The organism is Pseudonocardia broussonetiae (genome assembly GCF_013155125.1).
GTDB classification, from domain to species: Bacteria; Actinomycetota; Actinomycetes; order Mycobacteriales; family Pseudonocardiaceae; genus Pseudonocardia; species Pseudonocardia broussonetiae.
Genome location: NZ_CP053564.1, coordinates 1,408,588 through 1,464,518, shown reverse-complemented (window position 1 = coordinate 1,464,518; position 55,931 = coordinate 1,408,588). Strand labels below are relative to the sequence as shown.

General features: G+C 72.8%; 53 protein-coding genes and 1 tRNA gene (2 of these 54 only partly in view). 22 read left to right on the top strand and 32 right to left on the bottom strand.

The genetic code is table 11. From position 1 onward, the window contains the following. The 3 genes in view from HOP40_RS07270 to HOP40_RS07260 are tightly spaced (at most 22 nt apart) and all read left to right on the top strand, a layout consistent with a single transcriptional unit that may run on beyond the window. On the top strand, positions 1-144 hold the final stretch of the coding sequence (locus HOP40_RS07270) for a DUF2304 domain-containing protein (protein WP_172155916.1). It extends 261 nt beyond the left edge of the window; 144 of the gene's 405 nt are visible here — the last part of the coding sequence; the start codon falls outside the window, past its left edge; its stop codon occupies positions 142-144. Beyond that, positions 141-1,037, top strand: a complete 897-nt coding sequence (locus HOP40_RS07265; RefSeq protein WP_172155914.1) for a glycosyltransferase family 2 protein — start codon at positions 141-143, stop codon at positions 1,035-1,037. Before HOP40_RS07270 ends, HOP40_RS07265 begins: the two co-directional genes overlap by 4 nt. 22 nt (positions 1,038-1,059) lie before the next feature. Beyond that, positions 1,060-2,754: a hypothetical protein gene (locus tag HOP40_RS07260; RefSeq protein ID WP_172155912.1), complete on the top strand. Its 1,695-nt coding sequence runs from the start codon at positions 1,060-1,062 to the stop codon at positions 2,752-2,754. A 16-nt stretch (positions 2,755-2,770) separates the two neighbouring features. Here HOP40_RS07260 and HOP40_RS07255 read toward each other — a convergent pair whose 3' ends face one another. Both HOP40_RS07255 and HOP40_RS07250 read right to left on the bottom strand, forming a co-directional pair. Then, positions 2,771-4,783, bottom strand: a complete 2,013-nt coding sequence (locus tag HOP40_RS07255; protein WP_172155910.1) for a DUF6541 family protein — start codon at positions 4,781-4,783, stop codon at positions 2,771-2,773. Continuing rightward, complete coding sequence (locus tag HOP40_RS07250; protein WP_172155908.1) at positions 4,776-6,380, bottom strand: hypothetical protein; 1,605 nt, start codon at positions 6,378-6,380, stop codon at positions 4,776-4,778. Before HOP40_RS07250 ends, HOP40_RS07255 begins: the two co-directional genes overlap by 8 nt. A gap of 49 nt (positions 6,381-6,429) precedes the next feature. Between HOP40_RS07250 and glf the strand changes: the two genes are divergently transcribed. Further along, positions 6,430-7,632, top strand: coding sequence for a UDP-galactopyranose mutase (gene glf, locus HOP40_RS07245; protein ID WP_172155906.1), 1,203 nt, complete (start codon positions 6,430-6,432; stop codon positions 7,630-7,632). 6 nt (positions 7,633-7,638) lie between these two features. Here the strand turns inward: glf and HOP40_RS07240 are convergent, their stop codons facing one another. After that, entirely contained in the window at positions 7,639-8,946 is a 1,308-nt protein-coding gene (locus tag HOP40_RS07240; RefSeq protein ID WP_172155904.1) for an HNH endonuclease signature motif containing protein, read from the bottom strand. Positions 8,947-9,113: 167 nt separating this feature from the next. On the opposite strand from HOP40_RS07240, the gene HOP40_RS07235 reads away from it, so the two are divergent. Next, the gene (locus tag HOP40_RS07235) at positions 9,114-11,090 is read left to right on the top strand and encodes a glycosyltransferase (protein ID WP_240157561.1); all 1,977 of its coding nucleotides are present in this window, start codon (positions 9,114-9,116) and stop codon (positions 11,088-11,090) included. 25 nt (positions 11,091-11,115) lie between these two features. Here the strand turns inward: HOP40_RS07235 and HOP40_RS07230 are convergent, their stop codons facing one another. The 3 genes from HOP40_RS07230 to HOP40_RS07220 are packed head-to-tail and all read right to left on the bottom strand — an operon-like array spanning position 11,116 to position 16,605. Further along, positions 11,116-11,742, bottom strand: coding sequence for a histidine phosphatase family protein (locus HOP40_RS07230; RefSeq protein ID WP_172155902.1), 627 nt, complete (start codon positions 11,740-11,742; stop codon positions 11,116-11,118). After that, the gene (locus HOP40_RS07225) at positions 11,742-13,649 is read right to left on the bottom strand and encodes a glycosyltransferase (protein WP_172155900.1); all 1,908 of its coding nucleotides are present in this window, start codon (positions 13,647-13,649) and stop codon (positions 11,742-11,744) included. Before HOP40_RS07225 ends, HOP40_RS07230 begins: the two co-directional genes overlap by 1 nt. 49 nt (positions 13,650-13,698) lie before the next feature. Further along, positions 13,699-16,605, bottom strand: a complete 2,907-nt coding sequence (locus HOP40_RS07220; protein ID WP_172155887.1) for an arabinosyltransferase domain-containing protein — start codon at positions 16,603-16,605, stop codon at positions 13,699-13,701. A gap of 84 nt (positions 16,606-16,689) precedes the next feature. Here HOP40_RS07220 and HOP40_RS07215 point away from each other — a divergent pair, with 84 nt between their 5' ends. The 3 genes from HOP40_RS07215 (at position 16,690) to HOP40_RS07205 (ending at position 20,782) form a co-directional block, all read left to right on the top strand. Further along, entirely contained in the window at positions 16,690-18,501 is a 1,812-nt protein-coding gene (locus HOP40_RS07215; protein WP_240157560.1) for an arabinofuranosyltransferase AftB family protein, read from the top strand. 17 nt (positions 18,502-18,518) lie between these two features. Continuing rightward, positions 18,519-19,166 (top strand): nitroreductase family protein, encoded by a 648-nt coding sequence (locus HOP40_RS07210; RefSeq protein ID WP_172155885.1) that lies wholly within the window; start codon positions 18,519-18,521, stop codon positions 19,164-19,166. A gap of 161 nt (positions 19,167-19,327) precedes the next feature. Further along, positions 19,328-20,782: an acyltransferase family protein gene (locus tag HOP40_RS07205; protein ID WP_275691342.1), complete on the top strand. Its 1,455-nt coding sequence runs from the start codon at positions 19,328-19,330 to the stop codon at positions 20,780-20,782. Between the two features lie 102 nt (positions 20,783-20,884). Here the strand turns inward: HOP40_RS07205 and HOP40_RS07200 are convergent, their stop codons facing one another. Together HOP40_RS07200 and HOP40_RS07195 are read right to left on the bottom strand one after the other, a co-directional pair. Then, complete coding sequence (locus HOP40_RS07200; RefSeq protein WP_172155880.1) at positions 20,885-21,640, bottom strand: decaprenylphospho-beta-D-erythro-pentofuranosid-2-ulose 2-reductase; 756 nt, start codon at positions 21,638-21,640, stop codon at positions 20,885-20,887. A gap of 22 nt (positions 21,641-21,662) precedes the next feature. After that, positions 21,663-23,006, bottom strand: coding sequence for a decaprenylphosphoryl-beta-D-ribose oxidase (locus HOP40_RS07195; RefSeq protein ID WP_172155877.1), 1,344 nt, complete (start codon positions 23,004-23,006; stop codon positions 21,663-21,665). Between the two features lie 38 nt (positions 23,007-23,044). Between HOP40_RS07195 and HOP40_RS07190 the strand changes: the two genes are divergently transcribed. The 6 genes from HOP40_RS07190 to HOP40_RS07165 all read left to right on the top strand — a co-directional run bounded on the left by HOP40_RS07190 (position 23,045) and on the right by HOP40_RS07165 (position 27,746). After that, complete coding sequence (locus tag HOP40_RS07190; protein WP_172155874.1) at positions 23,045-23,653, top strand: DUF1707 SHOCT-like domain-containing protein; 609 nt, start codon at positions 23,045-23,047, stop codon at positions 23,651-23,653. Positions 23,654-23,754: 101 nt separating this feature from the next. Next, the gene (locus HOP40_RS07185) at positions 23,755-24,420 is read left to right on the top strand and encodes an ABC transporter permease (RefSeq protein ID WP_240157559.1); all 666 of its coding nucleotides are present in this window, start codon (positions 23,755-23,757) and stop codon (positions 24,418-24,420) included. Positions 24,421-24,460: 40 nt separating this feature from the next. Then, positions 24,461-25,516, top strand: a complete 1,056-nt coding sequence (locus HOP40_RS07180; protein WP_172168010.1) for an ABC transporter ATP-binding protein — start codon at positions 24,461-24,463, stop codon at positions 25,514-25,516. Further along, complete coding sequence (locus HOP40_RS07175) at positions 25,513-26,289, top strand: ABC transporter permease (protein WP_172155870.1); 777 nt, start codon at positions 25,513-25,515, stop codon at positions 26,287-26,289. Before HOP40_RS07180 ends, HOP40_RS07175 begins: the two co-directional genes overlap by 4 nt. Before the next feature lie 52 nt (positions 26,290-26,341). After that, positions 26,342-27,316 (top strand): glycine betaine ABC transporter substrate-binding protein, encoded by a 975-nt coding sequence (locus HOP40_RS07170; protein ID WP_172155868.1) that lies wholly within the window; start codon positions 26,342-26,344, stop codon positions 27,314-27,316. A gap of 43 nt (positions 27,317-27,359) precedes the next feature. Continuing rightward, entirely contained in the window at positions 27,360-27,746 is a 387-nt protein-coding gene (locus HOP40_RS07165) for a GtrA family protein (RefSeq protein WP_172167999.1), read from the top strand. A gap of 6 nt (positions 27,747-27,752) precedes the next feature. On the opposite strand, the gene HOP40_RS07160 is transcribed toward HOP40_RS07165, so the two are convergent. The 9 genes from HOP40_RS07160 to HOP40_RS07120 all read right to left on the bottom strand — a co-directional run bounded on the left by HOP40_RS07160 (position 27,753) and on the right by HOP40_RS07120 (position 37,685). Then, the gene (locus HOP40_RS07160; RefSeq protein ID WP_172155866.1) at positions 27,753-28,808 is read right to left on the bottom strand and encodes a right-handed parallel beta-helix repeat-containing protein; all 1,056 of its coding nucleotides are present in this window, start codon (positions 28,806-28,808) and stop codon (positions 27,753-27,755) included. A gap of 93 nt (positions 28,809-28,901) precedes the next feature. Next, positions 28,902-30,200 carry a UDP-glucose dehydrogenase family protein gene (locus HOP40_RS07155; protein ID WP_172155864.1) on the bottom strand — a complete coding sequence of 433 codons (1,299 nt, stop codon included), beginning with the start codon at positions 30,198-30,200 and terminating at the stop codon, positions 28,902-28,904. A gap of 51 nt (positions 30,201-30,251) precedes the next feature. Next, on the bottom strand, positions 30,252-31,220 hold the full coding sequence (locus HOP40_RS07150; protein WP_172155862.1) for a right-handed parallel beta-helix repeat-containing protein: 969 nt from the start codon (positions 31,218-31,220) through the stop codon (positions 30,252-30,254). Between the two features lie 14 nt (positions 31,221-31,234). After that, on the bottom strand, positions 31,235-33,127 hold the full coding sequence (locus tag HOP40_RS07145) for a right-handed parallel beta-helix repeat-containing protein (protein WP_172155860.1): 1,893 nt from the start codon (positions 33,125-33,127) through the stop codon (positions 31,235-31,237). Further along, positions 33,114-34,355, bottom strand: a complete 1,242-nt coding sequence (locus HOP40_RS07140; protein WP_172155858.1) for a glycosyltransferase — start codon at positions 34,353-34,355, stop codon at positions 33,114-33,116. The genes HOP40_RS07145 and HOP40_RS07140 overlap by 14 nt, the downstream gene beginning before the upstream one ends. Positions 34,356-34,516: 161 nt before the next feature. Then, positions 34,517-35,431 carry a galactofuranosyltransferase GlfT1 gene (glfT1, locus tag HOP40_RS07135; protein WP_172155856.1) on the bottom strand — a complete coding sequence of 305 codons (915 nt, stop codon included), beginning with the start codon at positions 35,429-35,431 and terminating at the stop codon, positions 34,517-34,519. Beyond that, positions 35,428-36,192 (bottom strand): galactan export ABC transporter ATP-binding subunit Wzt/RfbE, encoded by a 765-nt coding sequence (gene wzt, locus HOP40_RS07130; RefSeq protein ID WP_172155854.1) that lies wholly within the window; start codon positions 36,190-36,192, stop codon positions 35,428-35,430. The genes glfT1 and wzt overlap by 4 nt, the downstream gene beginning before the upstream one ends. A gap of 10 nt (positions 36,193-36,202) precedes the next feature. Beyond that, on the bottom strand, positions 36,203-37,087 hold the full coding sequence (gene wzm / locus HOP40_RS07125) for a galactan export ABC transporter permease subunit Wzm/RfbD (RefSeq protein ID WP_420821789.1): 885 nt from the start codon (positions 37,085-37,087) through the stop codon (positions 36,203-36,205). Between the two features lie 58 nt (positions 37,088-37,145). Next, entirely contained in the window at positions 37,146-37,685 is a 540-nt protein-coding gene (locus tag HOP40_RS07120; protein ID WP_172155852.1) for a bacterial proteasome activator family protein, read from the bottom strand. 60 nt (positions 37,686-37,745) lie between these two features. Here HOP40_RS07120 and HOP40_RS07115 point away from each other — a divergent pair, with 60 nt between their 5' ends. After that, positions 37,746-38,936, top strand: coding sequence for an aminotransferase class V-fold PLP-dependent enzyme (locus HOP40_RS07115; protein ID WP_172155850.1), 1,191 nt, complete (start codon positions 37,746-37,748; stop codon positions 38,934-38,936). Between the two features lie 60 nt (positions 38,937-38,996). Here the strand turns inward: HOP40_RS07115 and HOP40_RS07110 are convergent, their stop codons facing one another. Beyond that, positions 38,997-39,980 carry an NAD(P)H-quinone oxidoreductase gene (locus HOP40_RS07110; protein WP_172155848.1) on the bottom strand — a complete coding sequence of 328 codons (984 nt, stop codon included), beginning with the start codon at positions 39,978-39,980 and terminating at the stop codon, positions 38,997-38,999. Between the two features lie 55 nt (positions 39,981-40,035). Here HOP40_RS07110 and HOP40_RS07105 point away from each other — a divergent pair, with 55 nt between their 5' ends. Further along, a complete protein-coding gene (locus tag HOP40_RS07105; RefSeq protein WP_172155846.1) occupies positions 40,036-40,671 on the top strand; it encodes a GNAT family N-acetyltransferase in 636 nt (211 codons plus the stop codon). Positions 40,672-40,684: 13 nt separating this feature from the next. On the opposite strand, the gene ypfJ is transcribed toward HOP40_RS07105, so the two are convergent. Next, complete coding sequence (gene ypfJ, locus HOP40_RS07100) at positions 40,685-41,635, bottom strand: KPN_02809 family neutral zinc metallopeptidase (RefSeq protein WP_172155844.1); 951 nt, start codon at positions 41,633-41,635, stop codon at positions 40,685-40,687. 141 nt (positions 41,636-41,776) lie between these two features. Here ypfJ and HOP40_RS07095 point away from each other — a divergent pair. Beyond that, a tRNA-Ser gene (locus HOP40_RS07095) sits at positions 41,777-41,864 on the top strand. A 22-nt stretch (positions 41,865-41,886) separates the two neighbouring features. On the opposite strand, the gene HOP40_RS07090 is transcribed toward HOP40_RS07095, so the two are convergent. The 9 genes from HOP40_RS07090 to HOP40_RS07050 form a co-directional block, all read right to left on the bottom strand. Then, on the bottom strand, positions 41,887-43,158 hold the full coding sequence (locus HOP40_RS07090) for a tyrosine-type recombinase/integrase (RefSeq protein ID WP_172155842.1): 1,272 nt from the start codon (positions 43,156-43,158) through the stop codon (positions 41,887-41,889). Then, positions 43,155-43,346 (bottom strand): helix-turn-helix domain-containing protein, encoded by a 192-nt coding sequence (locus HOP40_RS07085; protein WP_172155840.1) that lies wholly within the window; start codon positions 43,344-43,346, stop codon positions 43,155-43,157. The genes HOP40_RS07090 and HOP40_RS07085 overlap by 4 nt, the downstream gene beginning before the upstream one ends. A gap of 9 nt (positions 43,347-43,355) precedes the next feature. Further along, positions 43,356-43,520, bottom strand: coding sequence for a hypothetical protein (locus tag HOP40_RS07080; protein ID WP_172155838.1), 165 nt, complete (start codon positions 43,518-43,520; stop codon positions 43,356-43,358). Continuing rightward, complete coding sequence (locus tag HOP40_RS07075; RefSeq protein ID WP_172155836.1) at positions 43,517-44,848, bottom strand: FtsK/SpoIIIE domain-containing protein; 1,332 nt, start codon at positions 44,846-44,848, stop codon at positions 43,517-43,519. The genes HOP40_RS07080 and HOP40_RS07075 overlap by 4 nt, the downstream gene beginning before the upstream one ends. Positions 44,849-45,005: 157 nt before the next feature. Continuing rightward, entirely contained in the window at positions 45,006-45,329 is a 324-nt protein-coding gene (locus HOP40_RS07070) for a hypothetical protein (RefSeq protein ID WP_172155833.1), read from the bottom strand. Next, a complete protein-coding gene (locus HOP40_RS07065) occupies positions 45,326-45,541 on the bottom strand; it encodes a hypothetical protein (RefSeq protein WP_172155830.1) in 216 nt (71 codons plus the stop codon). Before HOP40_RS07065 ends, HOP40_RS07070 begins: the two co-directional genes overlap by 4 nt. Continuing rightward, a complete protein-coding gene (locus tag HOP40_RS07060; RefSeq protein WP_172155828.1) occupies positions 45,538-45,723 on the bottom strand; it encodes a hypothetical protein in 186 nt (61 codons plus the stop codon). The genes HOP40_RS07065 and HOP40_RS07060 overlap by 4 nt, the downstream gene beginning before the upstream one ends. 283 nt (positions 45,724-46,006) lie before the next feature. After that, a complete protein-coding gene (locus HOP40_RS07055) occupies positions 46,007-46,402 on the bottom strand; it encodes a hypothetical protein (protein ID WP_172155825.1) in 396 nt (131 codons plus the stop codon). Between the two features lie 116 nt (positions 46,403-46,518). Continuing rightward, positions 46,519-47,295 (bottom strand): GntR family transcriptional regulator, encoded by a 777-nt coding sequence (locus tag HOP40_RS07050; protein ID WP_172155823.1) that lies wholly within the window; start codon positions 47,293-47,295, stop codon positions 46,519-46,521. Positions 47,296-47,376: 81 nt separating this feature from the next. Between HOP40_RS07050 and HOP40_RS07045 the strand changes: the two genes are divergently transcribed. From HOP40_RS07045 to HOP40_RS07030, 4 genes are all read left to right on the top strand, one after another. After that, the gene (locus HOP40_RS07045) at positions 47,377-47,805 is read left to right on the top strand and encodes an NUDIX hydrolase (protein WP_172155821.1); all 429 of its coding nucleotides are present in this window, start codon (positions 47,377-47,379) and stop codon (positions 47,803-47,805) included. Between the two features lie 148 nt (positions 47,806-47,953). Beyond that, positions 47,954-48,865: a hypothetical protein gene (locus HOP40_RS07040; protein ID WP_172155818.1), complete on the top strand. Its 912-nt coding sequence runs from the start codon at positions 47,954-47,956 to the stop codon at positions 48,863-48,865. 288 nt (positions 48,866-49,153) lie between these two features. After that, positions 49,154-50,104, top strand: a complete 951-nt coding sequence (locus tag HOP40_RS07035) for a hypothetical protein (RefSeq protein ID WP_172155816.1) — start codon at positions 49,154-49,156, stop codon at positions 50,102-50,104. 539 nt (positions 50,105-50,643) lie between these two features. Next, positions 50,644-51,069 carry a hypothetical protein gene (locus HOP40_RS07030; protein WP_172155814.1) on the top strand — a complete coding sequence of 142 codons (426 nt, stop codon included), beginning with the start codon at positions 50,644-50,646 and terminating at the stop codon, positions 51,067-51,069. Between the two features lie 35 nt (positions 51,070-51,104). On the opposite strand, the gene HOP40_RS07025 is transcribed toward HOP40_RS07030, so the two are convergent. From HOP40_RS07025 to HOP40_RS07015, 3 genes are all read right to left on the bottom strand, one after another. Then, entirely contained in the window at positions 51,105-52,481 is a 1,377-nt protein-coding gene (locus HOP40_RS07025) for a rolling circle replication-associated protein (protein WP_172155812.1), read from the bottom strand. 575 nt (positions 52,482-53,056) lie between these two features. Beyond that, positions 53,057-53,533, bottom strand: coding sequence for a nitroreductase/quinone reductase family protein (locus tag HOP40_RS07020; RefSeq protein ID WP_172155809.1), 477 nt, complete (start codon positions 53,531-53,533; stop codon positions 53,057-53,059). Beyond that, a complete protein-coding gene (locus HOP40_RS07015) occupies positions 53,530-54,309 on the bottom strand; it encodes a glucose 1-dehydrogenase (protein WP_172155796.1) in 780 nt (259 codons plus the stop codon). Before HOP40_RS07015 ends, HOP40_RS07020 begins: the two co-directional genes overlap by 4 nt. Before the next feature lie 109 nt (positions 54,310-54,418). On the opposite strand from HOP40_RS07015, the gene HOP40_RS07010 reads away from it, so the two are divergent. After that, a complete protein-coding gene (locus HOP40_RS07010) occupies positions 54,419-55,057 on the top strand; it encodes a TetR/AcrR family transcriptional regulator (protein ID WP_172155794.1) in 639 nt (212 codons plus the stop codon). Positions 55,058-55,681: 624 nt separating this feature from the next. Here HOP40_RS07010 and HOP40_RS07005 read toward each other — a convergent pair. Next, positions 55,682-55,931: the 3' end of a dienelactone hydrolase family protein gene (locus HOP40_RS07005; protein ID WP_172167996.1), read on the bottom strand. 479 nt of this gene lie beyond the right edge of the window; 250 of the gene's 729 nt are visible here — the last part of the coding sequence; its start codon lies off the right edge, out of view; its stop codon occupies positions 55,682-55,684.

Sequence of the window (55,931 nt, the reverse complement as noted above, 5' to 3'; positions counted from 1 at the left end):
CGCGTCGTCGACCGGCGCTACACCGAGCTGGCGCGCACCGTCGCCATCCGCGAGGCGGAGCTGGTCAACCGCGAGCGGGGGATCGTGCCGGAGCCGGTCGTCTCCACCGGGGACGGCGGCGCGCTGCCGACCGTCGAGCGGTGATCGTCGACGTCATGCTGCCCCACTACGGGCGGCTCGACCTCGTGCAGGACACCGTCCGCAGCGTCCTCGCCCAGGACGACCCGCAGTGGCGGCTCACGATCGTCGACGACTCGGGGGACCTGCCCGACCAGGGGCTCGCCGCCTGGTGCGAGGGCCTGGGCGAGCCGCGCGTCCGGTACCTGCGCAACGAGCGCAACCTGGGGATCAACCGCAACTTCCAGCGCTGCGTCGACCTCGTCGAGCACGAGCTGGCCGTCGTCATCGGCATGGACGACCTGATGCTGCCGGGCCACGTCGGCACCGTCCGCCGCGCCCACGCCGCGCACCCGGACGTCGCCATGGTGCAGCCGGGGGTCGAGGTCGTCGACGGGGACGGCGTGCCGACCCGCACGCTCGTCGACGTCTCCAAGCGCTGGGTCTACGCCCCGCGGGTCACCGCGCCGACCGTGCTCGCCGGCGAGGAGCTCGCGGCGAGCCTGCTGCGCGGCAACTGGCTCTACTTCCCGTCGATCTGCTGGCGGTCCGGGCCGCTCAAGCGCACCGGCTTCCGCCCCGGCCTGTCGGTGGTGCAGGACCTCGCGCTCGTGCTGGACCTGGTGCTGGCCGGCGAGTCGCTGCTGGTCGAGCCGACGACGTGCTTCCGCTACCGCCGCCACGGCGGGTCGGTCTCCTCGGCGCACGCCGTCGACGGCCGCCGCTTCGCCGAGGAGCGCGGCTTCTTCCTCGACTCCGCCGACCGGATGGCGGCCCGCGGCTGGCCGCGCGCGGCGCGCGCCGCGCGCCGGCACACGTCCTCGCGGCTCAACGCGCTGGTCCGGCTGCCGGTGGCCCTGCGCAGCGGGCAGCGCGACGGGATGCGCGCCCTCGCGCGGCACGCCTTCGGCGGTCGCTGACCCGTCGGGGAGGATGGCGGGCGTGACACAGGTGGCAGAGCGCCCGGACGTCGTGGCCGTCGAGCCCGGACCCGCCACCCGGGTCGGCCGGGCGGGCCGGGCCGTCGCCGTCGGCGTGCCTACGCTGCTCGTCGGGCTGCACGCCCTGCTGTACGGCCGCTGGATCGTCGACGACGCCGCCATCACCTTCGCCTACGCCCGCTCGATCACGACCGGGGCCGGGCCGGTGCTGCAGCCCGGCGCCGAGGTGGTGGAGGGGTACTCCAACCCGGCCTGGCTGGCACTGCTGGCGGTCGGCCGGCTCGTCGGGCTGTTCGACCGCGGCGCGTGGTTCGGCGTCCCCGACCACGTCGCGTTCCCGAAGCTGCTGGCGCTGGTGCTGGTGGCGGGCGTGTTCGCGTGCTTCCTGGCCGTCACCTCCGTGCTCTGCCGTCGCCCCGTGGCCGTCGCGGTCGTCGCCGGCGCCGTCACGGCGGCCGTGCCGTCGTTCGTCGTCTGGACGATGTCGGGGCTGGAGAACTCCCTGCTCGCGCTGTGCGCCGTCGCGATCGCAGCCGTGCTGGTGCGGGCCACGGCCGCCGGTGGGCTGCCGGACGTCCGCTCCGCCGTCGGGTGCGGGCTGCTCGCGGCGGTCGCGGCGCTGACGCGGCCCGACGGCCTGGTCTACGCGGTGGCGCTGCCGCTGACGGTGCTGCTCCTGCTGCGCCGCGCCGAGCTCGGCCGCGCCGTGCGCGTCGTGCTGGCCGGGACCGTGGCATTCGCCGTGCCTGCCGGCGCCTACCTCGCCTGGCGGCTCGTCACGTTCGGCGAGTGGCTGCCGAACACGGCGCTCGCGAAGTCGCAGGGCCTGCCCGGCCCCGCCGAGCTCGCCCGACCCGGGGAGATCGTGTCCTACGTCGGGTGGCTGGCCGCGGTGCTCGGTGCCGTCGTGGTCGGCGTGGCGGTGCTGCGGCCCTCGCCGACGCGTCGGGGGCTGGTCGTGCTGCTGGTCCCGCTCGCCCTCGCCGTCGCGGCCTTCGGCGTCCTGGAGGGCGACTGGATGGGGCAGCTCCGGTTCGCCACGCCGGTGTGGCCGCTGGGTGCGCTGGCCGTGGGCGTCGCGGCGGCCGAGGTGCTGCCCGGCCTGCCGGTCCGCGGCCGGGTGGTCGTGGCCGTCCTCGCCGCGGCGGCCGTGGTCCCGACCGGCGCCGCGTTCGTCGACGGGGTGCGCTCCGTCCGCGCCGCCCCGACCGCTCCGCTGTGCGTGGTCGCGCAGAACACGGGGGTGGCGTTCACCGGCTACTCCGCCGTGCTCGGCGGCGGCGACCACGTCCTGCTCGCGCCGGACATCGGCGGGGCCGCGCTGGTCGGCGGGCTGCCGATCGTGGACCTGGTGGGGCTGGCCGACTCCCGCATCGCGCGGTACTGGGCGGCGGGCGACACCGCCGGCCTGCGCGACCACGTCGTCGACGAGGTCCGCCCGACGTTCATCACGATCAACCCGGACTGGGCGCGGCTCACCGGCCTGGCCGACGACCCGCGGATCGCCGCCGACTACGTCGAGATCGGCACGAGCCCGTCGGGGGTGACCGACCTGGTCCGGCTCGACGCACTGGGCCCCGGTGACCTGGAGGCGCTCCGCGCGTACCGGGCCAGCACCGCGCTGCCCGCCGACCTGGCGGTGCGGAGCGCGCCGCGCGGCTCGTGCGGGGACGTGCTGACCGCGCCGGGCCGGTAGCCCGCCCGCGGCGCCGTCACCCGTCGGCCGGTGAGCCCGCCGCCGGGTCGCAGGCGGGCACCCGGTACAGGGCGTTGCCGAACCGGTCGGACGCCAGGAGCTCGAAGCCGCTGCGCGGGTCCGGGCTCGCCAGGCCCGGGTACTCCAGGCTGCGCGCGTCGCCCGGCCAGAAGTCGGCGTTGCCGACCAGGAGGTAGCGCACGTCCGAGCGCGTGACGACGGCGCAGGTCGCCGGATCGGCCTGCACGTCGTCGAGGTGGCGCCCGATGAGGTCCTGGTCGGCCGTCCAGTCGCCGGTGAGGTGCGGGAACAGCACCTCGCGGCCGGTGAGCGCCCAGAGCAGGGCGCTGCCCGTCCACGGGTTCTGCGCCACCACCGCGTCGGGCGGGACGATCGCGGCGACCCGGTCGTAGAAGGCGCGCTCGGCCGGGTCGACGAGCTCGGACCGGCCGGCGGGGACGGCGAGGTAGGAGTCGTCGACGAAGGAGGCGTGCGTGCGGGCGTACATGCCGCCCGAGCCGACGAGCACCGCGACGGTGGCCAGGGCGGTGAGTCCATCGGTGCCGATCCGGGACAGGCCGGGCAGGCGGCCCAGCAGGGCCCCGACGGCGAGCAGCCCGACGACGGCGAGCGGGACCCCGGTGACCGGGATCATCGCGGCGAGCCGGTACGAGTCGTTGTACCAGAACGCCGTGATGGCGGCGGTCAGCGGCGACTCGGAGGAGGCGGCCAGCACGTAGAGGGTCGCCGAGGCCAGGTGGGCGGGCACCAGCCAGCGGTACCCGGGCCGCCACAGCGCGGCGACCAGGCCGACGAGCACCACGACCGACACGACCCACGCCGGGCCCTTGCTGTTGGTGGCGCCGAGCGCGGTCTCGCGGACGGCGTCGAGCGGCGTCACGAACGCCGGCCAGTCGAAGGACCGGACGTCGTCGAAGACCGGTGAGGTGAGGAGCCACCCGACGACCGCGGTGACCACCGCGACCGCGGCCAGCCCGGCCGGCACCGCCACCGCCCACCGCCCCGCCCGGAGCATCCGGCCGAGCATCCGCGCGAACGACCAGCCGACCGGGAACGCGCCGATCACCGCGAGGCTGAACACCGTGCTCGGGTGGCCGAGGGCCAGGCCGGCGAGCAGGACCGGCAGCAGGACGACCGCGCGCGCCCGGGTGAGGGGACCGACCGCCTCGCGCCCGACCGCGGCGACGACCACGGCGAGCACGGCGGGCACCAGGCTCATGCCGACGAGGTTGGGCCACAGCACGCCGAAGCTGAGCAGCGACCACGGGAACGCGATGAACCCGGTGGCCAGCACCGGAGCCGCGGCCACCGCGGCCCACGACGGACCGGCGACGACGCGGACCAGCGCGGTGCAGCTCAGCGGCCACACGACCGCGGCCATCACCCCGGCCACGGCGTTGGAGGCGACCGGGACCGAGGCGCCCGCGGTGAGGACGACGAGCGAGACCAGGTCGTGCCAGGCCGCCGGGTAGAAGGCTGCGACGGCGCCCGGCGATGTCAGTGTGCCGAGCGTCAGCGACGACGCGTCGCCCTCGGCGACGATCCGGGCGACGGCGCTGTAGTGGAACACGGCGTCGTAGGTCTGGGAGAGCGCCGTCGGCAGGCTCATGCCGTCGACCACCGTGAACGCCCCGACCAGCGCGGCGACGGCGAGCCCCGCGATCGCGGCCAGCGTGACGGGGGTGCCGTCCCGGGCGGGCGGCGGGGGCGCGGGCGCGTCCCGCCTGAGCCGCAGCCGGGCGCGCCCCCACCGGGCGGCGGCGAGGAGCAGGGCGAGCGCGAGGGCCGGGACGAGTGCGACGAGGGGCGACCACGGCAGCGCGGCGGCCGACGCGACGACGGCGCCGACCGCGACCGTCGCCACCGACACGGCGGGCGCGGTGCCCCAGGCGAGGACGCCCCGCAGCCCGAGGGCCGTCGTGACGAGCAGCCCGGGGAGCACGCACCAGGCCACCGCGACCAGCGCGGCCGGCAGTGCCGGGAGCCACGCCGCGAGGAGCTCAGCCATCAACCGGCTCGTCGCGTGCCAGCAGCTCGGCGGGGGTGGCGGCGCAGCCGGTGCCGTAGTCGGGGCAGGTCCCGTCCGGCTGGCGCACGAGCTGCGCGACGTAGGCGAGCAGCGCCGTGGACCCGTCGTCGCGGGGCAGGTACCGGTCGGCGAGCGAGGACCCCATCGAGAGGGCGAGCAGCAGCGCGGCGGCGAGGACGCCGAGCGTCACGGGCGTGCCGGACGGCAGGGTGACCCGCTGCAGCGCGTACCGGACCGCCAGGACCGACAGCACGAGCAGGCAGAACAGGATCTCGGCCGAGGTGCGCGGGTAGAGCTGCACCGTCTGGGTCTCGTACATCTGCGCGGCGAAGAAGAACCGCAGGACCCAGGCCCCGGCCATCAGCAGCGCCGCGGTCAGCACCGCGGTCCGCCGTCCGCCCAGCGCGATCGCGGCCCCGAGCCCGAGCACGAGCAGCAGGGTGAACACGCCGACGCCCGCGAGCTCGCCCGGCGGCGGCCACGGGCCGACGTCACCGGCGAGGTCGTTGCGCCACATCGCGATGTAGGCCGGCTCGACGAAGGTGTCGAAGTAGAAGTAGCGGTCCTGCACGCTCCCCGCGGCCGACAGCAGCCCGACCAGGTGGGGGAGCGCGACGACGACCAGCGCGGCCAGCGCCAGGCCCACCATCGCGAGCCCGCGCAGCGCGGCCGCGCGCCAGGGGAGGAGCACCCCGACCGCGACGACCGCGCCGGGCGCCGACCACAGGAACCACCCCGAGTAGACGAGGAACAGCACCCCGAGCGCCGCGCCCGTGCCGAGCCCGACCAGCGCGATCCGGCCCCAGGACAGGTCGGCCGCCCGGCGCAGGCTCGACAGGAAGGCGATCGTCACCGGCACGAGCACGACCAGCACGACCGTCGTGTAGGGCTTGTACGGCTCCAGCAGCGGGAAGCCCGCCACGAGGGTGACCACGAGCGCCCATCCGGCCGGCAGCACCAGACGCCAGGCCAGGTAGGCGAGCGGCCCGAAGACCGCGGTGCCGACGACCTGCGCGGCCCGCAGCGCCTCGGCCGCGGAGGCGCCGGTCAGGTCGGCCGACAGCGCGAGCAGGTGCAGGACCGCGGGCGGGTAGTCGGCGGGCACCCCGCGGCCGGCCAGGATGTCGTCGGTCCACCGGATGAGCTGGCCGGAGTCGCCCCAGTTGGCGAACAGCGGCCAGTCCGTGCCGCGCAGCGCCAGCAGGATCCCGCCGGCCACCAGCCCGGTCGCCAGTCCGGCCACCGCGGCGAACGCGCAGCGGTGGACGACCGCGCGGGCGCCCTCACCGGCCCGCGCGACCGCCGCGCACACCGCGACCACGGCCAGCCCCACGAGCACGAACCGCAGGTCGAGCGCGGCCAGGCCGCTGACCTGACCGATGCGGTCGAGCGGGTCGACGACGATCGACCGGCTCAGCTGCACGGCGAGCGCGGCGGCGCCGAACGCCGTGGCGATCTCCGCGGCCGCGGCCAGGGCCGGTGCGGGCCGGGGCCGGGAGCGGGCAGGCGGGGGCGCCGGAGCCGGCGTCGGTGCCCACCCCTGATCGTTCCGCTCGGCGGCGCGGCTCCCTGTCATCGAGGCGCAACCCTAGCCGCGTCCCTCCGGGGTCGGACGCGCCGCTACCGTGGACTCCGTGAGCTATGCGGACTACGACCTCGTGATCGTCGGCTCGGGCTTCTTCGGCCTGACCATCGCGGAGCGGGTGGCCAGCGAGCTGGACAAGCGCGTCCTGGTGCTCGAGCGGCGTTCCCACCTGGGCGGCAACGCCTACTCCGAGCGCGAGCCGGAGACCGGCATCGAGGTCCACCGCTACGGCGCGCACCTCTTCCACACCTCCAACGCGCGGGTGTGGGAGTACTGCAACCGCTTCACCGCGTTCACCGGCTACCAGCACCGTGTCTTCGCGAAGGTCGCCGACCAGGTCTACGCGTTCCCGATGAACCTGGCGCTGATCAACCAGTTCTTCGGCCGCTCCTACTCGCCCTCCGAGGCGCGCGCGCTCATCGCCGAGCAGGCGGGCGAGATCGACACCAAGGACGCGAAGAACCTGGAGGAGAAGGGCATCTCGCTGGTCGGGCGCCCGCTCTACGAGGCCTTCGTCAAGGGCTACACCGCCAAGCAGTGGCAGACCGACCCGACGCAGCTCGACGCGTCGATCATCTCCCGGCTCCCGGTGCGCTACACGTTCGACAACCGCTACTTCAACGACACGTTCGAGGGCCTGCCCGTCGACGGGTACACCGCGTGGCTGGAGCGGATGGCGGACCACCCGAACATCGAGGTGCGCACCGAGGTCGACTACTTCGACGTCCGCGACCAGATCCCGACCGGCACCCCGACGGTCTACACGGGCCCGCTCGACGCCTACTTCGGCAACTCGGAGGGCGCCCTGTCGTGGCGCACGCTCGACTTCGAGCAGGAGATCGTCGACACGCCCGACTTCCAGGGCGCGCCGGTGATCAACTACAACGACGAGGACGTCCCCTTCACCCGGATCCTCGAGTTCCGGCACTTCCACCCGGAGCGGGCCTACAGCACCGACAAGACGGTCATCGTCCGCGAGTTCTCGCGCTTCGCGGAGCCCGGTGACGAGCCGTACTACCCGGTCAACACGCCCGACGACCGCGCCAAGCTGCTCCGCTACCGCGAGCTCGCCCGCAAGGAGACGGCCAACGCCAACGTGCTGTTCGGCGGCCGCCTGGGCACCTACCAGTACCTCGACATGCACATGGCCATCGGCTCGGCGCTGAGCATGTTCGACAACCGCATCGCCCCGTACTTCACCGACGGCCGTGCGCTGGCCGGCACGGAGAATGTCGAGGACTGACCCCGCTCAGCGGACCCGGTGGTCGTGGCGCCCGGTCCGGTAGCGGTGCCCGGTCGGGGTGGTCCATTCCAGGGCGCGGTCGGGTCGGAGTTCGGTCTGCCAGCCGGGTTGTTCCTTGAGGTCGTGGTGGGCGGGGCAGAGGGCGACGAGGTTGTCCTCGCCGGTGGTCCCGCCGGGGTCCCAGGGGACGACGTGGTCGAGTTCGCAGGTGGCGGCGGGGCGTCGGCAGCCGGGGGCGCGGCAGGTGATGTCGCGGGCGCGGACGTGGTCGGCGAGGGCGGCGGGGGGCCGGTAGGTGGTGCGCCCGTACTCGAGCACCGTTCCGGTGAGGGGGTCGCTGACCAGGCGCCGCCACACGGCGTCGGCGGCGACCTCCCGGGCCAGTAGCGCGGGGATCGGGCCGTACCCGACGAGCTCGCACGGTGCGTCGTCGAAGCCGGTGAGCGTGGAGTGCGGGACCAGCACGGTGATGAGTGGCTTCCCCGGTGTCACCGGCACGACAGCGACCGTGTCAGCGGCGGCGGCGGGGTCGCGCAGGACCAGGCGTCCGGTGAGGACGGCGGCGAGCAGGTCCGCCCGGCGCTGGTCCAACGTCCGCGGGTCGTCGGCGCCGAGACCCCGGGCGAGCCGGGTCAGCCACGCGTAGGACGACGCGGCGTCCGGGGCGGTCAGCCGGGCCCACAAGGTCGCCATCCCGTCCTCACCCGCGAACACGTCCACCCGCCGCTCCACGCGAGCGGACCGGTGCCGAGCGGCAGCACCGTCCGGGTCGAGCGCGAGGATCGCCCGCCGCAGGGCGGCGTCGAGCTGCGCCCAGGTCTGCCCCGGCGCAGCGGGCAGCACCCGATCCTGGACGGCGGCGGCGAGCGTGTCGTCGAGCAGGGCGAGCCGGTCACACACCAGCCGTGCACGCGACCAGCACAAGCGCCCGCCCTCCAACAGATCACGGGTAGGGCGGAGCACGCCGGAGAGCCGCCGGGCCTGAGCCAACCGCACCTGCGCAGTCCCTCGGGACACGGTGAGCGCCATCCCGATCTCGTCGGAGGCCCACTCCCGCAACGGCACGGCAGCGCTGACGGCGCGCACAGAGCCGTCCCCGGAACGTCCCTGGAACTCGGCGAGAACAGCGGCCTGCCGGGCAGCCGCCCAGGCGGCGAGACGCTCGAACCCGACAGCGGCGTCCACGAGCTCGGTGTCAGAGAGAACACCCAGCGACTCGGTGGCGAACTCCAGCTCGAGCCCGAACAGTCCGGAGGGCGCGGTGTTGCCCAGCGTCTGCTCGGGGGGCAGGTCGAGCACCTCGCTGTCGAACATGTGTTCGATCTTACCACTCTGATCAGCGATAATCCACACTGGACCGCGGGCTTCGATGGCCGCGGCAGCACTGCCCGGACGACACCGGCCGCAGTGCGCACAGGACCCCGCCGCTACCCTCTGAGGAAGAAGAAGGCAACCGACGAGCAAGGACTGATCGCCCCAACATGACCCAGACCGTCGAGAAGGCAGCCACCATGGACGCCCCCACCGTCGCGAACGGCCTGCTCCAACGGGTCATCCTCCCCCGCTCGGGCGACCCCATGAGCGTCCGCTCGCTCTACCTCGACGAGCGCACGGGTCTGCGCCTCACGACCCCGCCGCCCCTCCCGGGCGCCCCGCTGCGCGAGGTCAGCCTCGTCGGCACCGCGGCCACGTCGCGCCGCCTGCGGGTCGTCTCCCGCACCTCGGCGCTCGTGCCGGAGCAGAGCGAGGTGTCGTTCGGGGCGTACTTCAACGCCTTCGCCGCCGGCTACTGGCGCCACTGGTCGAGCCTGACGGAGGTGCACCTCCGCCTGGAGCTCCGGGGCGCCGGCCGTGTCGACGTCTACCGCACCAAGGCCGACGGCTCGCAGATCTTCGTCGGCGGCGAGGTCGTCGACGGCCACCACGACCTCGACATGGCGCTCGACCTCCGCCCCTTCGAGGACGGCGGCTGGTACTGGTTCGACCTCACCACCGACTCCGGCGAGCTGACGCTGGAGTCCGGCGGCTGGTACGCCGCGGAGGAGTCGCCGGTCCGCGCGGCCGTCACGATCGGGATGCCGACCTTCAACCGGCCGGCCGACTGCGTCGCCACCCTGAACGCGATCGCGGAGGACCCCGCCGTCCTCGACGCCGTGGTGGCCGTGATCATCCCCGACCAGGGCACGAAGAAGGTCCGCGACGAGGCCGGCTTCGACGCCGTCGCCGCGAAGCTCGGCGACACGCTCCGGATCATCGACCAGCCCAACCTCGGCGGCTCCGGCGGCTACGCCCGGATCATGTACGAGGCGCTCGGCAGCACCGACTGCGAGCAGATCCTCTTCATGGACGACGACATCCTGCTCGAGCCCGACTCCGTGCTCCGCGCCGTCGCCTTCTCGCGCTACAGCCGCGAGCCGATGCTGGTCGGCGGGCAGATGCTCTCGCTGCAGGCGCGCTCGCAGCTCTCCACGATGGGCGAGGTCGTCGACCGCAACGCCTTCCTGTGGCGCAACGCCCCGGGCACCGAGCCGCACCACGACCTGGCCGAGCGCACGCTGCGCCAGACGCCGTGGCTGCACCGGCGCACCGACGTCGACTACAACGCCTGGTGGATGTGCCTGATCCCGCGGTCGGTCGCCGAGGACCTGGGCCTGCCGCTGCCGCTGTTCATCAAGTGGGACGACGCCGAGTACGGGCTGCGGGCCCGCGGCAAGGGCTACCGCACGGCGACCGTGCCGGGCATCGCCATCTGGCACATGTCGTTCCTGGAGAAGGACGACACGAGCGACTGGCAGGCCTACTTCCACTACCGCAACCGGTTCGTCGCGGCCGCGCTGCACGGGCCCGACAACCCGCGCGCGCTGCTCGTCGACACCCTCAAGCGCTCCCTGCGCCACCTGATGCTCATGGAGTACTCGGCGATGGCGCTGCAGGAGATGGCGCTGCGCGACTTCCTCGCCGGCCCCGAGCAGCTGTTCCCGAAGCTGCCCGTCGTGCTGGGCGAGATCCGGGCCAAGCGGGCCGAGTTCGACGACGGCCGCCCGCTCGACTCGGCCACCCAGGTGCCGCTCTCCGAGCTCGACGCGCTGGCCGCCCAGGCGTTCCCGGAGCCGCCGACGAAGAAGCTGGCGATCGTCAAGGGCCTGGCGCAGAGCGTGCTGCACAACCTGCGGCCCGTGGACCCGGCGCACGCGGTCGTGCCGCAGCGCAACGTGCCGTCGAAGCAGGCGCAGTGGTTCGTCCTCTCGCGCCTCGACTCGGCCACCGTGTCGACCCCTGACGGCCGCGGCGTCACGTTCCGCCGCCGCGACCCGGCGCTGTTCAAGGCGATGATGAAGCAGTCGGTCGCGCAGCTGCGCGAGGTGGCGCGGGTGTGGCCGGAGCTGCGGCAGCGCTACCGGGACGCCGTTCCCGAGCTCACCGGCCGCGAGGGCTGGAAGCGCATCTTCGACGCCTGACGGGCAACCGCGGCGGCGGCCGGTGTCACTGCACCGAGCCGTCGTCGGCGGCCCGCCACTGGGCGAACGGGCGGTCCAGCGTCCAGCCGTCGGCGCCGCGGGTCAGGACGCGGTCCTCGCAGCAGGCCGGGTTCGACAGCGACTCGAACAGCGACACCGACCAGCCCATCGCCCGCCGCGCCAGCAGCCGCATCGTGAGCCCGTGCGTCACGAGCAGCAGCGCGTCGACGCCGGGCGGGCGCAGGTCGAGCTCGCCGAGGAACGCCGCGATGCGGTCGTCGACGTCGGCCCCGGACTCGCCGTGGGCGAGCCGGTAGAAGAAGTGGCCGTAGGCGTGGCGCTCGGCCTCCTGGCGCCGCTGGCCGTCGTCGTCCTGCAGGTTGCCCCAGTCCTGCTCGCGCAGGCGCGGCTCCTGCACCGTGGCGACGGGGTCGAGCCCGAACAGCGCGAGGCTGTGCAGCGTGCGCCGGTACGGGCTCACGACGACCCCGTACGGGCCGTCGCCGAGCAGGCCGCGCAGCCGCGGGCCCGCCTCCCGGGCCTGCCGCTCACCCGCCGGCGTCAGCGGCAGGGCGTGGTCCGGGATCCGCGTGTACGCCGACTTGTCGACGTTGCCGAGGCACTCCGCATGCCGGACCAGCACCAGGCGCATCAGCCCTCGTCGACCCCGTACAGCCGCGCCCAGTTCGCGCGGCTGGTGAGCCCGGGCTGCGCGTCGCGGTAGCGCTGCGCCACGCCGGGGCCCTCGGACACCACGCGCCGCACGACCTGCGCCCCCCGCTTCGCGAGCTCGAGCGCGCGGGCCCGGTCGCGGGTGCGGATGCGGTACCCCGTCTCGCCCATGTCGGCGACGACGGCGCGGCGGAACGTCGAGACGTGCCACCAGTGCGCGTCACCGGCCGGGACGAAGCCCGTGGCGTGCGGGGCGCGGTCGGTGAGGAGGAAGGCGAGCCGCTTGGCCCAGGTCAGCGGCTCGTTGCCGGGCTTGCCCGCGTCGCGCACGACCTGCGCCTCGCGGAAGTCGGGCACCTGGCTCGGCAGCTCGGACATCGGGTGCACGACCGTCTCCGGGTAGGCCGCGCGGATCCGGCGGATCTCCGCGGCCGCGGCGGCGGACCCGTCGCGCAGGATCTCCGGGCCGTCCAGGAAGTCCTCGACGGCCTGCAGCAGCGTCGCGGCGAGGCCGTAGTGCATCGACACGAGGTAGGTCGACAGGAGCAGGCCGATGCGGCGCGTGATCCGCTTCGTCGAGAACCCGGTGTGCAGCGCGGCGGTGATGAGGCCGTTGCGGAAGTTGAAGTACCGGTGCCACTCGTCCCAGTCCTTCCACCCGAAGTCGGCGTGCCAGACGCCGGCGCCGGGCAGGGCGACGGTGGGGAAGCCGTGGGCGCGGGCGCGGTAGCCGAACTCGATGTCGTCCCACTGGAAGAACAGCGGCAGCGGGTAGCCGATCGCGCGCACGATCCCGGCGGGGATCAGGCAGGACCACCAGCCGTTGTACTCGGTGTCGACGCGGCGCTCCTGGTTGATCGGGAGGTCGTGCTCGTCGAGGCCGAGCAGGTACGCCTCCTGGAGCGCGCCGGTGACGGGCAGGCCGACGCGGAGGTCCTCGGGGTCGGCGTACTCGGCGGAGATGTGCAGGTGCCCGGGGTGCAGCAGGTTGAGCATCTGCCCGCCGACGATCGTCGGGTGCCGCGTGCTGGCCGCGAACGCGGTGAGCCGGACCATGATCTCGGGCTCGAGCAGCACGTCGTCGTCCATCAGCAGGACGTCGGAGTGGCCCTCCGGGGCTCCGGCGGTGGCGTCGAACAGGCCGCGGGTGAACCCGCCCGCGCCGCCGAGGTTGGGCTGGCGGACGTAGCGCAGCCGCTCGCCCAGCGCGGCCGACACCTCGACGAACCGCTCGCGCGACTCCAGCGGGTCGGTGCCCTGGTCGACGACCTGCACGCGCCCGACGACGGCGAGCGCCCCGGGGTCGTCGGCCATCGCCGTCAGCGTGTTCAGGCAGTCGTCGACGCGGTTGAACGTGCAGATCACGACGTCCGTGGGCGGCACGGGACGGGTCGTCGGCACCGTCCAGCGCACCTGCGACACCGCGAGCTCACCGGTCTCGGTGGTCATCTCCAGCCACATGCCGCCGCCGTCGAGGAAGCGGTCGATCGGGCCGGTGAGCCGCACCGGCTCGGCGTCGGCGCCGTCGGCCTCGTGGGCGTCGACGATGCGCCACACCTTGTTGGTGTCCGACGCCAGCAGCCGGACCCGCCCGGTGCCGCTGACGACCAGGTCGACCTCGACGGCGGGCACGTCGGTCCAGCGCTGCCAGTAGGTGGCGTGGAACCGGCCGAAGTAGGTGTTGGTGGACACCAGGCTGCCCGGGCCGAGCTCGACGCCACTGCGCCGGCGGCGGGCCGTGCCGCGCTCGACGCGCGAGTAGAGGTCCTCCGGCACCCGCGGGGAGGGGCCGAAGAACAGGCCGCGCTGCGCGACGATCCGCCCGGCGTCCGGACCGGACGGGGCGGACGCGACAGCGCTGTCGATGGTGTCCGGGGTGGTGAGCATGGGGAAGGGTCGACCTCCGGTCGGGCTCGTGACGTGCCCTCCCATTGTGTCAGCCGACCGGATCGAGCCCGGGCACCCGCGCCCGTCCGGTGCGGGCCCAGCCGGGCACCGTCTCGGACGTGACGACCGGCACCGACCTGACCAGCGGCTCCGCCGGATCCCACCGGACGACCCGCGCGGCGTCGCGCAGCGGGTCGCCGTCGAGGTAGGTCGCCATCGACCGCTCGGTGACGAGCAGCCGCGGTGCGGCGAAGGGTCCGCCGAAGCGGGGGGAGTAGGTGATCGCCCCGGAGTCGTCCTCGGCGGGCGGGGCGACCCGCCACGTCGCGAGGCCGGCGGCGCCGTCCCGGACCGGCTCGGGCGCCAGGCACGGGAACAGGAACGCGACCGGCCAGTCGAGGACCGCGGTGCTCCCGGCCGGGAGCAGGTCGGTCATGCGGGTCAGGCGGGGGGCCCGGGGCAGCGTCACCAGGGCGGCCTGACCGGTCGTGGCGCCGGCGATGACGAGCCGCACGGACTCCGCCCCGGCCGGGGCGAGCTCGCGCACGTCGCCGGCGGCGGTGGTCAGGGGGCGCACGTCGACGACCCCGCCCGCGGCGTCGCCGAACTCCATCCGGAGCACGTCCCCGGGCCGCAGCACCCCCGACGTCGTGACGACGACGGGCAGCGCGCCGTCGCGCTGCGCCGGGTCGAGGGCGAACCAGGCGGTCGTCGACGACCCCGCCACGGCGACCCCCCGCACGCGCGCGCCGCCGACATCGACGGTCCGTTCCCCCCGGACGGGCGGCGCGGTGCGCGCGCGCAGCAGCCCCGCGGCCGGGTCGGTCTCGACCGACAGGCGCTCCTGCAGCCCGCACGGGGCACCCCGCAGGGTCGACACGGCGTCGGAGGCGAGCGTGTAGCTGTCGCGCTCCTCGACGGCCGTGCGCGCGAGGCTCAGCACCTGCAGCGCGAGCACCGCCACCAGCACGACCGCCAGCACCGGCACGGGCCCGGGCACCCGCTCCGGCACGTCCGGCTCGGCCCGGTCCGCCGCCCGCGCCCCGATGACGCGGACGGCGAGCACCGCGACGACGGCCAGCCCGGCCACCACCAGCAGCGTCGCCACGGCCGTCCCCGCGACCTGCGGCGGCAGCGTCGAGAAGGTCGGGGCGAACCAGCCCGAGGCGTAGGGCCAGGCGTTGTAGCCGGCGAGCACCAGCGACCCGACGGCGACGGCGGCGGCCAGCGCCGCGGTGAACGCGCGGGGGCGTCCTCGCAGCGGGGCGCTCCGCCAGGCCACGGCCCCCGCGACCAGCACCGCCGCCCCGACGCCGCCGAGGTCGCCGAAGTGCTGCGTCCACTTCGTCGGGGTGGCGGTCAGGACCGCGAGCGCGAGCAGCACCGACACGGCGAGCCGGGACGCGGGGCCGGTGGCGAGCCCGGTCCGGCCGCGGCGCAGCGCCACCAGGACGCCGACGGCGGCCAGCACCGTCACCAGCACGGCCGCGCGCCGCCCGATCGCGCCCTGGAACGAGTCGGGCTGCAGCAGCAGCGCGTAGCGCTCGTACTCCTGGTACCACTCCACGCCGCCGCCGATGAGCTGCCGCACCCGCGTGGCCTCCAGCACCGCGGCCAGGCTCTGGTCGGACACCATGAGCAGCACCGCCGACGCCGGCGCGGCCAGCCCGGCGAGGGCCAGCGGCCACCGGTGGGCCGCGGGTCGGGCGCGCACCAGGCGCGCGAGCGGCACCGCGGCCGCGAGGAACGGGGTGAACGCGACGAGCCCGCCCGGGGTCAGCGCCGTCGTGGCGCCGGCGAGCACCAGGCCGAGGGCCACCGGCAGCAGCCGCCGGGTCGCGACCGCCCGCTCGACGGCGAGCAGCACGCCCAGCAGCCCCAGCGCGACCCACGGCTCCGGCCGCAGCCCCAGCTGGTAGGGCACCCACCACGTGCCGAACGCGAGCGCGGCGAGCCACGGCCGCTGCGCCGCGGGTCCCAGCCGCGGCAGCAGCGACCGCGAGAGCAGCAGCCACGTGACGAGCCCCAGCAGGGTCGCGGGCAGGCGCATCCACAGCGTCGAGGCGGAGACGAGCGACCACAGGTGGGTCAGGTCGTAGAACCAGCTGAACGGGGCCTCGGGCGCGTTCAGCCAGCGGTAGACGTTGCCCACGAACCCGTTGCTGCCGCGGCTGCGCACGATGCCGCTGATGTAGCCGTCGTCGACGGTGATCGCCCCGACCACCCACCACGCCCCGAGCAGCGCGGCCACCGCGGCGTCGACCGGGCGGGGGAGCCACCACCGGCGCGGCAGCAGCCGGACCCGCGAGGGCCCGTCGAGCCTCGCCAGCGCGCCGAGCATCCCGAGCAGCGCCAGCACGCCGACCGCGGCGATCCCGGCCTTGAGCGGAGAGATCGTCGTCTCGAAGCGGGTGTCGGCGGTCAGGGCGAGCGCGACCCCGCGGTCGGTGTCGGAGAACGCCCCGGCGACGGCGGGGCGCAGGTCGCCGTCGCGGGTCAGGACCGGTGCCCCGTCGACGAGCACCTCGGTGCGGTCCGGGTCGGAGGTCAGCACGATCGCGCACGGACCGGCGGGCAGCGCCACCGGGCCGAGGTCGCGGCCCGCGCTCACGACCGACAGCCGCCCCTCGGCCGCGGTCAGCCGCAGCCCGTCCAGCGGCTCCGCGCCCGGGTCCGGCCGCAGCGGCACGGTCGAGAGCAGCACCCCACCGGTGCGGGCCGCGTCACAGCCCGTCGTGACGGTCAGCGCGACCGGCTCGTAGGGCATCAGCGGGATCGCGGCCGGGCCCTCGGCCGCCGACCAGGCGTACTCGGCGCGCGCCTGCTGCACCGGGGCGAGCGGGAAGGCCACGGCCGCGACCAGCGCCACCAGCGCGAGGACGAGGACGGCGCGCGCCGTCCGGTGGTCGACGGGGGAGTGCGGCGCCTGCGGAGCCGACCGCGCGGGCGAGAGCACCGCGCCACCCTAGGACGCCCGCGCAGGCGCGCCGACGGCCGCCCGCTCGACCCACCACCCGGCCCTGCGGACCCGCCGGGGACGATGGACGCGTCCGACCAGCCCGAGCCGAACGAGGTGGCGACCATCAGCGCGACCGTCGAGGTGCAGCCCGCCGGGCCGCCCCCGTCCGCACCGCCCCTGCGCCGGACGACGACCTGGACCGCCGTGGGCTACGCCGCGGTGCTGGCCGGCTTCGCCGCGATGGTCTGGCACCGCCGCTGGATGAGCGACGACGGGCTGATCGTGCTGCGGACGGTCCGCCAGCTGCTGGCCGGAGCCGGCCCGGTGTTCAACCAGGGCGAGCGCGTCGAGGCCAACACCTCGACGCTGTGGACCTACCTGCTCGCGCTGCCCGGGCTGACCGGCGCCTCGCTGAACTGGTCGGCCGTGGTGCTGGGGCTCGTGTGCTCGGTGGCCGGGGTGGGGCTCGCCCTCGACGCGGCCCGGCGGCTGTTCGCGAGCGAGCGGTGGATGGTGCCGTTCGGGGCGCTGGTGGTGGTCGCGCTGCCGCCGTTCTGGGACTTCGGCACCTCCGGGCTCGAGACGGGCCTGATCGTGGGCTGGCTGGGGCTCACCTGGTGGCTGCTCGTGCGGCGGCTGGAGGCGCACCGGGCGGGGGGTGGCGGGCGCGCGTGGCCGGTCGCGCTCGTGCTCGGCCTGGCCCCGCTCGTGCGTCCCGACCTCGCGCTGTTCGGGCTGGCCGTCGCCGTGGCGCTCGTCGTGCTGGAGCGCCGTCGCGGGTGGCGCGGGATCGCCGCGCTGGCGGCCGTCGCGGCGGCCCTGCCGCTGGCCTACGAGGTGTTCCGGGCGGGCTACTACGGGCTGCTCGTGCCGGGCACGGCGCTGGCGAAGGAGGCGAGCACGTCGCGCTGGCGGCAGGGCTACCACTACCTGCGCGACCTGACCGACACCTACTGGCTCGCCGTTCCCGTGCTGCTCGGCCTCGTCGCGGCGGTGCTGCTGGTGCTCCGCGCGCGCCGCTCGACGGCGACGACGGCGGCGACGACTACGACAGCGACGGCGACCGCCACGGCCGTCGTCGTCGCCGTGCCGTGGGTGTCGTCGGCGCTGCTCGCCGCGTACGTGACGCGGGTGGGCGGCGACTTCATGCACGGCCGGATGCTGCTCCCGGCCCTGTTCTGCCTGGTGCTGCCGCTGGCGGCCGTGCCGTTCAGCCGGCGCACCGCGGTGCCCGTCCTCGGGATGGTGGCGTGGGCGGCCGTCTCGTTCCTCGCGCTGCGCCCGGCCTACGACACCCTCGGCCCGAACTGGATCGCCAACGAGCGCCTCTACTACGTCGTGATCGTCGACCGGCCGAACCCGGTCGTGGCCGAGGACTTCGTCGACCACCCCGTCGCGCCGGAGGGGGTCGCCGCGCTCGCGGGGGCGCCCGGGCCCTCGCTGGCGCTGCCCGGCCCCGGTCCCGACGGGCTGCGCTGGTGGCTGTTCCCGACGCCGGACCGGCCCGACACCATCACCTGGCTCAACCTCGGGGTCACCGGGGAGCTCGCGCCGCTGGACGCCCGGGTGCTCGACGGGGTCGGCCTGACCCACCCGCTGGCCACGCACGCCACGTCGGTGCCCGACGGCCGGATCGGGCACGACAAGGACCTCCCGCCGGAGTGGTTCGTCGCCGACTCCGGCACGACGGAGACCGGGTTCGTCGACCCGGCCGGCATCGAGGCCGCCCGCGCCGCGCTCGCCTGCCCGGCCACGCAGGAGCTGCTCGCGTCCTACCGGGACCCCCTGACGCTCGACCGGTTCGTGCGCAACCTCACCGGCGCGGTGGAGCGCACGGCCTACCGCTACGACCGCGACCCCCGCGTCGCGGCGGAGTGCCTCCCGGCCGACTGACGGGGCATCATCGGGGCATGACCCTCCCCCTCGCTCCCGACGAGCTCCTCACCACCACCCGCTCGGTCCGCAAGCGCCTCGACCTCGACCGCCCCGTGCCGCTGGACCTGGTCCGGGAGAGCCTGGAGGTCGCGCTGCAGGCCCCCACCGGGAGCAACGCGCAGGGGTGGCACTGGATGGTCGTCACCGACCCGGAGCTGCGGGCGGGCATCGGGGAGCACTACGCGAAGGCGTTCGACGCCTACCGCAACTCGCCCGTCTACGCCTCGCGCGCGGGCACCGGGCACACGGAGGAGCGGCAGGCCGTGCAGGAGCGGGTCACTTCCTCGGCCGAGTACCTCGCGGAGGTGATGGGCCGCGTCCCCGTCCACGTCATCGCCTGCATCGCGGCGGGCGAGGAGCTGCCGCAGGGCAACCAGGCCGGGCTGTGGGGGTCGCTGCTGCCCGCGGCGTGGAGCTTCCAGATCGCCGCGCGGGCCCGCGGCCTCGGCAGCGCCTGGACGACGCTGCACCTGCGCTACGAGAAGGAGGTCGCCGCGCTGCTCGGGATCCCCGCGCACGTGCGCCAGGGCGTGCTGCTCCCGACGGCCTACTTCACGGGCGAGACGTTCCGCCCCGCGCCGCGGGAGCCGCTCGACCGGGTGCTGCACCTCGATCGGTGGTAGCCCACCGTGACCAGCGGCGGCGGCGCCGGGTCCGTCCCGACCGGAGGACGGTCACCCGGTCGCCGCAACCCGTTGTGAGCGGACAGTGACCAAGAGCGCCATCCAGGTACGGTCCGGGTGTCACCCGCAACGCTGGTCCGAATGCCCCAGTTACTGCCACCGTGACGATCGCAGCCCCGCGGACCACCCCATCCGGCACTCAAGCCGCCTCCTCCGGTGAGATCCGGGGGCTGACGGGCCTCCGCATCGTCGCGGCCGTGTGGGTCGTGGCGTTCCACTTCCACTTCACCGCCATGAGCGGCGTGACGGAGGTGGTCGGCGTGCTGGGGCCGCTCATCACCTCGGGGGCCCTGGGCGTCGACCTGTTCTTCGTCCTGAGCGGGTTCGTCATCGCCCACACGTACCTCGCGTCGATGGGGCCGGCACTGCACGTCGGCACCACCGCGCGGTTCGTGTGGGCCCGCTTCTGCCGGATGTGGCCGGTGTACGCGCTGGTCTTCCACCTGTTCGGCCTCTGGCTGCTGGCCCGGCTCGTGCTCGGCTCGGACGGCGTCATCGCCTTCCAGGGCGTGCAGCCGATCGTCAGCGTCGGGCAGTGGGTGCAGCAGCTGCTGATGGTGCAGATGTGGAACAACAAGTTCCTCGACGGCGCGTCCTGGGTCGGCCCGACCTGGTCGATCAGCGCCGAGTGGCTCGCCTACCTGCTGTTCCCGGTGGCCGCGCTGGTGTTCTTCCGGCTGCGCAACCTGCCGCTGCTCGTCCTGGGCGCCGGGGCGGTGGCCCTGATGCTGCCGATCGCCTCGGCCTACGCCACAGCGGGCGACCCGTACTACGAGTGGAGCTGGGCCGTCCGCATCCTCTGCGGCTTCGGCGCCGGCGTGCTGGTGCACCTCGTGGTGCGGCGGCTGCCGCGGACCGAGCCGGTCCGGCGGGTCGCGTCGACGACGGCCTGGCTGCTGCCGCTGCTGATGGCCGTCGGCCTCTACTGCGGGCAGTTCGTGGCGCCGGGCTTCGGCGGCGTCGTCATCGTCGGGTTCCCGGTGCTGGTGGGCGCGCTGGCGCTGGCCGACCGCGGCCCCGCGATGGTCCTGAGCCGGCCGACGCTCGTCCAGGGCGGCAAGGTCTCCTACAGCCTCTACCTCGTGCACATCCCGATGTTCGAGATCCTGTGGCTGGCCCAGGCCTACGTGCCGGCGCTGCGCGGCGGGATCCTCGGGCACCTGGTGGCGCTCGCGGTGATCGTCGCGACCTACCCGGTGGCGGCCGCCGCGTTCCGCTGGGTCGAGGAGCCCGCCCGCCGGCGGCTGCGGCGGATCGGTGCCCCGCGCCGGACCGTCCCGTCGACGGTCGAGGCGTTCCGCGCGGCCCGCGAGTCGGCCGGGATCCCGGACGCCCGCAGCCACGGCGACTCCCGCGGCCACCGCGACGCCCACACCGACCCCGGCTACGTCCCGCCCGCCCCGCGCCACGCCGCCGGCCCCACCCGCCAGCCCACGCTGGCCGCCGCGCTGGTCTCCGCCCAGCGCCGCAGGCCGACCCACCGCGCCGACACCTGGGGCGCGTTCGAGCGCACCGGCCAGGTGCGCGCCACGATCCTGCACGCGGGGAGCGAGTAGGGCACGTCCCGAGTTGCAGGAAAGCCACGTTCACGCAACGCCGTTGCGTGAACGTGGCTTTCCTGCAATGTGGAGGGAGGGAGGGAGGGAGGGGGGCGGGCGTCAGACCGGCAGGCGGCGGAACAGCGGACGCGGGACGTGGCGCAGCGCGCTCATCACGAACCGCAGGGGCCCGGGGGCCCACACGAGCTCCCGCCGGTTGCGCACCGCGTCGACGACGATCGCCGCGACGGCCTCGGGCGTGGTCGACAGCGGCGCGGGCTTGAGGCCCTCGGTCATCCGCGTGTGCACGAAGCCGGGACGCACCACGGTGACGTGGACGCCCTCGGGCCGCAGCGCCTCGGTCAGCCCCGAGTAGAACGCGTCCATGCCGGCCTTGGTGGAGCCGTAGACGAAGTTGGAGCGCCGCGCGCGCTCCCCGGCCACCGACGAGAACGCGACGAGCGAGCCGAAGCCCTGCTCGGAGAGCTTCTTCCCGAGCGCGACGCCGACGGCCACCGCGGCCGTGTAGTTGACCTGCGCGAGCTCGACGGCGGCGTCGACGTCGGTCCAGGCCTGCTCGTTGTCGCCGAGCAGCCCGAACGCGACGAGCGCGACGTCGATGTCGCCGTGGGCGAACGCGGAGCGCACGACGTCGGAGTGGGTCTCGACCGCGCGGGCGTCGAACTCGACCGTCTCCACCGCGCAGCCGAGCTTCTCCAGCCGCACCTTCGCGACGTCGAGGCGCTCGGAGGCGCGGGCGGCGAGGACGACCCGCAGCGGCCGGTCGGTGGCGAACGCCTCGACCACGGCCAGCCCGATCTCCGAGGTGCCGCCCATCAGCAGGACGGACTGCGGGTTCCCGACAGCGTCGATCATTTCGCTCCGCTCAGAGGATCGATCACGAGGTCAGCTCCAGTCGTCGGGACATGTCGGACGTGAACACGCCCGTGGGATCGGCAGCGTCCCGGACCTTGCGCCACTCGTCCAGCCGCGGGTAGCCGCGCCGGATCGCCTCGGGCGTGGTGCGCGACTCCTTGGCCAGGTAGTGGCGGCCACCGGCGTCGAGGACGAGCTCGTCGAGGGCGTCGCAGAGCGGGCCCAGGCCGCCGCCGACGGGGATGTCGACGCACAGCGTCCACCCCGGCTTCGGGAACGACAGCGGCGCGCGGTTGCCCTCGCCGAAGCGCTTGAGGACGTTGAGCGCGGACACCTGCTTCGCCCGCACCATCTCCTCCAGCACGCTGCGCACGACGTCGCCGCGCTCCAGCGGCACGACGAACTGGTACTGCAGGAAGCCGCGCGGGCCGTAGCCGCGGTTCCACTCGCCGATGATGTCGAGCGGGTGCAGGAACTGCGTGATGTTCTGGATCGCGCCGAGCTTGGTGGGCGACTTGCGGTACCAGACCTCGCTGAACAGCCTGCCCGTGGCGCGGTTGAGCAGCCCGGGCGGGAAGACGTCGGGCACGGTGAGCAGTTGCGGGGCGTCGAAGCGCAGCGGGTGGCGGCGCAGCTTCGGCGGCAGGTCGTCGAGCGTGGCGTGGTTGGCGCGCATCAGCAGGCCGCGACCCATGTGCGGGCCGGTGGTCACGGCGTCGAACCAGGACACCGTCTCGGCGTACTCCTCGTCGCCGACGGACTGGCGGGCCATGAGGTCGTCGAGGTTGTCGATCTGCTCGGTGTCGACCCGGAAGTACGCGGTCTCGACGTGGTGCAGCACCAGCACGGCCTTCACGACGACGCCGGTCAGCCCCATGCCGCCGACGGTGGCCCAGAACAGCTCGTCGTCGGGGGTGAGGGTGTGCGCGCGGCCGTCGGCGGTGACGAGGTCGAGCGACTCGACGTGGTTCCCGAAGCTGCCGACGACGTGGTGGGCCTTGCCGTGGATGTCGGCGCCGATCGCGCCGCCGACGGTGACCTGGCGGGTGCCCGGGAGCACCGGCAGCCACAGCCCGAACGGCAGCGCGGCGCGCATCAGCGTGTCGAGGCTGACCCCGGCGTCGACGACGACGCGCCCGGATTCCGCGTCGACGGAGTGGATGCGGTCCAGGCCGGTCATGTCCAGCACCGTGCCGCCCGCGTTCTGCGCCGGGTCACCGTAGGAGCGGCCCAGGCCGCGCGCGATGACCCCGCGGGGACCGGCGGCGGCGAGCGCCCCGGTGAGGTCGGCCGCGGAGCGCACGGGGACGACGTTCGCGCGGGTGGGCGCGGTGCGGCCCCACCCGCGAAGGCTCGTGTTCGGCATCGCGGACAGGTTACGCGGGCCGCACTATCCTCGGTCACGTGACCGTCCAGCCTCCCGACCCGCCCGGCATCCGGATCTCCGACGCCGACCGCGAGCGGGCCGCCTCGCGCCTCCACCAGGCGCTGGCCGAGGGCCGCATCACGGTGTCCGAGCTCGAGGAGCGCCTGTCGGTGGTCTACGGCGCCCGCTACGAGGCCGAGCTGCTGCCGCCGCTGGCCGACCTGCCCGGGGGTGCCGCCGTGGTGGCCGCGGCGCCGGCCGCCGTCGTGCCGTCGACGCCGTCCGGGCCGCCCGTGGTGCTGCGCGCCGGGATGTCGACGATCAAGCGCACCGGCGACTGGGACGTGCCGGCCCGCCTGCGGCTGCAGTCGAGCATGGGCACGATCGTGCTGGACTTCTGCGACACGACGATCCACCACCCCGTCGTCGAGATCGAGGTCGACGTGGGGGCCGGCAGCATCCGCCTCCTGCTCCCCGACGACGCCACCGCCAACGTCGACGACGTGGTGTCCGGCATGGGCACCGTGAAGAGCCGCGTGCCGTCGCGGCCGCGTCCCGGGGCGGTGCACTTCGTGGTGCACGGGCGCACCGGGATGGGGTCGGTGACCGTCCGCAGGCGCTACCAGGTGGGCGGCCTGAAGTTCTGAGCGCACATCACGGATCGGTCGCGACGCCCTGAGCCGCCCCCCTGATCGGGTTAGGGTCCGATCTTCGACGCCGGGGGGTGCGTGTGGGTTTCGACGAGTACGTGACGAGGAACTCGACCGAGCTCCTCTTCCGGGTGCAGCAGCACTTCCTGCTCGTCGCCTACGCCGTGGGCCTGGCCGCGCTGATCGCGGTGGCCCTGGGGGTGGTCCTGCACACCACCGGCCTGACGCCGTCGTCGTGGCGGTCGCGGTTCCGCGCCGGCAGCCGCGAGGGTGCCCTGCTGCTGTCGTCGGTGGCGCTCACGATCCCGTCGCTCGCGCTGTTCGGCGTGCTGCAGCCGCTGCTCGGGCTGGGCGCCACCCCCGCGATCGTCGCGCTGACGATCTACGGGATCTACCCGGTGCTGCGCAACGTCGTCGCCGGCCTGGGCTCGGTCGACACGGCCGTGCTGGAGGCCGCGCGGGGGATGGGCATGGGCCCGGCCCGGCGGATGGTGCGCATCCAGTTCCCGCTGGCCTGGCCGGTCGTGCTGTCCGGCATCCGGGTCGCGATGCTCATCCTGATCGGCATCGCGGTCGTCGCGGCCATCGTCAGCGGTCCCGGCCTGGGGCAGCTGCTGTTCGCCGGCCTGGCGCGGCTCGGTGCCGTCAACTCGTTCAACCAGGTGCTCGCCGGGACGTTCGGCTGCCTGCTGGTGGCGGCGGTCTACGAGATCGCGTTCGCGGTCATCGCGCGCCTGACGACCCCGAGGGGGATCCGTGGCTGAGTCCGCAGTGACGACGTCCGCAGCGAGGACGTCCGGAGCGATGATCGCGCTGGAGCACGTCAGCAAGACCTATCCCAAGCAGGCGACGCCGGCGGTCCGCGACCTCACCCTGGAGGTCCCCGACGGCGCGATCGCGATGTTCATCGGGCCCTCGGGCTGCGGCAAGACCACCACGCTGAAGATGATGAACCGGCTGATCGAGCCGACCAGCGGGCGCATCCTGCTGGCCGGCGAGGACGTCACCGACGTCGACGCCGACAGCCTGCGCCGCCGCATCGGCTACGTCATCCAGCAGGTCGGGCTGTTCCCGCACTTCACGATCGGCGAGAACATCGCGGTCGTCCCGAAGATCCTGGGCTGGGACCGCAAGCGGGTCACCGCCCGCGTCGACGAGCTGCTGCACCTCGTGGGCATGGAGCCGCGCGAGTTCCGCGACCGCTACCCCCGCCAGCTCTCGGGCGGGCAGCAGCAGCGCGTCGGGGTGGCGCGCGGGCTGGCCGCCGACCCCGCCGTCATGCTGATGGACGAGCCGTTCGGCGCCATCGACCCGATCACGCGCGACCGCCTGCAGGACGAGTTCCTCGAGCTCCAGCGCCAGATCGCCAAGACCATCTGCTTCGTCACCCACGACCTCACCGAGGCCGTGAAGCTGGGCGACCGGATCGCGGTCTTCGGGCCCGGCGGCGTGCTGGAGCAGTACGACACACCCGAGCAGGTCCTGACCAACCCGGCCAACGAGTTCGTCGCCGAGTTCGTGGGCAGCGGCGCCGCGGTGCGCCGGCTGTCGCTGCTGGAGCTGGGCCGCCTGGAGCTCGAACCGTGCGTCGCCGAGGGCGAGGCGCAGGACGGCGACGTGCCGGTCTACGCGGCCGACGCCGAGGGGCGGCCCGCGAAGTGGGTCGCGCTGCCCGGCACAGCGGCGCTGCCGCCGCTGGTCACGGTGCCGGTCACCGGCACGGTCTACGACGCCGTCGACGTCATGCTCGACGCCCCCGCGCCGCTCGTCGCCGTGGTCGACGCGGCCGGCCGCGCGCAGGGCGTCCTGCGCTGGGACGCCCTCGTCGGCGAGATGCGCACGAAGGGCCGCGGCCTGTGACGGCGCTCGCGCCCGGCGGCGTCGCGGTCACCCCGCGGGCGTCGCGCGGCCGGTTCGACCGCCGCCTCGTCGCGGTCCCGGTGATCGTCGTGGTCGGGCTGGCCGTCGTCCTCGCCTACCTCTCGACGCAGACGCTCGACACCGTGGAGCAGCGGGCGCTCGCGCCGCAGGTCGTGCTCGACCGCCTCGGCGAGCACCTGTTCCTCATGGCCGTCTCCACCGTGCTGGTGATCGTCCTGGCCATCCCGCTCGGGATCCTCGTCAGCCGCCCGGCGCTGCGCCGGGTGCGCCCCGGGCTGCTCGCGTTCGGCGGGTTCATGCAGGCGCTGCCGCCGTTCGGGCTGATCATCCTGCTGGCGTTCACCCCGCTCGGCTTCGGGCAGCCGACGGCGATCGTCGCGCTGGTGATCGCCTCCTTCCTGCCCGTGCTCACCAACACCGTCGTCGGGCTGGGGCAGGTCGACCCGGCCCTGATCGAGGCGTCGCGCGGGATCGGCATGTCCGCGCGCCAGACGCTGCAGCGGATCGAGCTGCCGCTGGCCGTCCCCGTGATGCTCGCCGGGGTCCGGGTGGCGCTGGTGCTCAACGTCGGCACGGCCACGCTCGCCACGTTCATCGGCGCGGGCGGGCTCGGCAACATCATCGACGGCATGCTGCGCCTCGCCCGCCCCAACGGCACCCTGCTCGCCGCCGCGCTCGTGGCCGCGCTCGCGCTGCTCGTCGACTGGCTCGCGAGCCTGGCCGAGTACGCCGTGGCGCGCCGCGGCTCCTGACCACCCACCGCCGCCCGCTGCGGGCGGCACCCACCGATCGAGGAGGACCCACGTGAGCTGGACGAGGACGGGACGCGGACGAGCGGCGACAGCGGCGGTGACGGCCCTCGCGGCGGTCGCGCTGGCGGGCTGCGGCGGTCTGGAGGCCTCCGGGCCGGCGGCGGCGGGCGGCGGTCTGTCGGAGGGCGTGTCGCTGGAGGGCCAGACCTACGCCGTGGGCGGCAAGGACTTCGACGAGCAGCTGATCCTCTGCCAGGTGGCCGTGGCCGCGCTGGAGTCGGTGCAGGCCACCGTCACCGACCGCTGCAACACCGGCGGCACGCAGGCCGCCCGCGACGCACTGCTCGCCGGCGACATCGACCTGTACTGGGACTACAACGGCACCGGCTGGATCACCTTCCTCGGTGAGACCACGCCGATCGCCGACGAGCAGGAGCAGTACGTCGCCGTCCGCGACCGCGACCTCGCCGAGAACGACATCCACTGGATCGGCCGCACGCCCTTCAACAACACCTACGCCTTCGCGGTGAAGGAGGAGAAGGCCGCCGAGCTGAACCTCACCACGCTCTCGGACATGGGCGCCTACATCAGCTCCGGCCAGCCGGGCACCACCTGCATCGAGACCGAGTACTCCAGCCGCGACGACGGCATGGCGGGGCTGCAGTCGACCTACGGCTTCCAGGTGCAGCCGCAGATCCTGCAGACCGGCGCGATCTACCAGGCCACCGCCGACGGCGACTGCCTGTTCGGGCTCGTGTTCACCACCGACGGCCGCATCCCGGAGCTGGGCCTGCGGGTGCTGGAGGACGACAAGAAGTACCACCCGAACTACAACGCGTCGGTGACCGTGCGCGGCGAGGCCTACGACCGCAACCCGGCCATCGCGCAGGTCTTCGAGCCGATCACGGCCGCGCTGGACAACGCGACCATGGCCGAGCTCAACAAGCAGGTCTCGGCCGACGGCCTCGCCCCGCGCGAGGTGGCCCGCACCTGGCTCACCGAGCAGGGGTTCATCGGCGGGGCCTGAGGCTCCCGCTACCCTTCCCGGCGTGACGACGACCGACGCCCCCATGGGCCTGCGCGGGCAGCTGGCCCGGTTCGTGGGCGTCGGCGTCGTCTCGGCGCTGGTCGACTTCGGCGTCTACCACCTGCTGCTGCAGCTCGGCGTCGTCGCGCCGGTGGCGAAGGGCGTCTCGTTCGTCCTGGGCACCACCACGGCCTACCTGCTCAACCGCCGCTTCACGTTCACGCAGGCCGGCGGCGGGAAGGGCCGGTTCGCCGGGTTCGTGCTGCTCTACGGCACGACGTTCGCGCTGAACGTCGGCGTCAACACCCTGGCCCTGGCGCTCCTGCCGGCGATGCCGCTGCGCACCAGCGTGGCGTGGGTGCTGGCGCAGGGCGTGGCGACGGTCGTCAACTTCGTCATGCTGCGCACGGTCGTGTTCCGGGCCCGCTAGCCCCGGCTACTCGCACTTGCGGTCCACGGCCACCAGCTCACCGGTGGGCTCGAACCCCTCGACGCGGTTGCCCTCGATGACGTTGCCGCAGCCCGAGGTCTCGGGCTCGGTGATGACGTGGGTCTCGATGATGTTGCCCAGCGCGTCGCTCTGCCCGGTCGTGGTGTTGTCGACGACCAGCGCGTCGAACCCCTTCACGTCCACCACCGAGTCGGCGTAGTTCTCGCCGCTGATCGCCGAGCCGTCGAAGGCGTTGCGGGCGACGACGGTGCCGCCGGTCTCCTCCTTGATGTCGACGTTCTCCGCGGTGATCCGCTGGAAGACGTTCTCCAGGACGCGGTTGTCCATCGACAGGTCCGGGCCGCCGTCGAGCCCGTACTTGCGCCAGTTGCTCTTCGCGCTGCCGACGTAGACGCCCTCGCCGTACTGCGGCTGCTCCAGCCCGGTGTCGTGCACGAGCGAGCGCTGGATGACGTTGCCCGACGACGACGAGCGGAAGTGCACGGCCTCGTCGCCGGTCTCCCCGACGCTGAGCGAGTCGAGCACGTTCTCGCCGCCGCCGTCGACGACGATCCCCTTGCCGCCGCCGGTGACCGAGAACCCGACGAGCTGCCAGTGGCTCGCCTCCTGCAGGTGCACCGCGTACCCGCCGTCGGCGGCGATCACGGCCTCGCGCGGGCCGGTCAGGGTGATCGGGGCGTCGGGCGTGCCGGAGGTGGTGACCTCGATCGCCTCGTAGGTGCCCGGCGCGAGCCGGATGACGTCTCCCGGGGCGGCGTCCCGCAGCGCCTGCTCCAGGGCCTCGTCGTCGGCCACGGCGACGGCGCGACTGCCCGTGGCGAGGTCGGCGAGCTCGGTGCCGGGGGTGACGGGCGCCGCGGGAGGCTGCGACTGCCCCCGTTGCGAGGACCCCGGCGGCCCGTCGTCCTGCTGCTGCTGCACCACCCGCACCGGGGCGGCCTCGGCCACCGCGAGCTGTGCGGCGGCCACCGTGAGCACGGCGACGGCCGCCACCACCCCCGCGCACGTCGTGGCCGTCCGGGACACCGATCCGGTTCGCATGTGACCCATGGTGCATCTGGGGCGGCCGCCGAGGGCACCCAGCGGCCGGTCCACCCCCCGATCAGGGGGCGGATCGGCACCGTCCGTGAACGGTCAGCCCCGGCCGAGCCCGATCCAGGTGAAGCCGGCGCGGCGCAGGATGTCGGCGTCGAGCAGGTTGCGGGCGTCGACGACCATCGACACGGCCGCGACGCCGCCGAGCGCGTTCCAGTCCAGGGTCCGGAACTGCGGCCAGTCGGTGAGCACCACGAGGGCGGCGGCACCCTTGGCCGCGGCCAGCGGGTCGTCGACGACCTCCACGTCGTCGGTGACGCCGGGGACGCCCACCGCGTGCGCCGGGTCGTAGGCGGTGAGGACCGCGCCCTCGGCGCGCAGCAGGGCGGCGACGGCGAGTGCGGGGGAGTCGCGCAGGTCGTCGGTGCCGGCCTTGAACGTCAACCCCAGCAGCCCGATGCGGACCCCGTCGAGCGAGCTGCCGACGGCCGCCCGCACCTTGTCGACGACGAGCGCGCGCGTGGCGGCGTTGACGTTGAGGCTGGCCCGCACGAGCTCGAAGTCCATGCCCGCCGCGTCGGCGATCTGCAGCAGCGCGTTGGTGTCCTTCGGGAAGCACGACCCGCCCCAGCCCGGGCCGGGCGACAGGAACGTCTGCCCGATGCGCCTGTCGTAGCCCATGCCCTCGGTGACCTCGAGGACGTCGGCGCCCAGGCGCTCGCACAGGTCGGCGAGGGAGTTGACGTAGGACAGCTTCATCGCGAGGAAGCAGTTGGCCGCGTACTTGACCATCTCCGCGCTCGCCGCGTCGGTGAGCTGGGTCGGCGCGCCGAGCCGCGAGTACAGCGCGGCCACGCGCTCGGCGGCCTCCTGCGAGTCGCTGCCGACGACGATGCGGTCGGGGTTGAGGAAGTCGTGCACCGCGCTGCCCTCGCGCAGGAACTCCGGGTTGGAGACGACGGCGACGTCGGTGCGCCCGAGCATCTCCCGCGTGGTGGCCGCCGTGCCGACCGGCACCGTCGACTTGTTCACCACGACGCAGCCCGGCGCCAGCAGCGCGCCCACCTCGTCGGTGACGGCCTGCACCGCGGCCAGGTCGGCCGCGCCGCCCTCGCCCATCGGCGTCGGCACGCACAGGAAGACGATCTCGGCGCCCGCCTCGCGCGTGACGGCGGCGGTGGCCCCGAGGACGAACGCGAGCCGGCCCGCGGCCATCCCCTCCGCGACGAGCTCGGGGAGGCCGGGCTCGAGGATGTCGACCTCGCCGGCGCGCAGCCGGGCGACCTTGGCCTCGTCGATGTCGGCGCAGACGACGTGGTGGCCCAGGGACGCGAGGCACGCGCCCGTCGTCAGGCCGACGTACCCGGTGCCGATCACGGCGATCCGTCGTGCGAACACGTGTGCTCCCTCAGGGGTCAGGTAGAGCCGGTGATCAGGTGCAGCCGGTGGTCAGGTGCAGCCGTTGCGCGTGAGGCCCAGGCCGGCCCCGACGGCGGTGTTGTCGCAGGAGACGCGGTTGCGCTCGTCGTTGCGGGTCACGTCGATCGCGTAGCCGTCGGCGTTGACGGTGGAGGAGTTCCCGGTGAAGACGTTGTCCAGTCCCCACCCGTCGAGGACCTCGATCACCCGGAACCCGTGTTCAGGACTGTCGATACCGGTGTTGCCGGTGATCGTCCAGGCGTTGCCCTTGACGTTCACCCAGGCATCAGCTGCCGTCATCCCGGCACCGTCGAACCGGTTACCCCGGACCATCCCGCCGGTGGTGCCCTCCTTGACGTCCACCGACTCCGCCGTCGTCCGGGAGACGGTGGTGCCCTCGACGGTGTTGCGGTCGCTGCGGTCGGGACCGCAGCCCGTCAGCTCGCACCAGTTGCTCTCGGCGCTGCCGACGTAGACGCCCTCGCCGAACTCGGCGCGGCGCAGCCCGGTGTCGCGGATGGTCAGCCCGCGCACGACGTTGTCGCTGCTGGCGCGGCGCAGGTGCACGGCCTCGTCGCCGGTGCCCTGGACGAGCAGGCCCTCGAGCAGCACGCGCTGCGAGGCGTCGAGCATGACGCCCTTCTGCCCGCCGCGGACGGTGAAGCCGCGCACCTGCCAGTGGGCGACGCCGTCGAGGTGCAGGGTGTAGCCGGCGTCGACCGGGCCGCCGTCGAGCACCGCGTCGGGCGGGCCGCACAGCGTGATCGGCGCGTCGGCGGTGCCGGGGGTGCGCGCGACGAACGAGCCGCGGTAGGTGCCGGGGGCCAGCGCGATCACCGCGCCCGGCGCGGCCCCGGCGAGGGCCTCGGTGAGCTGGTCGGCGTCGGCGACCGGGACGCCCGCGCACCCGGCGGTGGGGGTGGTCGGCGGCGGGGCGGTGACCGGCCCCGGGGCCGGGGCGCCGCACGCCGCCAGGACGGCCAGGGCGAGGACCGCCACGGCGGCCCGCACCCTCACGTCGCCGGCCCGTCGCCGGAGACGACCGTGACGCGCGTGCCGTCGGCGACCGGGCGGTGCGGCGGCACCGGCGGGTGCCCCGGGCGCGAGGTCGTCCGCCCGGCGGCGATGGCGCGGGCCAGCGCGATCCGGTCGACGGGGTCGAGCGCGGCGGTGACCAGCGGCGCGGGGCTCAGCAGCGGGTTGCGGGGCCGCGCGGTGGCCGCGATCCGCGCCCGGACGCGCGCCCGGACCTGCGCCGCGACCGGCACCAGCAGGATGAGCAGCCAGAGCAGGACCAGCGGGTGATCGGCGACGTAGGACGCCCAGTAGGCGACGTCGTCGCGGTCGACGGTCCACCGGGCGTCGTCGTTGCCGGTGAGGGTGACGTTGGAGCCGACGCCGACGCGGTGCACGTCGATCGCGGCCGGCCCGCGCCCGGCGAGGCGGTTGGCCTCCACCGCGGTGCCGTCGACGGCCCCGACGAGCGAGACGCCGTACCGCCCGGCCCCCTCGACGGCGGTGTCGCGGACCGTGGCGGCGGCGTCGGAGACCTGCACGGCGACCGCCGCCGACGTCACGGTGTTGGCGGTGAGCCGCGCGCCGGTGACGCCGTCGCGGACCGCGATGCCGAAGCCCTCGGCGTCGACGGTGTTGCCGATCAGCTCGGGGGCCTCGGCGGCGCCGCGGACGACGATGCCGTCCGGGCTGCCGGCGACGGTGTTGCCGCGCAGCACCAGCGCCGCGGTGCCCGCGGCCAGGATGCCGACCTCGCCGTTGCCGGTGGCCGCCGAGCGCTCGACGGTGAACCCGCGGCCCGGGGCGGTGCTCGCCCCGCTCGCCGACGCGGTCGCGGCGGGCGCCGCGCCGTCGATGCGGATGCCGGCGCCCCCGTTGCCCTCGGCGGTGACGCCGGACAGCAGGATCCGCTCGGTCCCCGACGACACCGCCACGCCGTGGCGGGCGTTGCCGCTGGTCGCGAGCTCGCGAACGGAGACGCCCGACGACTCGCGGTGCACCAGCAGGCCGTCGGCCGCGTTGTCGCGCACCGCGCCGCCGTTGACGGCCAGGCCCTCGACGCGGCTGGTGAACATGCCGTAGTGGCTGCGCCCGACGACGACGGCGGTGGCCGAGCCGCGGCCGGGCTCGCCCGCGCTGCCGGTCCACGCGACGCCGCCGGTGCGCCCGCTCCAGAAGCCGAGGTCGGAGGCGTCGACGTGGGAGAGGTCCATCCGGCCGCCGACGCTGCGGACGTAGGAGCGGCCGTCGCCGAGCGCGGTGTCGACGGCGCCCGCGGCCGGGTCCCAGCTCGTGACCCGCAGCGGCGCGCCGGGCGCCCCGCCCATCGTCAGCGTGCCGCGGAAGACCACGAGCGCGGCGAAGCCGGCGGTGCCGCTGACCAGCCGCAGCGTCTTCCCCGGTGCCTGGAGGTCCAGGACGGCGCCGCGGCCGACGAGGACCGACCGGGTCAGCATCCAGTCGCCGCCGCCGAGGCGGGCGGCGGCGTCGAGGCGCTCCAGGGCGGCCAGGTCGTAGGGCCGCTCGCGGGCGGTGAGCACGACCGTCGGCACGATCGAGGGCGCGACGGCGGGCACCTCGTAGGGCGTCCGGGTGCCGGGGGAGTCGCCGACGGTGGCGAACACGCGGTCGTCCTCGGCGGTGACGATGCGGGCCTGCGCGTCGCCCGAGGGGTCGACGACGGGCGCGGTGGCGTCCTCCGACCCGTCGACCTCCGCGACCGCGGGCACCGCCGTGCGGGCCGGGACGTCGGTCGGGCCGTCGAGCACGACGGTGCCGACGATCCCCGCCACCGCGACGACGACGGTCAGCACCGTCAGCAGCGAGCGCCTCCGGCGGCCGGGCAGGCCGTCCGGGGGTGCGATGGACGTGGGCGTCTCAGGCTCCGGCACGTGCGTCCCCCGTCGTCAGGCTGGCCTCGTCCTGGCCCTCGCCGCCGATGCGGTCGGCGTGCCGGGTCAGCCAGCCCTGCTTGTTCATGGTCACGAACGCCCACGTCTTGATCGGCAGCGCCACCAGCACGATCACGAGCGTGACCAGCGGGAGGATCACCAGATCGGCCGGCTTGCGGCGCAGGTGGGAGTACGAGCGGATGGCGCGGCCGACGAACAGCCAGGTGATCCCGAGCGCGACGGCGAGGTCGCGCTGCGGGCTGGTGAAGGCGGCGGCGACGTAGTAGACGGTGGCGAACATCGTCACCGGGGTGAACAGGATCTGGAACACCGTGAGCTGGCTGATCAGCGGCTGGCGCCAGAGCCAGCCCTGGTAGACGGCGGTGAGGTAGCAGCGGTAGGAGTTGCGGCTCCAGCGCACGCGCTGCTTGCAGAACGCCCTGAAGGTCGCGGGGAACATCGACAGCGCCCGCGCCGAGTCCTGGTGCTCGGTGCGGTAGCCCTGGGCCAGCACGAGCCAGGTCAGGCGCCCGTCGTCACCGGCGACGCAGCGGCGGCCCAGGAAGAACTCGTGCTCGACGTTCGCGAGCACGGGCATCACCGCGGAGCGCCGGTAGGCGGCGGTGCGCCCGGAGAGGCAGACGACCCCGCCGCGGCGCGCGGTGGCCGGCACGTAGTCGAGGTAGCGCAGGTCGATGATCCAGTCGGCCACGCGGCGCCAGATCGAGCTGTGCGGCTCGAACACGTTCTGCCGGGTGCCGACGGCGCCGACGGCCGGGTCGACGAAGGGCATCTGCACGGCGTCGAGGAGGCCGGGCTCCCACGCGGTGTCGGAGTCGGTGAGCACCAGCACCTCGGACCGGGCCGCGCGGATGCCCACGCCCAGGGCCGAGCGCTTGCCCTCGTGCCGGAACATCATCACGTGGATGCGCGGGTCGTGGCGCGCGGTCAGCCGGTCGCGGGCCTCGGTGTCGGCCACGTCGAGTACGACGACGACCTCGTCGGGTCCCTGGTCGAGCCAGGTGTCGAGGCAGCGCTCCAGGACGTCGGGGTCCTCGTGGAACGAGGGCACCACGACCGAGGTGGTCGTCCGGAAGTCGTTGACGAGCGGCCGGTAGCGCGCCGACAGCAGCTTGCGGACGAGCCAGACCGTCCAGGAGATCGCGCCGATGACACCGATTGGAAGGAACAGCTCCCAGTGCTCGACGAGCGACCAGCGCTCGGTCATGATCCGCACCCCGTGGAGGTGCGGATCCCGACGGTGGTGGAACCGCCACCCGGTATCGCCGTGGTCGCCACGATGGGTTCAACAGGTGCGGTCCCGGCCGAGGTGCGGAATGACACTCCACCGTGTGGCCGCCACCGCTGCGACTACATGGAGTAACGCGATCAGGCGCGGTGGAAGCGCTCCGCGCGGCCCTGACGGATCAGTCGCAGCCAGGTGGCGAACTCGCGCGGGTTGCGCCGCGTGACGAGGAAGTACCAGGCGAAGCGCGGCAGCTCCAGCAGGCCGACGCGGCGCATGCCGGGCTGGGAGATGAGGTAGCCGCGGTTGCGGTAGGTGTAGTACCGCTTGACCTCGTCCTCGGGGTCGCGGGCGTGCAGCCGGCCCCCGAGCATCGGCTTGTCCTCGTGCCGCCCGGCCGGGTGCAGGTAGGCCGCGTGCAGGGCCGTGCCGAACGGCAGCCCCGAGCGGACGAGCCGGCGGTGCATCTCCACCTCGTCGCCGCGGACGAACAGGCGCAGGTCCGGCACGCCGACCACGTCGAGCGTCGACGCCCGGAACAGGGCGCCGTTGAACAGGGCGGCGATGCCGGGGAGCAGCTCGGGATCGGCGCCCTCGGCGGTGGCGAGCGCCGCGCGGGAGCTGTGCCAGGTGAGGCCGCGGCGGACGGGGAAGGCCAGGCGGTCGGGGTCGTCGAGGTCGGCGACGGTGGGGGAGACCGCGGCCAGCCCGCGCCGCTGCGCCAGGTCGAGCAGCGTGGCGAGGACGGTGTCGTCGGCCGCGCGCCCGTCGTCGTCGGCGAGCCAGACCCAGCCGGCGCCCAGGGCGAGCGCGTGCAGCATCCCGAGCGCGAAGCCGCCGGCCCCGCCGAGGTTGTTCCACGACGGCAGGTAGGTGGCGGGGATGCCGCAGGCCTCGACGACGTCGCGGGCGGGGCGGTCGGGCCCGTTGTCGACGACGACCAGGTGGTCGACGGGGCGGGTCTGCTTCCCCAGCACGGCCAGCGCCTCGGTGAGCAGCTCCGCGCGGTGGCGGGTGACGACGACGGCGACGACGGAGTCGGGGCCGAGCGGGGTCACCGGGCTTCGATCTCCGCGAGGACGTCGCGACCCTTGTAGTGGTGCAGGACGTCGCGCAGCGGGCCGTGCTCGCGGATGGTGCCGTGCTCCATCCAGATCGCGGTGCTGCACAGGTCGGCGAGGAACTCGTCGGAGTGGCTCGCGAACACGAGCATCCCGGAGCGCTCGACGAGCTCCTTGAGGCGGTCGCGCGCCTTCGCCAGGAACTCGGAGTCGACGGCGCCGATGCCCTCGTCGAGCAGCAGGATCTCGGGGTCGACGCTGGTGACGACGCCGAGCGCGAGGCGCACGCGCATGCCGGTGGAGTAGGTGCGCAGCGGCATGTCGAGGTAGTCGCCGAGCTCGGTGAACGCCGCGATGTCGTCGACGCGGGAGTCCATCTCCTTGCGCGTCATCCCGAGGAACAGGCCGCGGATGAGGATGTTCTCCAGCCCGGAGATCTCCGGGTCCATGCCGACGGCGAGGTCGAACACCGGCGCCACCTTGCCGACGATCCGCGCCCGGCCGCGGGTGGGCTCGTAGATGCCCGACATGAGCCGCAGCAGCGTCGACTTGCCGGCGCCGTTGTGCCCCACCAGCGCGACGCGCTCGCCCTTGCGCAGGGACAGGGTGATGTCGTGCAGGGCCTCGATGATCGGCACCCTGCTGTCGGTGCCGATGCGGCCACCGGCCCGGCCGAGCACGGCCTTCTTCAGCGAGCGGGTCTTGGCGTCGAAGATGGGGAAGTCGACGGAGGCGTTCTGGATGTCGATGCTGACCACGGCGTGCTCCTCAGACCCAGTACGCGACGCGGGAGCGGTAGTTGCGCAGGCAGACCAGCGCGACGGCGATCCCGACCACCGTGATCGCCCCGGCGATGTACCAGTGCCGCCAGGCGATCTCCTGGCCCAGCATCGGCTGGCGCAGGATCTCGACGAAGTGCATGACCGGGTTGAGCTCGGCGATCCGCGCCCGCTCGGCCACGGCCGGGTTCTTCAGCAGCGTGTCGTACTGCCACACGATCGGCGTCATGAAGAACAGCAGCTGCGACAGGCTCCCGATGATCGGCGGGATGTCGCGGAAGCGCGTCGCGACGATGCCGGTGAGCACCGAGATCCACGCGCCGTTGAGCACCAGCAGCAGGAACGCCGGGATCGCGAGCAGCAGCGTCCAGCTCAGCGGCTGCGGGAAGATCACGACGAGCACGACCCACACCACGAGGTTGTGCACGAAGAACAGCGACTGCCGCCAGACGAGCCGGTAGATGTGCAGGCTCAGCGGGGCCGGCAGGAACCGGATCAGCCCCTCGTTGGCGATGAAGACCTCGCTGCCCTCGAGGATGCAGCCGCTGATGAAGTACCAGATCAGCAGGCCGGTGGCGACGTAGGGCAGGAACGTCGCGATGTCCTCGCCGAACAGCGCGCCGTAGAGGATGCCCATGGCGGTGGCGACCACCGCCATGGTCACGCTGATCCAGAGCGGGCCGAGCACCGAGCGGCGGTAGCGCTGCTTGATGTCCTGCCAGCCGAGGTAGCCCCACAGCGGCCGCTGCTTCCAGCCCTGGCGCAGGTCCCCGAACGCGCGCGACCAGCTGCGCGGGCCGGGCTCGTCCGGGAGCGCGGGCGTCGTGGCGGCGCCCTCGGTCCGGTCGTCGCCGGCAGTCACCGTCTGTGCCACGGATCGAGACTACCGGCGGGCCCGGGGGGCCCCTGACGCGGTGCGGCCCCCGACCCGGCTACAGGTACTGCCCGGTGCCGCGGCCCATCGGGTTCTCGCCGGGCTGGCCCGGAACCGCACCGGGCGGCAGGCCGCGCCGCATCTGCTCGAGCTGCGCGCGGGCGGCCATCTGCTGGGCGAACAGGGCGGTCTGGATGCCGTGGAACAGCCCCTCCAGCCACCCGACGAGCTGGGCCTGCGCGATCCGCAGCTCCGCGTCGGACGGGGTGGCGTCCTCGGTGAAGGGCAGCGACAGGCGGCCGAGCTCGTCGCGCAGCTCGGGCGCCAGGCCGTCCTCCAGCTCCTTGATCGAGTTCTCGTGGATCTCGCGGAGGCGGGCGCGCGAGGCCTCGTCGAGCGGCGCGGCGCGCACCTCCTCCAGCAGCTGCTTGATCATGGTGCCGATGCGCATGACCTTGGCGGGCTGCTCGACCATGCCGCCCAGACCGCCGCCGCCGCTCTCGCCGTCGGAGTGCGCGACCTGGGCCATCCCCACGGGCTGCCCGTCGGGCCCGATGACCATGACCTGCTGCTCCGCGCCGTTCTCCGGCTGACTCATGACCACGCTCCGTGCTCGTCGGTTGACTGATCGATTAGGTGCCCTCGCTACCGTATCCGGATGGCGTACGACGTCGCTCGGGTGCGCGGGCTCATCCCCGCGCTCGGCGACGGCTGGGTCCACCTCGACGCGGCCGCCGGGATGCAGCCCCCGGAGAACGTCGTGTCCGCCGTCTCGGGGGCCTTCCGCAGGCCGCGCTCCGCGCCGGGTGCCCCGTTCGCGGCCTCCCGACACACCGCCGACGTCGAGCACGCGGCCCGGTGCGCCGTCGCGGACCTCGTCGGCGGCGATCCCCGCGGCGTCGTGCTCGGGCCCGGCCCGGCGGTGCTGCTGGCCCGGCTCGCCGACGCCGTCGCCGACACCTGGGTGTCCGGCGACGAGGTCGTCCTCTCCCGCCTCGACGACGCCGCGAACGTGCTGCCCTGGCTGCGCGCCGCCCACCGGCGCGACATCGCCGTCCGCTGGGCCGAGATCGAGATCGAGTCGTGCGAGCTGCCCGCGTGGCAGTTCGACGAGCTCCTGACGGGCGCCACGCGCGTCGTCGCGGTGACGGCGGCGTCGGGGCAGGTCGGCACGCGGGTCGACGTCGCCGGGGTGGCCGCGCGGACGCGGTCGGCGGGCGCGCTGCTCGTCGTCGACGCCTGCGCCGCGGCCGCCTACGGGCCCGTGCGCCTCGACGACCTCGGCGCCGACGTCGTCGCGCTCGACGCCGCGGCGTGGGGCGGCCCGCACCTGGGCGCGCTGGTGTTCCGCACGCCCGCGCTGCTCGACCGCCTCACGAACTGCTCGCTCGACCCCACCGCCCGCGGCCCCCGCCGGCTCGAGGTCGGGCCGCACTCCACGCCGCAGCTGGCCGGGCTCGTCGCGTCGGTGGACCACCTCGCCGGCCTCGACGACGCCGCCACGGGCACGCGGACCGAGCGCCTGCACGCCTCGCTCGAGGCCCTGCACGCCTACCAGGACCGCCTCCTCGACGAGCTGCTGCTCGACCTCGTCGGCGCCGGCGCCACCGTCCTGGGCTCCGCGCCCGACCGCATCCCGGCCCTCGCGCTCACCCACGCCGTGAAGGCCGCCGAGCTGGCCGAGCACCTCGCCGACCGCGGCATCTGCGTGGTCCCCGACCCCGGCGAGCAGGGCGTGCTCGCCCACCTGGGCACGGCGGAGGTCGGCGGGGTGCTGCGGGTGGGGCTGGGCCACTACACGACCCCGGCCGAGACCCGCGCCCTCGCGGCGGCCCTGGCGTCCCTCTAGAAGGCCCGCGAGTCGGGGTCTGGCTGCGACCGAGTCGGGGTCCTGCTGCGCCCCGTCGTCTCAGGTCGTCAGCAGGAGCTTCCCGACGACCCCGCCGCCCTCCAGCGTTGTGTGCGCCTCCGCGGCCCGCTCCATCGGCACGGAGCCGTGCACGATCGGCCGCACCCGCCCGTCGGCGATCATCGGCCACACGTTCGCCGTGACCTCGGCGACGACCGCGCCCTTGCCGTTCGGCCCGAGCACCGGGCGCCCGCGCAGCCCCATCGCGGTGACGGAGCCGCGCTTGCGCAGCAGCGCGCCGATGTCGAGCTCGCCCTTCACGCCGCCCTGCATCCCGATGATCACCAGTCGGCCGTCGGGGGCGAGGGCGTCGATGTTCGCGGCGAGCCCCTTGGCGCCCATGTTGTCGAGGATGACGTCGGCGCCGTGGCCGTCGGTGGCCTTCTTCAGCTCGGCCGGGATGTCGTCGTGGTAGTCGATGACGATGTCGGCGCCGAGCTCGCGGCAGCGCTCCAGGCGGTCGGGGGCGCCCGCGGTGGCGGCGACGCGCGCCCCGAGCGCCTTCGCCACCTGGATCGCGTGCGTGCCGATGCCGCTGCTGCCGCCCTGCACGAGGAACGTCTCGCCCGAGCTCAGCCGCCCGGCCATCACGATGTTCGACCACACCGTGCACGCCACCTCGGGCAGCCCCGCCGCCGTCACGAGGTCGACGCCGGTCGGGATCGGCATGAGCTGCGCGGCCGGCACCGCCACCTTCTGCGCGTAGCCACCGCCGGCGAGCAGCGCGCAGACCTCGTCGCCGACCGCCCAGCCGTCGACGCCCTCGCCGAGCGACGCCACGCGCCCCGAGCACTCCAGCCCGATGATGTCCGACGCCCCGGGCGGCGGCGGGTACTTGCCCTCGCGCTGCATGAGGTCGGCCCGGTTGACCGCGCTCGCGACGACGTCGAGGACGACCTCGCCGGGCCCGGCGACGGGGTCGGGCACCTCCGTCCAGCGCATCGAGTCGGGTCCACCGGGCTCGCTGACCGTGATCGCAAACATGGCCGGGACGCTATTCCCTCGCGCGGCGCCCGGCGATCGGGGACCGTGGCACGCGATGGAGCACTGGCCGCTGCGTGACCTCGTCCTGCGCACCCCGCGCCTGGAGCTGCGCCCCGACGACGACGTCGGCCTCGACGGTCTCGTCGAGGCGGCTTACGCCGGGGTGCACCCGCCGGAGGAGATGCCGTTCCTGGTGCCGTGGACCGAGGCCGACCCGGCCTACCTGGGCCGCGGGATGCTGCAGTACTTCTGGTCCGAGCGCGCGCGGCTCGCCCCGGAGAGCTGGTCGATCCACTTCCTGGTGCGCCACGAGGGCCGGGTCATCGGCACGCAGGGCCTCACCGGCACCGACTTCGCGACCACCCGCGAGGTGTCCAGCGGGTCGTGGCTGGGCCGCGCCCACCAGGGTGTCGGACTGGGTACGGAGATGCGCGCCGCGGTGCTGCTGTTCGCGTTCGACCACCTGCGCGCCCGCCGCGCCCGCTCCGACGCCTTCCCCGACAACCACGCCTCGCACCGCGTCTCGGAGAAGCTCGGCTACCGCCGCGACGGCACGACCACCGTCGTGCGCCGCGGCGAGCCCGTCGACGACGTGCGGCTCGTCGTCGGGGAGGCGGAGTTCGTGCGCCCGGACTGGGCGCTGGCCGTCGAGGGCGTCGACGGGTGCCTGGGGCTGCTCGGAGCGGCGTGACCCGGGTCCGGGCTCAGCCGAGGTTCACACCCCGCGCGAACGTGTCGCACTGCGAGGGGTCGCCCGTCTCGTACCCGGTCGTGTACCAGCGCTCGCGCTGTGCCGAGCTGCCGTGGCTGAACTGGCTCTCGTCGACCTGACCGCCACCGAGCTGGGTCTGGATGTAGTCGTCGCCGATGCGGGCGGCGGTGTCGAGCGCGGCGGCGACGTCGTCCTGGGTGACGTCGACGATCAGCGGCTCGCCCGACGACGTCGGCGTCGTCGTCGCGTGGTTGGCCCAGACGCCGGCGTAGCAGTCGGCCTGCAGCTCGAGGCGGACCGAGCCGGAGGTCGGGCCGGTGTCGCCGGACTGCACGCGCGAGTTCGTGCCGAGCAGCGCCTGGATGTGGTGGCCGTACTCGTGGGCGATGACGTAGGCGCGGGCGAACGTGCCACCGCGCGCGCCGAACGTCTGCTCCAGCTCCTGGAAGAAGCCGAGGTCGATGTAGACCTCGTTGTCGCCGGGGCAGTAGAACGGCCCGACCGCGGAGCTCGCGCTGCCGCACGCGGTGTTCACGCCGCCGCTGAAGAAGTTGGTGCGCGGGGGCTGGTAGGTCTGGCCGGAGCGGGCGAAGGCGTCGGTCCAGTAGCCGTCGAGGGAGTTGACGACGGCGACGACCTCGCAGTCGAGCTGGGTGTTCGCGTCGGCGCCGGTGCGGCAGCTCTGCGCGGCCTGCGAGGTGTCGGCCGACTGGCCGGACGAGAGGCCGGACAGCCCGCCCGGCAGCTCGAACCCGCCGCCACCCCCGCCCGTGCTGCCGCCGCCGAGCTGGGAGATGAGGAAGTAGAGGATCAGGCCGATGATGCCGAGCCCGCCGCCGCCCGCGGCGACCCGCCCGCCGAGCGCACCGCCGCCTCCGCCCCCGCCACCGCGCAGGTCGTCGATGTTCGACGTGTCGAGATCGGCGTTCTCGTTGAACCGCATGCGCTGTCTCCCCTGACCTGTGCCCGGCCCGGACCGGTGATCGGCCGAATCCCACCACACCGGCGGGTCGGGCGACACCGGACGCCCGGCGCGGCGAGCACGACCCGGCCCGACCCACCCCGGCCGCTAGGCTGCGGGGAGGGAAGCGTGGCAGAGCGGCCGAATGCACTCGCCTTGAAAGCGAGAGACCCGCAAGGGTCCGGGGGTTCAAATCCCTCCGCTTCCGCCAGGTCTACCAGCGTAAACAGCATTCAGTGACCGTCCTCGTCGCCGTTGTGGTCAGCGGTGGTCTCAGTTGTGGTCTCACTCGTGGCCCAGAGCAGGCCCCCGACGCGCTCGGCGACGTCGGCCCGGATCGCCGCGGTGAGGTGCTGGTAGCGCGCGGCCATCGAGCTGTGCGACCAGCCCATGAGGCTCATGACCACGCGCTCCGGGACGCCGAGTAGCAGGAGGACTGTGGCAGCTGTGTGCCTCGCGTCGTGAAGGCGGACGTCCCGGACACCGGCCTCCCGCAAAAGGTCCTTCCAGTGCTTGTTGTCCGTCCGGAAGTGGATCGTCTCGCCCGTCTGCGAGGTGAAGATCCAGCCGCCGTCACGCCAGAGCTGCCCGGCGGTCGCACGCTCGTTCTCCTGCTCGACGCGGTGCTTGCAGAGAAGCTCAACGAGCGGAGCCGGGAGGCCGATCACGCGCCGGCCCGCCCGCGTCTTCGTCTCGGCGGCGACCGCATGAACGTTCCGGCGCTGTGGGCAGTTGCCCGCCCGTCGCCCGCACAAGCCTCCGCAGTCGTGAACCCACTTCGGCCGCTGCAGCGAGCGCCGTATGACCATCCGGCTCGCATCGAGGTCGACGTCCGTCCACTGAAGTCCGAGAGCTTCGCCCTGGCGGAGCCCGAGCGCGAGCGCGACGGCCCAGCGGGCGCGGTTGCGGTGTCGGCCGGCGGTGTCGAGCAGCCTGCGCACCTCGTCGAGGGTGAGGGGATCGACCTCCCACTCGGCGAGCCTCGGCGGCTTCGCGATAACTGCCGGATTCTGGTGGAGGTGACCGCGCCGCACGGCCACGTTCAGTGCCGTCCGGACCGTGCGGTGTGCCTGGTGCGCGGTGGCGGGCGCCCGGCCAGCCTCCAGCATCCGGACGTAGACCTTCTCCAGGTGTTCGGGTTCGAGCCGGTCCAGTCGGTGAGCCCCGATGGCGGGCGTCAGATGTTTGTAGACGGCGAACCGGTAGCCGGCCAGCGTCGACGGCCGCACGGTGGGCGCCGCGATGTTCTCCACCCAGTGCGCCAGCCACTGCTCGACCGTCCAGCCCTGACCCGGTTTCTGGAGGTGGCCGTCGTCGCGGGCCTTCTCGATGTCGCGCGCCTTCTTGCGGACCTCCTTCTCGGAGCGTCCCGTCATGTGCCGGCGGTCCGGCCGGCCGTCGTCCCGAACGCCGACGGTGATCCGCCCGTGCCAGCGGCCGTCCGCGCCGGGATAGAAGCTGCCCGCGCCGTTGGGGGCGCGGGTTCCAGCCTTCCGCCGGGTCATCGCTGCCGCTCCCGGATGAACTGTTGAAGTGCGTCCAGGGGGACACGGCGAAGCCGGCCGATCGGTACCGTGGCAACTTGCCCTGTGCGGATCAGCTCGAACATCGTCGTCCGGCCGATGCGCAGGACCTCTGCGGCCTCCTCCACGGTGAGCAGCAGTTGCGGTTGAACGGTCGTCTCGGTGGTCACGTGGGCTCCTCAGGTGAGTCCGGCGGCGAGCAGGGTGGCGGAGATGCCGGCCGCGGCGCCCAGGACGACGCCGGCCAGGACGAGCGGACCGACGCCGCGGGCCTTCCAGGCCAGGGCGATGAGCACGACCGCGAGCAGTAGGACGGTCACGGCGATGGTGGTGGCGGTACTCATCGGGACGACTCCTGTCGGTTGTGGATCGCGGCGGCGAGCTGGTCGTCGGCGGCGAGTTCGTCCCAGCCGATCCGCTTGTCGGCGTGCGCGGCGGCCAGGGCGCGGATCTCGACGGTGGTCAGGTAGGAGCAGCGGGCGTAGTGCCACTGTTGGCCGTCCTGCACGATCGCCATGCCCGGCCGGACCAGGGTCAGAGCGCGCTTCTGGTCCTCGGATGCGAGGCCGCCGAGGACCATCTCCGCTGTCTGCGGGTCGTTGACCTGAAGGCAGATCCGCCCGGACACCTGCGCCCGGATGCTGGTGATGTTCTTGCCCAGGTCGGAGCCGAACCGCTGCCCGCAGAGGATCACGTGGATACCCATGGCGCGGACCAACTGCACGATGCGCAGCAGCTCCCGGAGCAGCTGGTCGGCGATCTTCTCGGTCTGGTGGTCGTGGGCGAGTTCGGCGACCTCGTCGACGAGCACGTACACCCGCCGCAGATGCACCCCGGCCGCGTCGGCCTCGGCCACGTTGCGCACGCCGAGCCGGCGCAGGATCGCCGCGCGCTGCTCGGCCAACGCTAGGACCCGTCCGCAGGAGGTGAGGACCTCTCGCTGCGTGACGGCGACCTCGGTGTAGCGGGCGCGCCAGGCCTCGGCCTCGATCCCGAATTTGAGGTCCCAGAACACGAGCACGCCGTCGGTGGGCGCGATAGCGGCCTGGACGCAGGACAGCAGCATCGACTTGCCCGACCCGGTGGCGCCGATGAGCTGGTAGTGCGGGTGCTCGGTGAAGTCGAGGATCATCGGGTCCCCGGTCTCGGTGGCGCCGACGGCGAGCCGGCCGGGCTCGATCTCCCGGGGGCGTTCGGTGACGCGGACGAGCGGGTCGCGGCGCAGGATGCGCAGCTCGAGGAACCCGGGCTGTTCGGGCAGCTCGATCGCCTTGACCGCCTGGACGCGCGCGGTGTAGCGCAGCGGGATCGCCGCCTCGGTGTACTGCCCGAGGTGCTGCCCGGGCCGTAGTCGCACCCGCATGGTCCAGCCGTGCGCGTTGACGCGGTAACGGTCGAGCCGGGGCACCGCGTGCACGGTGGTGTGCAGCCGGGTGCCGTACTTGTCGGTGTGGGTGCGCTGGATCGCGAGGCCGGTGGCGGCGCAGAACGCCTTCCAGAGCAGCCCGAGCCGGGCCAGCGTCAGCACCGTGCACAAGTACCGCCAGGCGGTGATGGTGCCGCGGATCAGTGCCGAGCCGGCCTGGATCGCCATGGTGCGGATCACCGCCCAGTAGTCGGTTCCCTGGTCGGTCGTGGCCGGCGGGTTCATGTCGATGGCGGTCGGATTCATCGCGGCGCTCCTTCGCGTCGGCTGGGGTCGGGTGTCTCCGGGATGGCGGGTTGGCGGGGATGGACGCCGCAGCGGCCCCGCCGGCGGACCTGTCGGCTGATCAGCGGCCGGTCGCAGACCTCGCAGCGGTCGGCCAGCGGCGGCCGGACGCGGGCCGTCACGGCGTGTGCTCCGTGCGATCGGTCGTCGGCTCGGCGTCGATGACGGGCCAGTGCTGGGCGAACTCGGCGTACTCGCGGGCCCGGGCCCGGGCGGCGCATTGGGCGTCGGTCGCGGCGCGGCGGTGCACCGGCTCGGCGGTGTGCCGAACGAGCAGCGTCCACAGGCGCGCCTCCTGCTCGTGCAGGGTCGAGAGCCGGCGGTACTTGGCCGCACCGGTGATGAGCAGGGCGGCGCGCTGCTGCTCGTTGCGGACGCGCCGCACCGCGGCCTCGACCATCGACGGAACCGACATGAGCGGGGACTGGATCGAGGTGGTCATGTGCGCGCGCTCCTCGGTGTGGGTGTCGGGTCGGGGGGCGCGATCTCGCCCAGGTAGAGCCAGTCCCCGCACTCCGGACAGCCGCTGGACAGCGCCTGGATGTGTTCGGCGGTCCAGTCGGGCGAGGCCGGCTCCCAGGCGTAGCGGCAGCCCTGGCAGATCAGCACCGGCCGCTCCTCGACGATGGCGGCGCGTGCTCGGGGCCCGGTCATCGCCGCACCTGCCCGCGCTGGCCGGCCGTCTTGCGGCGGCGGTGTGCCTTCCAGATCTCGGCCCATGCGGTCCAGCCCAGGTAGCCGGCGGCCAGCAGGAGACCGAGGTACAGGGCAGGGTCGGACAGCGCCGTGGCGAGCCGGTCCAGCTCGGGCCAGACCGCGCAAGCCAGGGCGAACACGCACATGAACGCGAGCCACGCCGCGACGAACTGGTAGCCGCTGATTCGGTCGAGCCACCTCAGGGCCGGCCCTCCCCGCGCGCGCTGAGGTAGACGGCGATCGCGTAGCCGTCGCGCTCCTCCGTCAGCGGGTACACCCGCGCGCCCTCGATGGCTCGCAGGGCGCGCACGCCATGCCGGTCGCAGCCCGGCCGGGATCCGCCGACCCGATCGACGATCCGCACGACGGCGGGCCGATCGCAGCCCGGCTCGCCGGCCGTCGTCAGCTCGCATCCCGCACACATCAGCTCACCGCCTCGGCGGCCGGGCGCGGCTTGCCGCCGGTGGCGCTGATCGGGCGCATGGAGCTGGCCCGGTACCAGACCTGCACGCCGATGGGCTGGCCCTCGCGATTGCGCTTCTCCATGACGCCGATCTCGAAGTCGATCAGCTCCATGAACGTCCCCGGTGCGAGTCCGTCGCCCGGGTTGCGCTCCGCCTCGATCGTGACGTTGATCAGTTCCCGAACCGGGCGGCCGAACGCCCGGAACTCGGCCGCGAGCTGGGCGACCCACTTGGGCAGCCCAGCCTTGCTCGTCTCCTGGCGCTCGTTGTCACCGAACGCCAGCTTCGGGGAAACCCCGAGCAGCATCAGCGTGGCGAAAGTCCTTGCCTGGTCGATCTTGTAGTTCTGAATCACGAGCCTGTCCTCTCGTCGCCGGGGCCCGCTCGGGTCCTCTAGGCAAGTGAACGGTAGCACAGATAGCTAGGCGTCTAGAGGAGTTGATTCGATCACTGATGGAAACACGCCCCGCGTCAGCGAGCTGGGAAGTCGTACTCCAGGACGTAGGCAGGCGCGGCCTTCACCGTGTCGCATGCCTCCACAGCGCGACCTTCGGTGTCGTACGCGGTGCGCAGCACGGTGAGTACTGGCGTGCCGGGGGAGAGCTGCAGGCGCCGCCGCTCGTCGGCGGTCGGCATCCGGGCGGTGACTTCCTCGGTGAACCGGTCGAGGGTGTGGCCCGCCTCCTCCAGGCGAGCGTAGATGCCGCCCGGCCCGCTGTCGTGCTCGACGATGCGGGTGCCCTCGGCGAGATCCGCCGGGATGTAGGAGACCGCCGTCTCGATGGGCTGGCCGGAGGCGAGGTACCGCCGCGATCGGATCACGACCTGTGCGGCGTCGTCGAGCATCAACCGTTCCCGGATGAGAGCTGGCGCCTGCCCGCGGCCGACCTGGATCTCATCCACGCTCGCGGTGACACCAGCCTTCTCGGCCTCGGCGAGGAAGGCGGCCTGCCCGGCGTCGCGATGGCGCCGCGCGAACCGGTCGGAGGCAAGCCGGCGCACGGGCGCCGGGAGCCGGACGAACACGCCGCGGCCCTGCTCGGCGACGACCCGACCCTCGGTGCGGAGTTCCTGGACGGCCTGGCGGACAGTCATGCGGGCCACGTCGTAGTGCCGCATCAGGTCAGCTTCCGACGGCAGCTTGTCGCCGGCCGCGAGGTCGCCGCGATCCATCGCGGCGCGCAGTTGGTCGGCGATCTGCCGGTACGGGGCGCGATCCCCGCTCCGGTCGAGCGACCCGAGTGCCACAACTCCTCCAGACGTGTAGATGGCTGTAGTTTATGGCCACTACAGGCATCAGGAGCAACTGGAGACTCTGGAGGCAGCTCGGTGGCCGACACCCCGAAGCACTCGGTGAGCGTCGCCGGGATCGTCATCCGCGACGACGGGCGCATCCTCGCTATTCAGCGCCGCGACAACCACCACTGGGAACCACCCGGTGGGGTCCTGGAACTCGACGAGACGTTCGAGGCCGGCGTCCGCCGTGAAGTGCACGAGGAGACCGGCGTCGATGTCGAGGTCGAGCGCCTCACCGGCGTCTACAAGAACCTGCCGCGCGGCATCGTCGCCCTAGTGTTCCGCTGCCACCCTCGAACCGCCGCAGTCGCCGACACCGCGGAAGCAGCTCGCATCCGCTGGCTGACCGTCGACGAGATTACCGCGCACATGGACCCGGCCTACGCCATCCGTGTCACCGACGCGCTCTCGGATTCCCCTGCCACCCGCGCGCACGATGGCACCAATCTCGTCACGGCCTGATTGAGGCGCATGCTGACGGGCGGCGGCGCGGCGCTGCGCCCGACGCAAAGCGTCCGCGCGGGGCGTGCGGCGTTCGGCCGGTCTCCGCGCGGCGCGCAGCTCCGACAAACCGCCGGTATGGCGACTTTGGATGCACTACGATCGCGGAATGCCTGAGGAGTTGACAACACGTATTGCGAGCTGGCTCACGGAGACGGGACACCCGTTCGAAATGCTCGCAACACGATCCGTTGCTAGCGCCCTTGCGGGTACAGAATGGCGTGTAATATCTAACATCTTCCACGAGGATCTAGAGACCAATAAGCCCCGTGAAGTTGACATCGAACTGCACTGGATAAGCGCCCTCGAAGAAGTCGAATCTCGCTTACCTCTGAGCGTAGAGCTCCAAGTCCTTATCGAATGCAAGACTGCTGCCGAACCATGGATCATCTTAAGGCACGGTCCGGACGAATCTCGGCCGTGGACATCCCGTGCAAGGCCGCTCCTCGACGTCAGCTACCTCTCAGGCGCCGTAAATTGGTCGCAGTACCAAGCTGGCACAAGTATGGACCCGCTTCTCTCCAGCCTATCTGACCATCTAGAAAGCCATCTGCCGGCCCATCAAAGTCCCGGTTACGCAATAATGGACGCGTTCAAGGATCGGAAATCAAGTTACGATGCTGTTCGGCAAGCTGTCGCGTCGTGCATCAATGCGGCCGCCACGGTGCATCTGTCATACTCGGTCCCTGCAGTATCGTGGTACTTTCCCGTCGTGTTGACGTCGGCTCGCCTATTTGAGGCCAGCCTTGCCGACGCCTCTGATGACTTGGACATCCGCGAGGTGGAGCGCACCAGCGTTCTTGCTTCGCTGCCAGGTGCGACTGACTGTGTCGTCACGATAGTCAGGCCGCCTGCGTTGGTGTCCTTGACTGATGACGTGAAGGACATTGAGCACGTCGTTGAAGATTTTCTGAGTCGCTCGTCGCCTGACATGGTTCGCGTAGCGGCAAATGAACCGTTTCTGATCAGTTCGTCACCGCCGCATATTGCTGAACGCCGCAAGGCGATAAATGCTATCTGATCATAGAGAATCGGCCTATTCCCTCGCCGGGTGGGCAAGCCTCAGGGGTAGCGGGTGGGTGCAGCCCTCTGGCCGTCCCCTTGCGGCGCGCGCCTGTTCCATTGCACCGCAGCCGGGTAACGCTGGGGCGGCCTTGAGAATGCTTTTGACCGATGGCTGTTGGCCAGCCGGGTAGGGGATGCCGCACCTATGGGACCGCGTGACTATACCGAGCCGACTAAGAAGGCTCTGTTTACGCTGAGCATGGGACAATGCTACGCACCCGATTGTCCGGAGCGTGTCGTACGCATGGCAGATGAAGTGCCTATCGTTCTAGTTGAGATCGCCCACATTCACGCAGCTAGCCGGAACGGTCCGCGCTGGCGGTCTGACATGACGGATGACGAGCGCCGGGCGTTCGAGAATCTCATACTGCTTTGCGTCTATCATCATAAGCTCGTCGACAACAAGCCTACAGGCAACAACTTCAAGGTTGCGACACTTCGTGCCTGGAAAAATCGTCGTGAACAAGGCCTTGCCCCGCTTCTTCAGGGCCTCACAGAAGTTGACCTTAAGGAATTACTTGCAGAGAACCTGCAGGAGGTTATCGGCGAGACCAGGCGTGAGTTGTTGGGGGCAATCCGTGTCGTTGAAGGTATTGCTGCCGAGTCGGCCTCGATGTTGAGAGTTCTGGTAGAGCAGACGTTGAACCGTCCGTACCTGGATGCGGAACTCGTCGGCTCTCTGGCAGAGTCAGCGCGCGCCTTCGGCGTGCTCCCCGACTATGCCCCGGGCCTCTCGGATTCTGCGCGAAGCCTACGACTTATGCCTGACTACGTACCGATGTTGAAAGACTCAGCTCGGCCACTGAATAATCTACCTGACTATGTGGCAATCTTGCAGTCTGCGACACGGGAAGTAGCGCGAATCCCGGAGCATTCGACGCAACTACTCCATGCTGTCACGCAACTGCGTGAAGCGGCCGACTCAAACTCTTCCCTCCTTAGGGATGTGCGAGAATTTGTCGGCGTGATGGAGTCATTGTCGAGCCTGGAGCGCAGCGTTCAGAGTCTGCTAATTGCCTCAAAGTCGGCCGCTGACAACGCCGTTCTGCTGGATGAAGTTTCAGCTGCTGCGTCGACGATCAGGGTGCCCGACCGTCTAACCTACTTCAGAAACGGCGCAATTGCGGGAATGTTGGTCACCATAGTTCTGGTTGCCATAATTTGGTATCAGGTTGCAGGCTCAGTTTCACCATAAGCCTTACAACAATGCCCTCGCCGGGCGGCAGGCCTCCGGGATGGCGGGATGCGTCATCCCGCCGCCCTTCCTTCGGACTACCGCACGGCGACCCGGGGGCAGAGCTGCATGAGATCGGCCGGCGGTTCCGTCGAGGGCTGCCCCCGGGCCGCCGCACGGTCGGGTTGCACCAGGCCGACGGGATGACGCACCAACTCCAGCGTGGTCAAGATCGCCGGGGTGTCAGGAGGCAGCAGGCGCACGGGAAGGATCGGCACGGCGACCAGCGCGCACGGCTCACCGGGGGAATGGCCCGGCACCGGGGGCGAGCGTTCACACCGAAGAGATCCACGTGATGGTCGTCCGGATCAGTGATGGCCCGAATCACTGGGCCAAACTACTCACAAGGTTGTAGTTCTATTCTGGCGCGGTATCCAGCACAATGCGACGTTGTCAGGCACCGCCGACTGGGTTTCACGTATCGGCAGGCGGGCGGCATGCAGCGCACACTCCAACGGCGTATGTGATGTGACGCGAATCCAATTTACACTACGTACCTCATGGGCAGACGCAAGGTCGTAAAGGCGCGGACTCGACGAGCATTATGGAGGAACTGGGGCTATCTGATGCTGCCGCTGATCCTGTGGGCGTGGTTCATCGCGCAGCTTGGGCCTGCGCCGATCGCTGTCATGTCAACGCTTGCGTTTGGGTTCTTCCTTTTTCAGGCCCAGGCCCCCTGTTGTGCTCAGACTCGCCAAGGCGAGTGGTGTCGGAACAATGCTTCCGGAATTCTTGGCGGTTGCTACCTGAAAAACCATCGGTGGCAAAACGTTCGAATGCTGGTCGATCGCGCAACCCGGCAGAAGGCGGTGAATGGCGTCTTGCGCGGCGTGGACGGGAAGGCGGCTACGGTATCTGCCGCAATAGCGTTTTGCGCACTGCTCGTTAGCATTGGGTTACTACTTGTTAATATGTCCAAGGCCTAGCCTCTCTCGATCTACTGGTGCACTCGCCAGGCGGCTCAGGATGGCCGAGCTGGCAAGGAAAGCGACGTCGGGTGACAGGTCCGAGGATTTGCGGGCACACACACGGACTGCCGGTTAACAGGACCGGCTCCCGTGGGCGAATCCAGGTATCGAGAAAGTTGGGAGGCGAAGGCTGGCCCGTCGTTGACGCAGGCGAAGCCGCGCCCGTGCTTGAACAGTCGCTTCCGCACCCGAGTCCGCCGGTTGTAGACGCGACCGGTGGACCGCTCGACGCGCTCGACGGTGATCTGCTTGGTGAGCCTCTTCGACCGGTACCAGCGCCGCAGGACGCGGCCGGCCTGGATGCCGACGGCCGGGGTGACCTGGCGGACGGCGAGAACGGGACGCAGGCCGCGGTAGCCCCAGAACCGGCCGGGTCCGCTCGTGTGGTCAATGAGCTCGGCGTCGAAGCTGCCGCAATCGGGGCACTCGTCGCTGTCGGCGTCGAACTCCGCGCCGCAGTCGTCGCAGACCAGGACGGCGCTGCACCACTCGCGCGGCACGAGGTGCTGGTACTCCTTCCCGCCCGCCGTGCCGTACTTGGCGAAGTAGACCGCCATCCGGCGCGGGTCGGTGAGCTTGAGGCCCTCGGCGTAGTCCACGCCGGTGCCGGCGAGGCGGTGCCGGCGGCGCTGTTCGGCGTCGGGATGCGCGACGATCTCGGCCCACGTCAGGGAGAGCCAGGCGCGGAAGTCCACGGACCGGATGCGTCCGGCGTCGGGGTCGTAGACGCTCGTGAAGCCCATCGGGGGAGTGGTCGAGATGTGGAAGTGCGGGGCGCCGCGTCGCTGGAACTCCAGCTTCCACGGCCCGATCAGCGGCTCGCCCCAGGTTCGTTCGTAGCGCTTGCAGAGCGCCCAGAAGTGCCGCTTCACAGTCTCGGCGTCGGGGGCGACGGTGAGCCAGTCGCCCGGGTAGGTCAGCGTCAGCATTGCGGGGAGTCGGCCGGTGCGATCGACGACGGCAGCGCGCGGGGAGCGGCAAGCCGGGCAGTGGTCGAGCTGGTCAGAGTGCTCGGTGCCGCAGTCGGTGCAGGTCCGATACCGGCCGTAGAGGCGCGTGTAGTCCAAGTCGGACAGTCGCGCGACGAGCCGGGCGCGAGACTTCGCGCTCCACGCGTAGATCGTGCCGCGGGTCGGTACCGGTTCGGGGACGTCGCGGCCCTCCGTGAGGTAGCTGGCGCGCATGTCGACGTCGGCCTGGTGGTGGCGGACCTGGCGCTCGTGGGTGCGCTCGGTGCGGGCGTAGTCGTGGGTGCGGACCCGGATGACGCCGGGGCTGACGACGATCTCCCAGCGTGGCCCCTCACCGAGTACCGCGTCCCTGCCCGATCCCTCCGTGATCGAGGGCAACAGGTCGGCCGCGGCCGCCACCAGCTCCGGTATGGGAAACGCCGGTCGCCACAGTTCGCCGACGTCCGCCCGAGTGTGTTCGTCGAGGGTGCGGACAGATATGGCAGATGGGACAAGCCCTTCGCCGCCGGCCGGCGGCGCCCCGGTCCCGTCGTGCTTGCCGGTTGGGCCAGCGGCCTGCCCTGGGTGCCAGCCTCCGGCGCACCCAGGGCGGCCTGGGCCAACCGGCCGCAGCCGGTCTGGTGCGGCGCCGCCAGCAGAAGGGATGTCCACCGTGCCGATCTGTGCGCCCATCACGAACGCCCAGATCGAGCGTCGGGGTACTGGTGCGCCGTCGACCTAGCCGACCCTGTCATCGTCCAGAGCGACTGCTGCATGATCACGAGCGCTGCCGGGTCTGGTCTCAGTTCTGGTCTCGTTCGTCCTCGTCCGGCCCGGTGTTCCCGGGTCCGCGGCGAGTGCGACGGCGCACCACAGCGCACCGGTTGGACCAGGGCGGACCCCCAAGTTCGTCCCTTGAAAGCGAGAGACCCGCAAGGGTCCGGGGGTTCAAATCCCTCCGCTTCCGCCCGTCTCCGCCCGTTGCGGTTCCGCGATCAGGACCGGCGGAGGAAGTCGATGCGCATCAGCCGGCTGTCGGCCCAGTCCTCGAGCCGTGTCGGCCGGATGGTGCCGGGGTCGTGGGGCTGGTTGAGATCCGCGACGATCTCCGCCAGCACGGCCTGGCGTTCGGCCGGGTCGATGACCGGCGTGGCCCGTGCGGGCAGGTCCGCCCGGATCCCGTTCTTGAGGTGGACGGTGAAGTCGGGATGGGCGAGGAGGTTCGCGTGCCAGTCGGTCGCGGCACCGCCGGCGCCACTGCACAGGTAGGTGGCGCCCGCGGCCCGGTAGAAGAAGATCTCGATGCGGCGTGCTCGGCCGGTGCGGCGCCCCGACGTCGTGATGTCGATGATCCGTTCCCTGGTGCCCGCGGCGGGCGTGATCTCGATGGCTCGCCGGATGTGCTCGGGCAGGTGGGACAGGGACGCGTCCCCTGCGGAGTCGTCCGACCGGGTCGTGTCCGGAGTGCTCATGCGGTCTCCGCCTGGAGGGCGGGGCCGAGGAGGAGACCACCGTCGATGACGTACTCCGACCCCGTGATGAACGACGCGTCCGACGACGCGAGGAACAGCAGGAGCCGGGTGACGTCGATCGGCTCGCCGAGCCGGGGGACGGCGAACGGCTCGGGTGAGTAGTCGTCGGCGATCGCCGCGGTGGCGCCGGCTGCCGGTTCGTGGATGAAGGGTGTCGCGATCACGCCGGGGTGGATGGTGTTCACCCGGATCTGATCGCGGCCGAGCTCGAGGGCTGCCGTCCGGGTGAGGCCCCGCACGGCCCACTTGCTGGCGACGTACGGCGCGTACCGGGCCGTGCCACCCACGCCCATCGTCGAGGCGATGTTGACGATGGCTCCCCCTGCCGCGCGGCGCAGGGCCGGGATGGCGGCCTTGATGCCGAGGAGGGTCCCTGTGAGGTTGACGTCGAGGATGCGCGACCACGTGGCGCGGTCCGTGTCCTCGATCAGCGCCGGCGGGTTCTGGACCCCCGCGTTGTTGACGAGCACGTCCAGGGCGCCGAAGGTGCTCTCGGCGGCCAGCACGGCGGCGGACCACGAGCTCTCGTCGGTGACGTCGAGCCGGATGGCGTGAGCACGGGTCCCGAGCTCGTCGGCGAGAGCGGCGCCGCGTTCGGCGTCGATCCCGCCGATCACCACGTTCGCCCCCTCCGCGTGGAAGGCGCGCACGTGGCTCGAGCCCTGGCCGCCGCTCCCGCCGGTCACGAGCACGGTCTGGTCGTCGAAGCGGTTCATCAGGTGTTCCTCCGGTACGCGGCCAGTGGTGAGCTGAGTGACTCACCTCGTCTGAGGCTAGGTCGGTGGTAGTGGTGAGTCAAGCCACTCACCTCGTATGCTCGGCGCCATGAGCAGGGTCGTACCGACGTACCACCAGCGCGTCGCCCGGGAGAAGCGCGAGATGATCGTGACGGCCGCGACCGCACTGTTCCTCGAGCTCGGCTACGACCGGACGTCGTTGGCGCGGATCGCGGAGCGCTCGGGGGTCTCGCGGGCCACCTTGTTCAAGCAGTTCCCGAGCAAGCCCGCCCTGTTCGACGCCATCGTCACCGAGTGCTGGTCGACCGCCGACGAGGACGACCCGCCTCCGGCGGGCGACGTCGTCGACGGGCTCACCGCGATCGGTCGCCGGTACGCCGAGCTCCTGAGCCGGCCTCGGATGACCGACCTGTTCCGGATCGTCATCGCCGAACTGCCGCGGTTCCCCGAGCTGGCCCGTGCGCAGTTCTCGCAGGGGAAGATGCCGTACTTCGACTCCGTGCGCGGCTACCTCCTCGCCGAGCACGAGGCGGGAACGGTGCGGATCGAGGACGTGGACCTCGCCGCCACCCAGTTCCTGGGCATGATCTCCAACTACCTCTTCTGGCCGGCCCTCCTCGTGCCGGGCTGGGAGGTGAGCACCGACCGCGTCGCTCAGGTGATCGACGAGGCCGTCCGCACCACCACCGCCCGGTACGCCGTGACGGCACAGGGGTTGGGGCGGTAGGGGCCCGGACCCACCTTCCTGCCGGACCGTGATCGTCGGGAACGTGACGTCACGGTCGGTCGGGCGAGGGTGGTGGTGCGGGTCCCGGCGATCACCGGGCGTGGTTCGTCTTGTGATCGTCGGAAGTGTGACCTCACGGCCCCTTCAGCGACCGTGAGGGCGCACTCTCGGCGATCACCGGCGGCGGTCGGGGCGTGATCGGCGTGACCGTGACGTCACGGCCCTCTCGGCGACCGTGGGGGCGCACTTCCGACGATCACCGCCGTCGATCGGGGGTGGGAGCGCCTCGGGTGTGCACTTCCGATGACCATGCCGGGGCCGCTCAGTACCGGTGGGCCGCCCGGTCGGAGCGCCACTCCCACGCCGGTCCGCCGTTGCCGCCGCGGCTGGTGGGTCGGTGATCGTCGAGAGCGTGCCGTGGGGGTCGGTCGGGCGACCGTGGTGGTGCGGTCCCGGCGATCACCGCCGCCGGTTCGCGTCGTGATCGTCAGGAGTGCGACCTCACGGCCCTCCCGGCGACCGTGGGGGCGCGCTTCCGATGATCATGCCGCGAGCATCCGGTCCCGGTGGGCCGCCCGGTCCGAGCGCGCCCGCGCCTCGCTCCCGCGGCTCGGATGCCCCCGCTCACCTCAGGTGCCGCGCGAAGAACCGGTTCGCGTCGTCCCCCTCGAACCACGGGACGCCGGTGTGGCCGCCCGTGTTGGCGTGCAGCGTCTTCTCCCGCGACCCGAGGGCGTCGAAGAGGTCCAGCGCCATCTGCCGGTCGTTGCCCTCGTCGTCCCACTGCAGCAGGACCAGCAGCGGGATGTGCACCTGCCGGGCCTCCTCGACGATCACCCGGGGCACGTAGCTCCCGGCGAACAGCAGGGCGGCC

What these genes read in the sequence shown, in the direction of transcription:
- HOP40_RS07255 (WP_172155910.1), bottom strand. Translation starts at nt 4,783, where the DNA reads ATGGCTGAGCTCCTCGCGGCGTGGCTCCCGGCACTGCCGGCCGCGCTG.
- HOP40_RS07250 (WP_172155908.1), bottom strand. Translation starts at nt 6,380, where the DNA reads ATGACAGGGAGCCGCGCCGCCGAGCGGAACGATCAGGGGTGGGCACCG.
- HOP40_RS07240 (WP_172155904.1), bottom strand. Translation starts at nt 8,946, where the DNA reads ATGTTCGACAGCGAGGTGCTCGACCTGCCCCCCGAGCAGACGCTGGGC.
- HOP40_RS07235 (WP_240157561.1), top strand. Translation starts at nt 9,114, where the DNA reads ATGACCCAGACCGTCGAGAAGGCAGCCACCATGGACGCCCCCACCGTC.
- HOP40_RS07230 (WP_172155902.1), bottom strand. Translation starts at nt 11,742, where the DNA reads ATGCGCCTGGTGCTGGTCCGGCATGCGGAGTGCCTCGGCAACGTCGAC.
- HOP40_RS07225 (WP_172155900.1), bottom strand. Translation starts at nt 13,649, where the DNA reads ATGCTCACCACCCCGGACACCATCGACAGCGCTGTCGCGTCCGCCCCG.
- HOP40_RS07215 (WP_240157560.1), top strand. Translation starts at nt 16,690, where the DNA reads ATGGACGCGTCCGACCAGCCCGAGCCGAACGAGGTGGCGACCATCAGC.
- HOP40_RS07210 (WP_172155885.1), top strand. Translation starts at nt 18,519, where the DNA reads ATGACCCTCCCCCTCGCTCCCGACGAGCTCCTCACCACCACCCGCTCG.
- HOP40_RS07200 (WP_172155880.1), bottom strand. Translation starts at nt 21,640, where the DNA reads ATGATCGACGCTGTCGGGAACCCGCAGTCCGTCCTGCTGATGGGCGGC.
- HOP40_RS07195 (WP_172155877.1), bottom strand. Translation starts at nt 23,006, where the DNA reads ATGCCGAACACGAGCCTTCGCGGGTGGGGCCGCACCGCGCCCACCCGC.
- HOP40_RS07180 (WP_172168010.1), top strand. Translation starts at nt 24,461, where the DNA reads ATGATCGCGCTGGAGCACGTCAGCAAGACCTATCCCAAGCAGGCGACG.
- HOP40_RS07165 (WP_172167999.1), top strand. Translation starts at nt 27,360, where the DNA reads ATGGGCCTGCGCGGGCAGCTGGCCCGGTTCGTGGGCGTCGGCGTCGTC.
- HOP40_RS07160 (WP_172155866.1), bottom strand. Translation starts at nt 28,808, where the DNA reads ATGCGAACCGGATCGGTGTCCCGGACGGCCACGACGTGCGCGGGGGTG.
- HOP40_RS07140 (WP_172155858.1), bottom strand. Translation starts at nt 34,355, where the DNA reads ATGACCGAGCGCTGGTCGCTCGTCGAGCACTGGGAGCTGTTCCTTCCA.
- HOP40_RS07120 (WP_172155852.1), bottom strand. Translation starts at nt 37,685, where the DNA reads ATGAGTCAGCCGGAGAACGGCGCGGAGCAGCAGGTCATGGTCATCGGG.
- HOP40_RS07115 (WP_172155850.1), top strand. Translation starts at nt 37,746, where the DNA reads ATGGCGTACGACGTCGCTCGGGTGCGCGGGCTCATCCCCGCGCTCGGC.
- HOP40_RS07110 (WP_172155848.1), bottom strand. Translation starts at nt 39,980, where the DNA reads ATGTTTGCGATCACGGTCAGCGAGCCCGGTGGACCCGACTCGATGCGC.
- HOP40_RS07105 (WP_172155846.1), top strand. Translation starts at nt 40,036, where the DNA reads ATGGAGCACTGGCCGCTGCGTGACCTCGTCCTGCGCACCCCGCGCCTG.
- ypfJ (WP_172155844.1), bottom strand. Translation starts at nt 41,635, where the DNA reads ATGCGGTTCAACGAGAACGCCGATCTCGACACGTCGAACATCGACGAC.
- HOP40_RS07090 (WP_172155842.1), bottom strand. Translation starts at nt 43,158, where the DNA reads ATGACCCGGCGGAAGGCTGGAACCCGCGCCCCCAACGGCGCGGGCAGC.
- HOP40_RS07080 (WP_172155838.1), bottom strand. Translation starts at nt 43,520, where the DNA reads ATGAGTACCGCCACCACCATCGCCGTGACCGTCCTACTGCTCGCGGTC.
- HOP40_RS07075 (WP_172155836.1), bottom strand. Translation starts at nt 44,848, where the DNA reads ATGAATCCGACCGCCATCGACATGAACCCGCCGGCCACGACCGACCAG.
- HOP40_RS07070 (WP_172155833.1), bottom strand. Translation starts at nt 45,329, where the DNA reads ATGACCACCTCGATCCAGTCCCCGCTCATGTCGGTTCCGTCGATGGTC.
- HOP40_RS07065 (WP_172155830.1), bottom strand. Translation starts at nt 45,541, where the DNA reads ATGACCGGGCCCCGAGCACGCGCCGCCATCGTCGAGGAGCGGCCGGTG.
- HOP40_RS07040 (WP_172155818.1), top strand. Translation starts at nt 47,954, where the DNA reads ATGCCTGAGGAGTTGACAACACGTATTGCGAGCTGGCTCACGGAGACG.
- HOP40_RS07035 (WP_172155816.1), top strand. Translation starts at nt 49,154, where the DNA reads ATGGCAGATGAAGTGCCTATCGTTCTAGTTGAGATCGCCCACATTCAC.
- HOP40_RS07030 (WP_172155814.1), top strand. Translation starts at nt 50,644, where the DNA reads ATGGGCAGACGCAAGGTCGTAAAGGCGCGGACTCGACGAGCATTATGG.
- HOP40_RS07020 (WP_172155809.1), bottom strand. Translation starts at nt 53,533, where the DNA reads ATGAGCACTCCGGACACGACCCGGTCGGACGACTCCGCAGGGGACGCG.
- HOP40_RS07015 (WP_172155796.1), bottom strand. Translation starts at nt 54,309, where the DNA reads ATGAACCGCTTCGACGACCAGACCGTGCTCGTGACCGGCGGGAGCGGC.
- HOP40_RS07010 (WP_172155794.1), top strand. Translation starts at nt 54,419, where the DNA reads ATGAGCAGGGTCGTACCGACGTACCACCAGCGCGTCGCCCGGGAGAAG.